This window comes from Blastococcus aurantiacus (genome assembly GCF_900102425.1).
In the GTDB taxonomy this organism is placed as follows: Bacteria; Actinomycetota; Actinomycetes; order Mycobacteriales; family Geodermatophilaceae; genus Blastococcus; species Blastococcus aurantiacus.
This window is the reverse complement of the sequence record NZ_FNBT01000008.1, coordinates 113,055-168,496: the sequence shown is the minus strand read 5'-3', so window position 1 is coordinate 168,496 and position 55,442 is coordinate 113,055. Positions and strand designations below refer to the sequence as shown.

Annotated in this window: 60 protein-coding genes and 4 tRNA genes (2 of these 64 cut by a window edge); 58 read left to right on the top strand and 6 right to left on the bottom strand. The window is 70.9% G+C overall.

What is annotated here, in order from left to right; genetic code table 11:
• Positions 1–773: the 3' portion of a sigma-70 family RNA polymerase sigma factor gene (locus BLS70_RS16575; protein WP_255362528.1), read on the top strand. 112 nt of this gene lie to the left of the window's left edge; 773 of the gene's 885 nt are visible here — the last part of the coding sequence; its start codon lies off the left edge, out of view; it ends in the stop codon at positions 771–773.
• 51 nt (positions 774–824) lie between these two features.
• Here the strand turns inward: BLS70_RS16575 and BLS70_RS16570 are convergent, their stop codons facing one another.
• Positions 825–1,316 (bottom strand): YajQ family cyclic di-GMP-binding protein, encoded by a 492-nt coding sequence (locus BLS70_RS16570; protein WP_176946452.1) that lies wholly within the window; start codon positions 1,314–1,316, stop codon positions 825–827.
• 85 nt (positions 1,317–1,401) lie between these two features.
• Between BLS70_RS16570 and BLS70_RS16565 the strand changes: the two genes are divergently transcribed.
• Positions 1,402–1,483: transfer RNA gene (locus BLS70_RS16565), tRNA-Tyr, on the top strand.
• A 64-nt stretch (positions 1,484–1,547) separates the two neighbouring features.
• Here BLS70_RS16565 and BLS70_RS16560 read toward each other — a convergent pair.
• Complete coding sequence (locus BLS70_RS16560; RefSeq protein WP_091770220.1) at positions 1,548–1,979, bottom strand: pilus assembly protein TadG-related protein; 432 nt, start codon at positions 1,977–1,979, stop codon at positions 1,548–1,550.
• A gap of 151 nt (positions 1,980–2,130) precedes the next feature.
• On the opposite strand from BLS70_RS16560, the gene BLS70_RS20885 reads away from it, so the two are divergent.
• The 9 genes from BLS70_RS20885 to BLS70_RS16515 all read left to right on the top strand — a co-directional run bounded on the left by BLS70_RS20885 (position 2,131) and on the right by BLS70_RS16515 (position 10,326).
• Entirely contained in the window at positions 2,131–2,418 is a 288-nt protein-coding gene (locus tag BLS70_RS20885; RefSeq protein ID WP_091770218.1) for a hypothetical protein, read from the top strand.
• Positions 2,415–4,421: a hypothetical protein gene (locus tag BLS70_RS16550; RefSeq protein ID WP_091770216.1), complete on the top strand. Its 2,007-nt coding sequence runs from the start codon at positions 2,415–2,417 to the stop codon at positions 4,419–4,421. The genes BLS70_RS20885 and BLS70_RS16550 overlap by 4 nt, the downstream gene beginning before the upstream one ends.
• A 477-nt stretch (positions 4,422–4,898) precedes the next feature.
• On the top strand, positions 4,899–7,451 hold the full coding sequence (locus tag BLS70_RS16545) for a putative bifunctional diguanylate cyclase/phosphodiesterase (RefSeq protein WP_255362527.1): 2,553 nt from the start codon (positions 4,899–4,901) through the stop codon (positions 7,449–7,451).
• A gap of 80 nt (positions 7,452–7,531) precedes the next feature.
• Positions 7,532–7,604 (top strand) — tRNA-Thr (locus tag BLS70_RS16540).
• A 58-nt stretch (positions 7,605–7,662) separates the two neighbouring features.
• Positions 7,663–7,736, top strand: a tRNA-Met gene (locus BLS70_RS16535).
• 105 nt (positions 7,737–7,841) lie between these two features.
• Entirely contained in the window at positions 7,842–8,006 is a 165-nt protein-coding gene (gene rpmG, locus BLS70_RS16530; protein ID WP_091770212.1) for a 50S ribosomal protein L33, read from the top strand.
• A gap of 30 nt (positions 8,007–8,036) precedes the next feature.
• Positions 8,037–8,477: an FAS1-like dehydratase domain-containing protein gene (locus tag BLS70_RS16525; protein ID WP_091770210.1), complete on the top strand. Its 441-nt coding sequence runs from the start codon at positions 8,037–8,039 to the stop codon at positions 8,475–8,477.
• Positions 8,474–8,902 carry a MaoC family dehydratase gene (locus BLS70_RS16520; protein ID WP_091770208.1) on the top strand — a complete coding sequence of 143 codons (429 nt, stop codon included), beginning with the start codon at positions 8,474–8,476 and terminating at the stop codon, positions 8,900–8,902. The genes BLS70_RS16525 and BLS70_RS16520 overlap by 4 nt, the downstream gene beginning before the upstream one ends.
• Positions 8,899–10,326, top strand: coding sequence for a M1 family aminopeptidase (locus BLS70_RS16515; RefSeq protein WP_091770206.1), 1,428 nt, complete (start codon positions 8,899–8,901; stop codon positions 10,324–10,326). Before BLS70_RS16520 ends, BLS70_RS16515 begins: the two co-directional genes overlap by 4 nt.
• On the opposite strand, the gene BLS70_RS16510 is transcribed toward BLS70_RS16515, so the two are convergent.
• Positions 10,323–11,576 carry a pyridoxal phosphate-dependent aminotransferase gene (locus BLS70_RS16510; protein WP_091770203.1) on the bottom strand — a complete coding sequence of 418 codons (1,254 nt, stop codon included), beginning with the start codon at positions 11,574–11,576 and terminating at the stop codon, positions 10,323–10,325. The genes BLS70_RS16515 and BLS70_RS16510 overlap by 4 nt on opposite strands.
• A gap of 197 nt (positions 11,577–11,773) precedes the next feature.
• On the opposite strand from BLS70_RS16510, the gene BLS70_RS16505 reads away from it, so the two are divergent.
• The 20 genes from BLS70_RS16505 (at position 11,774) to BLS70_RS16410 (ending at position 35,847) form a co-directional block, all read left to right on the top strand.
• Positions 11,774–11,849, top strand: a tRNA-Trp gene (locus BLS70_RS16505).
• Between the two features lie 73 nt (positions 11,850–11,922).
• A complete protein-coding gene (gene secE / locus BLS70_RS16500) occupies positions 11,923–12,447 on the top strand; it encodes a preprotein translocase subunit SecE (protein WP_091770201.1) in 525 nt (174 codons plus the stop codon).
• A gap of 44 nt (positions 12,448–12,491) precedes the next feature.
• Positions 12,492–13,400, top strand: a complete 909-nt coding sequence (gene nusG / locus BLS70_RS16495) for a transcription termination/antitermination protein NusG (RefSeq protein ID WP_091770199.1) — start codon at positions 12,492–12,494, stop codon at positions 13,398–13,400.
• A 44-nt stretch (positions 13,401–13,444) separates the two neighbouring features.
• Positions 13,445–13,876, top strand: coding sequence for a 50S ribosomal protein L11 (gene rplK, locus BLS70_RS16490; protein WP_091770197.1), 432 nt, complete (start codon positions 13,445–13,447; stop codon positions 13,874–13,876).
• 98 nt (positions 13,877–13,974) lie between these two features.
• Positions 13,975–14,694, top strand: coding sequence for a 50S ribosomal protein L1 (gene rplA, locus BLS70_RS16485; RefSeq protein WP_091770195.1), 720 nt, complete (start codon positions 13,975–13,977; stop codon positions 14,692–14,694).
• 358 nt (positions 14,695–15,052) lie between these two features.
• Entirely contained in the window at positions 15,053–15,664 is a 612-nt protein-coding gene (gene rplJ, locus BLS70_RS16480; protein ID WP_091770193.1) for a 50S ribosomal protein L10, read from the top strand.
• Between the two features lie 18 nt (positions 15,665–15,682).
• The gene (rplL, locus tag BLS70_RS16475) at positions 15,683–16,072 is read left to right on the top strand and encodes a 50S ribosomal protein L7/L12 (protein ID WP_091770191.1); all 390 of its coding nucleotides are present in this window, start codon (positions 15,683–15,685) and stop codon (positions 16,070–16,072) included.
• A 315-nt stretch (positions 16,073–16,387) separates the two neighbouring features.
• Positions 16,388–17,509, top strand: a complete 1,122-nt coding sequence (locus BLS70_RS16470; RefSeq protein ID WP_091770189.1) for an ABC transporter ATP-binding protein — start codon at positions 16,388–16,390, stop codon at positions 17,507–17,509.
• On the top strand, positions 17,506–18,321 hold the full coding sequence (locus tag BLS70_RS16465) for an MlaE family ABC transporter permease (protein ID WP_255362526.1): 816 nt from the start codon (positions 17,506–17,508) through the stop codon (positions 18,319–18,321). The genes BLS70_RS16470 and BLS70_RS16465 overlap by 4 nt, the downstream gene beginning before the upstream one ends.
• The gene (locus tag BLS70_RS16460) at positions 18,321–19,187 is read left to right on the top strand and encodes an MlaE family ABC transporter permease (RefSeq protein WP_255362525.1); all 867 of its coding nucleotides are present in this window, start codon (positions 18,321–18,323) and stop codon (positions 19,185–19,187) included. The genes BLS70_RS16465 and BLS70_RS16460 overlap by 1 nt, the downstream gene beginning before the upstream one ends.
• A gap of 7 nt (positions 19,188–19,194) precedes the next feature.
• On the top strand, positions 19,195–20,568 hold the full coding sequence (locus BLS70_RS16455) for an MCE family protein (protein ID WP_091770187.1): 1,374 nt from the start codon (positions 19,195–19,197) through the stop codon (positions 20,566–20,568).
• 8 nt (positions 20,569–20,576) lie between these two features.
• Complete coding sequence (locus BLS70_RS16450) at positions 20,577–21,623, top strand: MCE family protein (RefSeq protein ID WP_091770185.1); 1,047 nt, start codon at positions 20,577–20,579, stop codon at positions 21,621–21,623.
• Positions 21,623–22,654, top strand: a complete 1,032-nt coding sequence (locus BLS70_RS16445; protein WP_091770372.1) for an MCE family protein — start codon at positions 21,623–21,625, stop codon at positions 22,652–22,654. Before BLS70_RS16450 ends, BLS70_RS16445 begins: the two co-directional genes overlap by 1 nt.
• Entirely contained in the window at positions 22,654–23,904 is a 1,251-nt protein-coding gene (locus BLS70_RS16440) for an MCE family protein (protein ID WP_091770183.1), read from the top strand. The genes BLS70_RS16445 and BLS70_RS16440 overlap by 1 nt, the downstream gene beginning before the upstream one ends.
• On the top strand, positions 23,901–25,172 hold the full coding sequence (locus BLS70_RS16435; RefSeq protein ID WP_091770181.1) for an MCE family protein: 1,272 nt from the start codon (positions 23,901–23,903) through the stop codon (positions 25,170–25,172). Before BLS70_RS16440 ends, BLS70_RS16435 begins: the two co-directional genes overlap by 4 nt.
• Positions 25,169–26,455, top strand: coding sequence for an MlaD family protein (locus BLS70_RS16430; RefSeq protein WP_091770179.1), 1,287 nt, complete (start codon positions 25,169–25,171; stop codon positions 26,453–26,455). The genes BLS70_RS16435 and BLS70_RS16430 overlap by 4 nt, the downstream gene beginning before the upstream one ends.
• 49 nt (positions 26,456–26,504) lie before the next feature.
• Positions 26,505–27,182 carry an Rv1363c family protein gene (locus BLS70_RS16425; RefSeq protein ID WP_091770177.1) on the top strand — a complete coding sequence of 226 codons (678 nt, stop codon included), beginning with the start codon at positions 26,505–26,507 and terminating at the stop codon, positions 27,180–27,182.
• Positions 27,175–27,984, top strand: coding sequence for a hypothetical protein (locus tag BLS70_RS16420; RefSeq protein ID WP_143030434.1), 810 nt, complete (start codon positions 27,175–27,177; stop codon positions 27,982–27,984). The genes BLS70_RS16425 and BLS70_RS16420 overlap by 8 nt, the downstream gene beginning before the upstream one ends.
• Positions 27,985–28,328: 344 nt before the next feature.
• On the top strand, positions 28,329–31,835 hold the full coding sequence (rpoB, locus tag BLS70_RS16415; protein WP_091770173.1) for a DNA-directed RNA polymerase subunit beta: 3,507 nt from the start codon (positions 28,329–28,331) through the stop codon (positions 31,833–31,835).
• A gap of 94 nt (positions 31,836–31,929) precedes the next feature.
• Positions 31,930–35,847, top strand: coding sequence for a DNA-directed RNA polymerase subunit beta' (locus BLS70_RS16410; RefSeq protein ID WP_091770171.1), 3,918 nt, complete (start codon positions 31,930–31,932; stop codon positions 35,845–35,847).
• 93 nt (positions 35,848–35,940) lie between these two features.
• On the opposite strand, the gene BLS70_RS16405 is transcribed toward BLS70_RS16410, so the two are convergent.
• From BLS70_RS16405 to BLS70_RS16395, 3 genes are all read right to left on the bottom strand, one after another.
• Positions 35,941–36,984, bottom strand: coding sequence for an LLM class F420-dependent oxidoreductase (locus BLS70_RS16405; RefSeq protein WP_091770169.1), 1,044 nt, complete (start codon positions 36,982–36,984; stop codon positions 35,941–35,943).
• 61 nt (positions 36,985–37,045) lie between these two features.
• Positions 37,046–37,261: a hypothetical protein gene (locus tag BLS70_RS16400; RefSeq protein WP_091770167.1), complete on the bottom strand. Its 216-nt coding sequence runs from the start codon at positions 37,259–37,261 to the stop codon at positions 37,046–37,048.
• A 76-nt stretch (positions 37,262–37,337) separates the two neighbouring features.
• On the bottom strand, positions 37,338–38,321 hold the full coding sequence (locus BLS70_RS16395) for a chymotrypsin family serine protease (protein WP_091770165.1): 984 nt from the start codon (positions 38,319–38,321) through the stop codon (positions 37,338–37,340).
• Between the two features lie 622 nt (positions 38,322–38,943).
• Here BLS70_RS16395 and rpsL point away from each other — a divergent pair.
• From rpsL to BLS70_RS16260, 27 genes are all read left to right on the top strand, one after another.
• Complete coding sequence (gene rpsL / locus BLS70_RS16390; protein WP_029340027.1) at positions 38,944–39,318, top strand: 30S ribosomal protein S12; 375 nt, start codon at positions 38,944–38,946, stop codon at positions 39,316–39,318.
• Positions 39,318–39,788, top strand: a complete 471-nt coding sequence (gene rpsG, locus BLS70_RS16385; protein WP_091770163.1) for a 30S ribosomal protein S7 — start codon at positions 39,318–39,320, stop codon at positions 39,786–39,788. Before rpsL ends, rpsG begins: the two co-directional genes overlap by 1 nt.
• 98 nt (positions 39,789–39,886) lie before the next feature.
• A complete protein-coding gene (gene fusA, locus BLS70_RS16380) occupies positions 39,887–41,986 on the top strand; it encodes an elongation factor G (protein WP_091770161.1) in 2,100 nt (699 codons plus the stop codon).
• A 96-nt stretch (positions 41,987–42,082) separates the two neighbouring features.
• Positions 42,083–43,276, top strand: coding sequence for an elongation factor Tu (gene tuf / locus BLS70_RS16375; RefSeq protein WP_091770159.1), 1,194 nt, complete (start codon positions 42,083–42,085; stop codon positions 43,274–43,276).
• A gap of 137 nt (positions 43,277–43,413) precedes the next feature.
• Complete coding sequence (gene rpsJ / locus BLS70_RS16370; RefSeq protein ID WP_014377994.1) at positions 43,414–43,719, top strand: 30S ribosomal protein S10; 306 nt, start codon at positions 43,414–43,416, stop codon at positions 43,717–43,719.
• Positions 43,720–43,734: 15 nt separating this feature from the next.
• Positions 43,735–44,400 (top strand): 50S ribosomal protein L3, encoded by a 666-nt coding sequence (gene rplC, locus BLS70_RS16365; protein WP_091770157.1) that lies wholly within the window; start codon positions 43,735–43,737, stop codon positions 44,398–44,400.
• The gene (rplD, locus tag BLS70_RS16360; RefSeq protein ID WP_091770155.1) at positions 44,397–45,188 is read left to right on the top strand and encodes a 50S ribosomal protein L4; all 792 of its coding nucleotides are present in this window, start codon (positions 44,397–44,399) and stop codon (positions 45,186–45,188) included. The genes rplC and rplD overlap by 4 nt, the downstream gene beginning before the upstream one ends.
• A complete protein-coding gene (rplW, locus tag BLS70_RS16355; RefSeq protein ID WP_091770151.1) occupies positions 45,185–45,487 on the top strand; it encodes a 50S ribosomal protein L23 in 303 nt (100 codons plus the stop codon). Before rplD ends, rplW begins: the two co-directional genes overlap by 4 nt.
• A 51-nt stretch (positions 45,488–45,538) precedes the next feature.
• Positions 45,539–46,372: a 50S ribosomal protein L2 gene (rplB, locus tag BLS70_RS16350; RefSeq protein WP_091770149.1), complete on the top strand. Its 834-nt coding sequence runs from the start codon at positions 45,539–45,541 to the stop codon at positions 46,370–46,372.
• A 21-nt stretch (positions 46,373–46,393) separates the two neighbouring features.
• Positions 46,394–46,675: a 30S ribosomal protein S19 gene (gene rpsS, locus BLS70_RS16345; RefSeq protein WP_029340037.1), complete on the top strand. Its 282-nt coding sequence runs from the start codon at positions 46,394–46,396 to the stop codon at positions 46,673–46,675.
• Between the two features lie 20 nt (positions 46,676–46,695).
• A complete protein-coding gene (rplV, locus tag BLS70_RS16340) occupies positions 46,696–47,157 on the top strand; it encodes a 50S ribosomal protein L22 (RefSeq protein ID WP_091770147.1) in 462 nt (153 codons plus the stop codon).
• Positions 47,157–48,092 carry a 30S ribosomal protein S3 gene (rpsC, locus tag BLS70_RS16335; RefSeq protein ID WP_091770145.1) on the top strand — a complete coding sequence of 312 codons (936 nt, stop codon included), beginning with the start codon at positions 47,157–47,159 and terminating at the stop codon, positions 48,090–48,092. Before rplV ends, rpsC begins: the two co-directional genes overlap by 1 nt.
• Positions 48,093–48,095: 3 nt before the next feature.
• Complete coding sequence (gene rplP / locus BLS70_RS16330; protein ID WP_091770143.1) at positions 48,096–48,512, top strand: 50S ribosomal protein L16; 417 nt, start codon at positions 48,096–48,098, stop codon at positions 48,510–48,512.
• On the top strand, positions 48,512–48,745 hold the full coding sequence (gene rpmC, locus BLS70_RS16325; protein WP_029340041.1) for a 50S ribosomal protein L29: 234 nt from the start codon (positions 48,512–48,514) through the stop codon (positions 48,743–48,745). The genes rplP and rpmC overlap by 1 nt, the downstream gene beginning before the upstream one ends.
• On the top strand, positions 48,742–49,032 hold the full coding sequence (gene rpsQ / locus BLS70_RS16320) for a 30S ribosomal protein S17 (protein ID WP_091770141.1): 291 nt from the start codon (positions 48,742–48,744) through the stop codon (positions 49,030–49,032). The genes rpmC and rpsQ overlap by 4 nt, the downstream gene beginning before the upstream one ends.
• A 206-nt stretch (positions 49,033–49,238) precedes the next feature.
• Positions 49,239–49,607, top strand: coding sequence for a 50S ribosomal protein L14 (rplN, locus tag BLS70_RS16315; RefSeq protein WP_091770139.1), 369 nt, complete (start codon positions 49,239–49,241; stop codon positions 49,605–49,607).
• A 2-nt stretch (positions 49,608–49,609) separates the two neighbouring features.
• Positions 49,610–49,957 (top strand): 50S ribosomal protein L24, encoded by a 348-nt coding sequence (rplX, locus tag BLS70_RS16310; protein WP_439645391.1) that lies wholly within the window; start codon positions 49,610–49,612, stop codon positions 49,955–49,957.
• A gap of 2 nt (positions 49,958–49,959) precedes the next feature.
• Entirely contained in the window at positions 49,960–50,544 is a 585-nt protein-coding gene (rplE, locus tag BLS70_RS16305; protein ID WP_091770136.1) for a 50S ribosomal protein L5, read from the top strand.
• A gap of 19 nt (positions 50,545–50,563) precedes the next feature.
• Positions 50,564–50,749 carry a type Z 30S ribosomal protein S14 gene (locus BLS70_RS16300; protein WP_091770134.1) on the top strand — a complete coding sequence of 62 codons (186 nt, stop codon included), beginning with the start codon at positions 50,564–50,566 and terminating at the stop codon, positions 50,747–50,749.
• A 161-nt stretch (positions 50,750–50,910) separates the two neighbouring features.
• On the top strand, positions 50,911–51,321 hold the full coding sequence (gene rpsH / locus BLS70_RS16295) for a 30S ribosomal protein S8 (protein WP_091770132.1): 411 nt from the start codon (positions 50,911–50,913) through the stop codon (positions 51,319–51,321).
• A gap of 14 nt (positions 51,322–51,335) precedes the next feature.
• Positions 51,336–51,875 (top strand): 50S ribosomal protein L6, encoded by a 540-nt coding sequence (gene rplF, locus BLS70_RS16290; protein WP_091770130.1) that lies wholly within the window; start codon positions 51,336–51,338, stop codon positions 51,873–51,875.
• Positions 51,875–52,282 carry a 50S ribosomal protein L18 gene (rplR, locus tag BLS70_RS16285; RefSeq protein ID WP_091770128.1) on the top strand — a complete coding sequence of 136 codons (408 nt, stop codon included), beginning with the start codon at positions 51,875–51,877 and terminating at the stop codon, positions 52,280–52,282. Before rplF ends, rplR begins: the two co-directional genes overlap by 1 nt.
• A gap of 49 nt (positions 52,283–52,331) precedes the next feature.
• Complete coding sequence (gene rpsE / locus BLS70_RS16280; protein WP_091770126.1) at positions 52,332–52,973, top strand: 30S ribosomal protein S5; 642 nt, start codon at positions 52,332–52,334, stop codon at positions 52,971–52,973.
• A gap of 1 nt (position 52,974) precedes the next feature.
• A complete protein-coding gene (gene rpmD / locus BLS70_RS16275; protein WP_091770124.1) occupies positions 52,975–53,154 on the top strand; it encodes a 50S ribosomal protein L30 in 180 nt (59 codons plus the stop codon).
• A gap of 13 nt (positions 53,155–53,167) precedes the next feature.
• Positions 53,168–53,611 carry a 50S ribosomal protein L15 gene (gene rplO / locus BLS70_RS16270; RefSeq protein WP_091770122.1) on the top strand — a complete coding sequence of 148 codons (444 nt, stop codon included), beginning with the start codon at positions 53,168–53,170 and terminating at the stop codon, positions 53,609–53,611.
• Positions 53,612–53,744: 133 nt separating this feature from the next.
• Positions 53,745–55,055, top strand: coding sequence for a preprotein translocase subunit SecY (secY, locus tag BLS70_RS16265; RefSeq protein ID WP_091770120.1), 1,311 nt, complete (start codon positions 53,745–53,747; stop codon positions 55,053–55,055).
• A protein-coding gene (locus BLS70_RS16260) for an adenylate kinase (protein WP_091770119.1) crosses the window boundary here: on the top strand, positions 55,055–55,442 show its 5' portion. Its footprint extends 227 nt past the window's final position; 388 of the gene's 615 nt are visible here — the first part of the coding sequence; it begins with the start codon at positions 55,055–55,057; its stop codon lies beyond the right edge, outside the window. Before secY ends, BLS70_RS16260 begins: the two co-directional genes overlap by 1 nt.

The following is a 55,442-nucleotide window of genomic DNA, read 5'->3' as shown; positions in this document are numbered from 1 at the left end:
AGGACGCCGTGCAGGAGGCGTGGCTGCGCCTGCAGCGGGCCGGCGCGGGCGGCGTGGACAACCTCGGCGGCTGGCTGACGACGGTCGTCGCCCGGGTGTGCCTGGACATGCTGCGTCGCCGGGCCGTGCGCCGCGAGGAGCCGCTCGACCCGATGGCGCCGGACGCGGGGGGTGGGCTCGAGCCGGAGGCCGAGGCGGTGCTCGCCGAGTCGGTGGGCCGCGCGCTGCTCGTCGTCCTGGACACCCTGACGCCGCCGGAGCGGCTCGCCTTCGTGCTGCACGACCTCTTCGCCGTCCCGTTCGAGTCGGTCGCGGCGGTGCTGGACCGCAGCCCGGCGGCGGCCCGCCAGCTGGCCAGCCGAGCCCGGCGCCGGGTGCGCGAGGTCGGCCCGGGCGCGGAGGACCCGACGGATGCCCGGCGCCGCGAGCACGCGGTCCGGGCGTTCCTGGCCGCCGCGCGCGGCGGGGACTTCGGCGGGCTGCTGGCCGTGCTCGACCCCGACGTCGTGCTGCGGGCGGACACCGCCGTCCCGGCGCTGGGCGGGATCGAGCGGCTGCGCGGACGGGAAGAGGTCGCCCGCGCGTTCCTCGGCAAGGCGCAGGCCGCCCACGCGGCGGTCGTCGACGACGCCCCCGGCGCCGTCTTCACGCCCGACGGGCGCGTCCGGGCGGCGCTGGAGTTCGTGGTCCGGGACGGGCGCATCACCGCGATCGAGGTGGTGTCCGACCCGGCGGTCGTGCAGACCCTCGACGTCGTGCTGCTGGAGAGCTGAACGCTGACGCGTCCCGGGAGCCGGCGGACCGGAGCTCCCGGGACGTGCGGCTCAGCGGTAGTTGTCGAACTGCAGCGCGACGTCGAGGTCGGCACCGCGCAGCAGCTGCTGCACCGCCTGCAGGTCGTCGCGCTTCTTGCCGCTGACCCGGAGCTGGTCGCCCTGGATCTGGGCCTGCACGCCCTTGGGGCCCTCGTCGCGGATCAGCTTGGAGATCTTCTTGGCGACGTCGGACTCGATGCCCTGCTTGATGCGGGCGGAGATCTTGTAGCTCTTGCCCGAGGACTGCGGCTCGTCGGCGTCGAGGACCTTGAGCGAGATGTTCCGCTTGATCAGCTTCTCCTTGAACACCTCCAGGGCGGCCGAGACGCGCTCCTCGGTGTCGGCCTGGAGCGTCACCCCCTCCTCGCCCGCCCAGGCGATGGTGGCGTTGGTGCCACGGAAGTCGAAGCGCTGGGACAGCTCCTTGCCCGTCTGGTTCAGGGCGTTGTCGACCTCTTGCCGGTCGACCTTGCTGACCACGTCGAAGGACGCGTCGGCCATGGGTTCTCCCCTCATCGGGCGGGCACCGCTCGGGGCTCCGAGGTCGGCATCCGCCGTCTTGTATTCTTCTCCGGTACCACCGCACGGCGGGTTGCCCGAGTGGCCAATGGGAGCGGACTGTAAATCCGTCGGCTTAGCCTTCGAAGGTTCGAATCCTTCACCCGCCACGCACGGTACGACGGCCCCCGACCCTTCCAGGTCGGGGGCCGTCGCCGTCCCCGGGGTGGTCGTTCAGCCCAGGGTCGGCGCCCGGGCGCTGGCGGTGGCGGTGCGCCCGAGCTGCTGCCCGCCGAGGAAGAGCCAGCCGAAGGCGATGTCGACGAAGCGCGTGCAGCGGACGGTCACCTCCGCGCCGTCGGTCTCGGCCGTCCACGCGTCCAGCGCCGACACCCCGGAGGCCAGCTGGTCGGCGACGGCCTCCTGCGCCGACGACCGGGTGAGCGGGAGCTCGGTCCCGACCCCGCCGGCGTAGACGGCGGCCTCGTCGGCACGGTTGGCGGCGGCCAGCGCCGCGCCGTCGCACACCGCCTGCACCCCCTGCTGCTCCAGGAAGGCGTCGGAGGCGGCGATGGCGCCGAAGACCATGAGGGCGCCGACCAGCCAGCAGACCAGCACGAACGGCAGCGTGGAGCCCCGCTCGCGGTCGTCCCCCGGGTTCGGCACGCGGGCAGCGTAGGTGTCCGACCGGTTCGTCCACGACCTGTGGACAACGCCTGTGGACGCTGTGGACACCCGATCGGGTGGCGGCCCGGAGCGCCGATCGTCCTGTGGACGACGCCGCGCGGGGCGTGCCGACGCGGAGACACTGCGCCCCGTGAGCATCGAGATGCCTGCCGAGCAGGTCCGGGCGCTGGGTCGGTCGCTGACCGGACGGGCCGGGACCGTCGACGACGTCCGCGGCCGCCTCGTCGACGACGGGGACGTCGACGGCCCGCTGCGGACGCCGGTCGAGCTGCTCCTGGACCGCCACCGGTTGCTGGCCACCGCACTGGCGGGTGAGCTCCGCTGGCTCGGCTCCACCGTCGTCGGCATCGCCGACGCGTGGGTGCGGCTCGACGCCGGTCTGCTGCTCCCCGTTCCGCACGACGGGCCGGGCCGGTGACCGGACCGACGGGCTGGCCGCTGCCTGACCCCGCGCGACTCGAGCCACCGCCGGGGGACCCGGCTGCGCTGGCGGACCTGACGACGCGGCTGGACGCGGCCGCCGCCGTCCTCGGCGACCTCGCCGGGCAGCTGGACGGCGCCCCCGCGGCGGCGTGCGGATGGGCCGGCGACGACGCGGCCGCCGCCGATGCGCAGCTGGCGAGGGTCGGCCGTCTGGCACGGGAGGCCGCCGGCGCGCTGGTGCGCGCGGCGGCGCGGGTGCGGCGCCACGAGGAGGTGCTCGTCGACGTGCGGCAGCGACTGGCACAGCTGCAGCGGGCGCAGGCGGAGGACTTCGACGTGGCCGTGCGGCGCATGGGCGCCGGAGCGGATCCCGGCACCGGCCTGCCCGGCCCGGGAGCCGCGGCGGTCGTCGACGAGCTCGTCGCCGCGGAGGCGGCCCGGGGGCGGCTGCGCGCCACGATGCTGGTCGAGGTCGAGGTCGACGCAGCGGCGACCGCGGCCGTGCTGGCCGCGTGCGGTGCCGCCGCGGGGAGCGGCGACGGGGCGCATGCCGTCCGGCACCTCGAGGACCTGCTGCCCGGCTGGCACGCGTCCGCCCTCGAGCGGCGCGGCGCGGACTTCGTGGCCGACTTCCTCGACGCCGACGACCTCGGCGGCCGCGAGCAGGCGGCCCGCGACCTGCTGCCCTGGGCGGGGAACGGGGCGGTCGCCGCGACGGTGCTCACCGGGCTGGGCGCCGCGGGGGTGCAGGAGGTGCTGGGGCTGCTGGGGGACGGCTCGCTGTCGGCGGGCAGTGCCCTGGCGGGCGTCCTGGCGGCCGTCCTGGGCGCCCCGGTGCCGACCGGTGCGGCGGGCGGGGTGGCACGGGCGCGCGACGTGCGGCACGTCGACCCCGAGGACGTCCGCACGCTGGACGCCGACCACGTGGCACTGGGCATGGGTGCCGTGCTCGCCGCCGCGCGGCGCTCCGGACACCCGGGGCCACCGCCGGCCACGGTCCGGGAGTGGGGACGGCAGATCGTCGCGCGGGAGCGCGCCCTCGGCGGGGAGCGGATCCTCGACCGTCTCGGGCCGTCCCCGGCGCTCCCGGGCGACCCGTTGGAGGAGGTCCTCGGCCGTCTCGCCCGGGCGGACGCGGGGCCACAGGCCGCCGAGCTGCTCCGGGCGGAACCGACCTGGACGCATCTGCTCGCGCGCCCGTGGGACGACGGCGGAGCGGCGTTCGCCGCGGCGGTGGAACGGGCCACGGTGGAGCCGGGCGACGTCGTCATGCGCTCCGGGCTGCGCGCCCTGGCGATCGGGCTCGGGGACGACGGCGACCCGGCCGGCTGGACCGTCGACCGGGTCACGGCGGCCTCGATCGCCCCGGCCCTCGCCGAGGCCGTCGCCGCCCGGCCGGAGGTGGTGGCCGAGCCGTTGGTGCGGACCGCCGCGGGCGCGGGGGAGGAGGACCGGCTGGTGCTGCGGGGGCTCGGGTACCTGAGTGCCGACCCGGCCGCCGCCGACGTGCTCGACCGGGCGCTGGACCAGGCGTCCGCGGCGCCGGCGGTGCAGGCCGGCTACCTCGCTGTCCGCGAGTACGGGCAACGCCTGGACCACGCCCTCCACGAGTTCGCTGCCCAGGAGGAGGCCGTCCGACGCGACCGCACCACCACGGTGCTGGCGGAGGTGCTCTCGTTCATCCCCCGTCGCGGGGACGAGCTGGCCGGGCTCGTCTCCGCGCTGTCCGTCGTGGCCGACGCGGACGGGACGTGGGACGGCTCCGAGGACGAGGGGCTGCATTTCCCGATGTCCTCCGACGCCCCGGGCCCGGCTGCGGCGTACCAGCACGTCGCGGCACTGCTGGGCGCGCCCATCGCGCCGGAGTCACCGCCGGTGGACTGGGTGGGGCTGGCCACGGACGTGATGCCGGGTGGCGATCGGCTCCGGGACGTCGTCGAGGCCGGCGTCGGGGTGATGGAGGAACTGAGGGAGCTCGCGGAGGCCGAAACGGGCTGACGTTCCCCCGTTCGGCTGACGTTGCGTAGATCGAGCTGCACGCAGAGTCACGACACTCAAGATCGTCACTCCGTCGTGATCATCGATGCTTGCCTCGTAAGGGTGACGGGCAGCAATGTCCCCAGTGCGGTCCGTACCGAACGACGCTCTGCCCCCGCGCGTGAGTGCCTGCCGCACACCCGCAGTCAGTCATGTCCTAGGAGGCACCATGAACGCCAAGGTTTCGAACGCAGCAGCAGAGCGCGCCGTCCGCTGGGGACGCGCCGTCCGCTGGGGACGCACCGCCGTCCGCTGGGGCTGAGCACCCCCGGGGCCCCCGGCCCCGACCACGACACACGCGAGACAGCCGACCGGTTTCCGGTCGGCTGTTTCGCGTTCCGGGACGGCACTGACCCTTTGGGGGCGGAAGAGGCTGGTGAGCGGGGTCTCCGCTGTTAGCCTTCGCCCGCTCTTCTTCCCCCGTGAATGCAGGTACGAGTGGCCGAGCACGACGTCCGACCCGCGCGGCGCGAGCGCCCGCTGAGCAGTCCCTGGGCCATCGCCGCCCTCGGGCTCCTGCTAGCCGTGCCGGTCGCGGTCCTGCTGCTCTCCGGCGGACCGTTCACGGTGAGCGTGCCGATCCTGCTGGTCGCCGTACTGGCCTTCGTCGCCGGCGAGTCCTTCAGCCTGGAGTTCGAATTCCGGCGGCAGAGCTTCTCCTGCTCGGCCAGCGAACTCGCCTTCGTCATCGCGCTCGTGGAGGTGGGTGGGTTCTGGGCCGCCGCGGCACGGGCGGCTGCCGTGGGGGCGGTGCTCCTGGCCAAGGGGTTCTCGCACCCGAAGATCGTCTTCAACATGGCCGCCGCGGTCGTCGAGGTCGCGGTCGCCGTGGCGCTGCTCCGCTGGCTCCCGGTCGGCGACATCGGCTCGCCGGAGACCTGGATCTCCTACCTGGTGGCCGTCCTGATCGCGAGCATGGTGGGTGCCAGCCTCATCGCCCTCGCCATCACGCTCAGCCAGGGGTACCCCGGCCGGGAGCTGTGGGCGAGCCTGTTCCTGCCCGTCGCGGTGATCGGACCCGTCGCGGTGCTGGTCGGCCTGTCCATCCTGCTGCTGGTCCACGCCACCGTCTGGTCCTGGCTGCTGATCACGCCGCTCACCGTGGCGTTGGTGCTGGTGTACCGGCGGTTCGCGGCGGTGACCCGGGAGGGCCAGTCGCTCGAGCGCGTCTACGGCTTCGCCCGGCGGGTGGAGCAGGTGGCCGCCGACGACGCGGGCACGATGCAGATCGTCGAGTCGCTGCGCGAGCTGCTGAACGCCGAGCGGGTGGCGATGTGGCTCCCTCCCTACCTCGACGAGCCGCCCCGCCTGGTGGTGGCCGCCGAGGACGGCCGGGCCTGGTACGACGGACCGGGGGACCCCGACGACATCTTCCGTCGCGCCGCCGCGGTCGCCGACGGGCCGATCCTGGTGTCGGCGGGCCGAGCCGACGAGCGGGAGGTTGCCGGCCTTGCCCGGCGCGGCGTCAGCGAACTGCTCGCCGCCCCGCTGGCGACGGCGGCCGGTGAGGCCGGCTACCTGGAGGTCTGCGACCGGCGCAGCGACGTCGTCTCGTTCGCCGAGGCCGACCGCGGCGCATTCGCCTCGATGCTCACCCACGTCAATGCCGCCATCAGGCACCAGCAGCTGCTCACCCAGATCCGCTACGACGCCGACCACGACCGGCTCACCGGGCTGCCCAACCGCCAGCGGCTGGCCGTCGAGATCGATGCCCTGCTCGCGGTCGAACCGGTCGGTTCGGCCGACCCGGCCGCCGGTCGCGCGGGGCTCATCTTCGCGGCGGTGGGCAACTACACCGAGGTCACCGACACGCTCGGCCACGCCGCCAGCGACGAGCTGCTCCTCGTGACCGCCGGTCTGCTGCGCGAGCACGCCCCGCCGCAGGCGCTGCTGGCCCGGATGGAGAGCGAGCGGTTCGCCGTGCTGCTCCCCGGGCTGTCCCTGGCCGCCACAGAGCGCGCCGCGCGCCGCCTCCGCGAGGCGGCCGCCACCCGCGTCCGAGTGGCCGGCCTGGACCTGGAGGTCACGCTCACGATCGGCGTCGCCGCGGCGCCGGTGCACGGCACCGACTCGGGGATGCTGATGCAGCGGGCCGACGTCGCCCTGCTCGCGGCGGCCGACTCCGGCGGGGTGGCCAGCTACCACCCCGTCCTGGATCAGCAGAGCCTCCGCCGGCTCCAGCTGGGCACCGAGATCGAGCAGGCCATGGCGGACGGTCAGATCAGCGTGGTCTTCCAGCCGATCATCGACGCCCAGACCTCCGACATCGTCTCCGTCGAGACGCTCGTGCGCTGGGCTCACCCGCGGTACGGGTCGATCCCGCCGGACGACTTCATCCACCTGGCCGAGCAGATCGGCCGCATCGGCGCCGTCACCGACCACGTGCTCGACCTCGCGCTGGCCCGGTGCCGCCGCTGGCTGGACCAGGACATCGCGCTCTCGGTCGCGGTCAACCTCTCCGTGCACTGCCTCACCGAGCCCGACCTACTCTCCCGCGTGCGCAGCGCGCTGCAGCGGCACGGCGTGCCCGGCGAGCTGCTCACCCTGGAGCTCACCGAGGGCAGCGTGGTCGACGACTCCGTCCGCGACAGCACCGTGCTCGCCGACCTGCACGACCTGGGCCTGCGGCTGTCGATGGACGACTTCGGCACCGGCTACTCGTCGCTGTCCCAGCTGCGCCAGCTGCCCATCGACGAGGTCAAGATCGACAAGTCCTTCGTCCTGGGCATGTCCACCAGCCAGGGCGAGTCCTTCATCGCCCGCTCGATCATCGAGCTGGCGCACAACCTGGGCCTGCGCGTGGTGGCCGAGGGCGTCGAGGACGAGATGACCCGCAACCTGCTGGCCGAGATGGGCTGCGACAAGCTGCAGGGCTTCCTGGTCAGCCGGCCGCTGCCCGACGACCGGCTGGAGAACTGGCTGCTGGCCCGCACCGGCGTGCGCACGGCGTCCCCGGGCGCGGCCCACCGGCGGCTCTTCGTGCGCGGCTGACGCGGTCGCGCGACTCGCGGTGGGCCCCTGCGGAGGGGCCGCAGGGGGTCAGGTAGAGTTCTTCACGGCTCTTCGAGCAGGCCCCTTTAGCTCAGTCGGCAGAGCGTCTCCATGGTAAGGAGAAGGTCTACGGTTCGATTCCGTAAAGGGGCTCTGGAACTAGTAAGCTGACCTACCGGTCCAGTCGCGAGACCGGGCCGCAGGTCGTCCCGGCGGTGTAGCTCAGCCTGGTAGAGCAAGCGGCTCATAATCGCTGTGTCACCGGTTCAAGTCCGGTCACCGCTACTCCCGACGGACCCCGCACCCCGGGGTCCGTCGTCGTGTCGGCTCAGGTCGGCACGACAGCAGGACCCGGACCCGGGTCCTGTCCCACAAGGCTAGGAGCGCCCCATGGCAGCCACCGACGTCCGCCCGAAGATCACCCTGGCCTGCCAGGAGTGCAAGAACCGCAACTACATCACCCGCAAGAACCGGCGGAACGACCCCGACCGGCTCGAGCTGATGAAGTACTGCCCGCGCGAGCGCAAGCACACGCTGCACCGCGAGACCCGCTGACGGTCTGCGGCTGAGCGAGAGGGCGGGAGCATGGCGCTGGACCGGGAACTGGTCGGGCGCAGCTACCCGCCCTCTGCCGTCTACGAGGTCGGCCGGGCGAAGATCGCCGAGTTCGCCACCGCGATCGGCGACCCCTCCCCGCTCTACCGCGACGCCGACGCCGCCCGCGCCGCCGGCCACCCGGACGTGATCGCGCCGCCGACGTTCGCCATCGCGGTGTCCCTCGAGGCGGCCATGGTCGTGCTCGATGACCCCGACGTCGCGATCGACTACTCCCGCGTCGTCCACGGCGAGCAGCGCTTCGCCCACCACCGCCCGATCCGGGCCGGGGACCGGCTGGTCGCGACGACGACCATCGACGCCGCCCGGACAGTCGCCGGCAACGACCTGCTCACCGCCCGCGTGGACCTCACCACCGAGGACGGCGAAGCGGTCTGCACGGCGACGTCGATGCTGGTGGCGCGCGGATGACCGGCCCCGTGCGCCTGGCCGACGTCGTCGTCGGCACCGCGCTGCCCGAGCAGCTGTACCGCATCACGCGGTCCGACCTGGTCCGCTACGCCGGGGCCTCGGGCGACTTCAACCCAATCCACTGGAACGAGCGGGTCGCCACCGAGGTCGGGCTGCCCGGTGTCATCGCGCACGGGATGTTCACCATGGCGCTGGCCGGGCGCGCGGTCACCGACTGGACCGGTGACCCCGCCGCGCTGGTGGAGTTCCAGGTCCGGTTCGGCCGGCCGGTGCCCGTCCCCGACGACGACGCCGGCGCCGAGGTCACCGTCCGCGGCACCGTCGCCGCCCTGCTGGACGACGGCCGCGTGCGCGTGGACCTCGCCGTCACCAGCGGCGGCGAGAAGGTGCTCTCCCTGGCCCGCGCCGTCCTCCGTCTGCCGTGAGCAACCCGAGCCGGACCGCCGCTCTCGTCGGTGCGGCCGGCCTGCTGCTCGGCGGCTGCACCTCCTTCGCCGGCACGCTGACCGACGACGACCCGCCGGCGTCGTCCCCGGCGCCCGACGACACGGACGCCGGGGTCGCCGCCTGCGACGATCGCGCGGACCCCGATCCCGACCGCCCGGAGATCGCGCTGGACTTCCGGCTGGCCGACGACCTGCGCACGGTGACCGGTACCGAAACCGTCGTCTTCACGCCCGACCTCGAGATCGAGGAGCTGGTGTTCCGCCTCGTGCCCAACGCGCCCGAGCTCGCCTCGACCGGCGCCCGGCTGGTCGTGGACGCGGTCCGGGGCGACGACGTCGCCGGGTCCGGGTACGAGCCGCTCGCAGCCGGCGACCCCGGCGGCGCGTACGTGGTGGCGCTGGACGAGCCGCTGGCGGCGGGGGAGAGCACCGAGGTGGAGCTGGACTTCACGCTCACCCTCGGCTCCGCCGGGTTCGACCGCGTCGGCGCCGACGAGGGCGTCTCCTGGTGGGCCAGCGGTTTCCCGCTGCTCGCCTGGGAGCCGGGCGCCGGCTGGGCGCGCGACCCGTTCGTCGAGGTCCCCGGTGAGACGACCACCAGCCCCGCCGCGGACACCACCGTCCGGGTCTCCGCACCCGCCGACCTCACCGTGCTGATGACGGGCGCGCAGGACGAGCCGACGCCCGCGGACGCCGAGGGGCGGCGCACGTGGACCTCCACCGAGCCGGTGGCCCGCGACGTCAGCGTCGCCGTCGGCCGGTTCACCACGGCCGAGGGGACGACGCCCGACGGCGTCCGGGTGACCGTGGGCGTCCTGCCGGAGGCCGAGGCGACGCCGGAGGAGCTGCTCGATGCCACCGAGGAGTCGATCGCCGAGCTCGAGGAGTTCCTCGGCCCGTTCCCGTACCGGACGCTCACCGTGCCGCTGCTGCCCGACTACGGCGGCGGGATCGAGTACCCGAGCTCGATCCTGCAGGCCTCACCCAGCCGCGCGGTGCTGGTGCACGAGGTCGCGCACATGTGGTTCTACGGGATGGTCGGCAACTCCCAGTTCCGCGACCCCTGGCTGGACGAGGCGTTCGCCACGTGGGCCGAGGCCGTCGTCAACCCCTCGTCGGCCGAGGACCTCGAGTCGGCCCGCGGCGTGCAGGGCGACGTCGGCGGGGCCATGGACGAGTTCCGGAGCCAGCAGCAGTACGGCGCCTTCGTCTACGGCAAGGGTGGCGCGGCCCTGATGGAGGCCCGCGAGGCGGCCGGCGCCGAGGCCTTCGACGCCGCGATCCGCTGCTACGTCGAGACCACTGCCTGGAGCATCGCCACACCTGACGACGTCGCCGATGCCCTCGCCGACCTCCCGGAGGCACTCGAGGTGCTCGAGGAGGCCGGCGCCCTCGGCGGTTAGTCGGCGCTGGTCAGCAGGCGCTGCATGCGGCTGACGCCCTCGACGAGGTCGTCGTCGCCCAGGGCGTAGGACATCCGCACGTAGCCGGGCGTGCCGAAGGCCTCGCCCGGCACGACGGCCACCTCGGCCAGCTCGAGGATCAGCTCGGCGAGCTCGACGCTGGAGGCGGCCGTGCGGCCGCCGATGGAGCGCCCGAGCAGCCCCTTGACCGACGGGTAGACGTAGAACGCGCCCTGCGGCTCCGGGCAGGCGACGCCCGGGATCTCCCGGAGCATCGACACGATCGTCTGCCGGCGCCGGTCGAAGGCCTCGCGCATGGTCGCCACGGCCGACAGGTCGCCGGTGAGCGCGGCGATGGCCGCGGCCTGCGACACGTTGGCCACGTTCGAGGTGGCGTGCGACTGCAGGTTCGTCGCGGCCTTGACCACGTCGGCCGGCCCGACGATCCAGCCCACCCGCCATCCGGTCATCGCGTAGGTCTTGGCCACGCCGTTGACGACGACGCAGCGGTCGGCCAGCTCGGGGACGAGGACCGGCATCGAGGGGGCCGTGGCCCCGCCGTAGGTCAGGTGCTCGTAGATCTCGTCGGTGAGCACCCAGAGCCCGGCGTCGAGCGCCCAGCGGCCGATCTCCTCGACCTGCTCGGCGGGGTAGACCGCCCCGGTGGGGTTGGACGGGGAGCAGAACAGCAGCACCTTGGTGCGGGGGGTGCGGGCGGCCTCGAGCTGGGCGGCCGACACCAGGTACCCGCTCTGCTCGTCGGCCACGACGGGCACCGGGACGCCGCCGGCCAGCCGGATCGCCTCGGGGTAGGTGGTCCAGTACGGCGCGGGCAGCAGGACCTCGTCACCCGGGTCGAGCATGGTGGCCAGTGCCTCGTACACGGCCTGCTTGCCGCCGTTGGTCACCAGCACCTGGGCGGGGGTGATCTGGAGGCCCGAGTCGCGCGCGGTCTTGGCGGCGATCGCCTCCTTGAGCGCGGGCAGTCCGCCGGCCGGTGTGTAGCGGTGCATCGCCGGCTTCCGGGCGGCCTCGACCGCCGCCTCGACGATGTAGTCCGGCGTCGGGAAGTCCGGTTCCCCGGCCCCGAAGCCGATGACCGGCTTCCCCGCGGCCTGGAGCGCCTTGGCCTTCGCGTCGACAGCGAGGGTCGCCGACTCGGCGATGCCGGCGATGCGACGGGAGATGCGCCGCTGGGCGGGCGGCAGCTCGGAGGAGGAGGCGGAGGAGTCCGGCGACACGGCGGTCATGGGCCCATCGTGTCAAAGACGGCGCGCCCGCACCCAGTCCCGTGCACCGGAGGTGGGACGTTGGCTGTGCCGGGCCGCGGTCCCGTACACTGGCCGTCCTGGGGCAGCTGACCCCGCCACCGGCGTGCCTCGGAACCTCTGCGAGGCCCCGCGCTGCCGTGGTGAGGCAGGTGGTCCCGGGCCCCGCCCAGGGGACTAGGGGTGTAGCTCAATTGGCAGAGCAGCGGTCTCCAAAACCGCAGGCTGCAGGTTCAAGTCCTGTCACCCCTGCCACCGCACGGCAGGTACCGACCGACCATCCGGTCGCTCACCCGAGCGACCGCCACCACGAGGCGAGCGAGGCGCAGTGAGCGACGAGAAGCCGGGACGCGAGGACGACCCTCGCGACGCCGAGCTCACCGACGAGCAGCTCGACCGCGAGGCCCCTGGGGTCGACGACGCCGCGGAGCTCGAGGCGGCCGAGGACGCGGTGGCTGCCGAGGCCTCGGCCGAGGAGGACAAGGTCGTCGCGACCCCGGCCCGTCGCCGGGGCGGGCGGATCACCGCCGGAGACGACGAGGACGACGAGCCGGCCGAGGCCGGCAGCCGTCGTGCGGCGCGCTCCGCCTCCCGGCCCGCCGGGCGCGAGGGTGCAGGCACGCGGTCTCGTGCGGCAGCCGAGCGTGCCCGCGCCGACGAGATCCGCCGCAAGCGCTCCATCGGCCGGTTCCTCCGCGAGGTCGTCGCCGAGCTGCGCAAGGTCATCTGGCCGGGCCGGCGCGAGCTGATCACCTACACGACCGTGGTCATCGTCTTCGTGGCCTTCATGGTCGCGCTGGTCGCCGGGATGGACCTGCTCTTCTCCCGGGGCGTGATCGCCGTCTTCGGCTGACCTCCGCCCGCGCCCGCACGCCATCCGACAAGGAAGAGATATCTGTGACCGACCCCCGTGAGCCCTTCGAGACCGACAGCGCGGTCGAAGGCATCGACCTGGACGACGCCCGCTTCGAGCAGCGCGGCACCGCCGACGTCGAGACCGGCGTCGGTGAGACCGGCTCCGCCGAGGGCTCCAGCGACACCGCCGACCTGGCGATCGACGACGACGCCGAGCTGGCCCCGGGCGACGAGGTGGCCGACGCGACGCCCGAGATCGAGACGGGCGACCCCGACACCATGGCCAGCGACCCGCTCGCCGAGCCGGACACCTCATCGGAGCTGCCGGCCGTCGAGGAGGACGAGGACCCGGCCGAGGCGATGAAGAAGGCGCTGCGGATCGCTCCCGGCGACTGGTACGTCGTGCACAGCTACGCGGGCTACGAGAACAAGGTGAAGACCAACCTCGAGGCGCGCATCCAGTCCCTCGACGTGGAGGACTACATCTACCAGATCGAGGTGCCCACCGAGGAGGTCACCGAGATCAAGAACGGCAAGCGCGCCCAGGTCAACCGCAAGGTCCTGCCGGGGTACCTGCTCGTGCGGATGGAGCTCAACGACGAGTCGTGGGGCGCCGTGCGCAACACCCCCGGGGTCACCGGGTTCGTCGGCGCCACGTCCAAGCCCTCGCCGCTGACCCTCGACGAGGTCGTCAAGATCCTCGTCCCGGCCACCGCCCCGCAGGCCGCCCGCGCCGCCGGTGGCGAGGCCACCCCGGCCGCGGCCGCGCCCGCCGCGCTCGTCGACTTCGAGGTCGGCGAGTCCGTCACCGTCATGGACGGGCCGTTCGCGACCCTTCCCGCCACGATCAACGAGATCAACGCCGAGCAGCAGAAGCTGCAGGTGCTGGTCTCCATCTTCGGCCGCGAGACGCCCGTCGAGCTGTCGTTCAACCAGGTCAGCAAGATCTGACGCCCCCGCGGCGTCAGCTGATCCACCACCGATAGAAGGAAGTCATGCCCCCCAGGAAGCGGTTGACCGCGGTCATCAAGCTCCAGATCAAGGCCGGCGCGGCCACCCCCGCGCCGCCCGTGGGTCCGGCGCTCGGCCAGCACGGCGTCAACATCATGGAGTTCTGCAAGGCCTACAACGCCGCCACGGAGTCCCAGCGCGGCGACGTGGTCCCGGTCGAGATCTCGGTCTTCGAGGACCGCTCGTTCACCTTCGTCACCAAGACCCCGCCGGCCGCGCGCATGCTGCTCAAGGCCGCCGGTGTCGAGAAGGGCTCGGGCGAGCCGCACAAGACCAAGGTCGCCACGGTCACCCGTGACCAGGTCCGCGAGATCGCCACCACCAAGATGGTCGACCTCAACGCCAACGACCTGGACCAGGCCGAGAAGATCATCGCCGGCACCGCCCGGTCGATGGGGATCACCGTCACCGGCTGACGGGTCCCACCCTCGCACCACCCTTGCACCAGTGGGAGGGCCACGCCTGGCCCGCGAACCACACGATCCCCGGCACAGCCCGGGCGAGAGGATCCACCATGGCGAAGCACGGCAAGAAGTTCCGGTCCGCGGCCGAGAAGGTCGACCGGGACAACCTCTACTCCCCGCTCCAGGCCGCCGCCCTGGCGAAGGAGACGTCCACGACGTCCTACGACGCCACCGTCGAGGTCGCCATGCGCCTGGGCGTCGACCCGCGCAAGGCCGACCAGATGGTCCGCGGCACGGTCAACCTGCCCCACGGCACCGGCAAGACCGCCCGCGTCATCGTCTTCGCGACCGGTGACAAGGCCGCCGAGGCCGAGGCCGCCGGCGCCGACGTCGTCGGCTCGGACGACCTGATCGAGCGGATCCAGGGCGGCTTCCTCGACTTCGACGCCGCGATCGCGACGCCGGACCAGATGGCCAAGGTCGGCCGGATCGCCCGCATCCTCGGCCCCCGTGGCCTGATGCCGAACCCGAAGACCGGCACCGTGACCCCGGACGTCACCAAGGCGGTCAACGACATCAAGGGCGGAAAGATCAACTTCCGCGTCGACAAGCAGGCCAACCTGCACCTGGTGATCGGCAAGGCCTCCTTCGACCAGGACAAGCTGGTCGAGAACTACGCGGCCGCTCTCGACGAGGTGCTCCGCGCCAAGCCGTCGTCGGCCAAGGGCCGCTACGTCAAGAAGGTCACCATCTCCACGACCATGGGCCCCGGCATCCCGGTCGACCCGAACCGCACCCGCAACCTGCTGGTGGACGAGCCGTCGCAGTAAGAGAAGGACCTCGTCTCCCCACCCTTCGCAAGCTCAGGGCGGGCCCGGGACGAGCCCACGGAGGCCCCGCAGCGCACGTCGCTGCGGGGCCTCCGTGCGTCGCGGGGCACGCGTCGCGTACGCTTGCTCCTGTTCCCCCCAAGACCGTTGGTCGTCGCACGTCCGCGTGCGATCGAAGGTCCCGGAGTTCCGGGCGACCCGCGCAGGAGGACGGTTCGATCGGCGGCGTTGCGCGCACAGCACGCATCCCGCCCCTCGCCCCGTGCGCCCTGCGCCGGGGCGTTCCCCGTCTCCGGGGCACCCGATCGCCCGCGCTCGCGCGATGGCCAGGGGTCGCCCGACAGACGAGAGGAGGCCCATGCCCACGCAGGCGAAGGCCGCGGTGATCGACGAGATCACCGAGCGGTTCCAGAACTCGAGTGCGGCGGTGCTCACCGAGTACCGCGGGCTGACCGTGGCGCAGCTGACCGAGCTGCGTCGTTCCCTCGGTGCGGGCAGCACGTACGCCGTCGTCAAGAACACCCTGACGAAGCGGGCGGCGGACTCGGTCGGTTTCTCCGACCTGAGCCCGCTGCTCAACGGCCCGACCGCGATCGCCTTCCTCGAAGGTGACCCGGTCGAGGGCGCCAAGGCTCTCCGCGACTTCGCGAGGGCCAACCCGCTGCTCGTCGTCAAGGGCGGCGTGGTCGACGGCCGCACGGTCGACGCCTCCGAGGTCACCCGCCTCGCCGACGTCGAGCCCCGTGAGGTCCTGCTGGCCAAGCTGGCCGGCGCGATGAAGGGCAACCTGACCAAGGCTGCCGGGCTGTTCCAGGCCCCGCTGTCGCAGGTCGCCCGCCTCGCCGCCGCGCTGCAGGAGAAGAAGGCCGCCGACGCACCGGCTGCCGAGGCTCCTGCCGCTGACGACGCACCTGCTGCTGACACCACCCCCGAGACCGACGCTGCCGCCGCCGACGCGGCCGGCGAGTGACCTGAGAAGGAGACAGACATGGCCAAGATTTCCAGCGCGGACCTGCTCGACGCTTTCAAGGAGATGACCCTCCTCGAGCTGTCCGACTTCGTGAAGCAGTTCGAGGAGACGTTCGACGTCACCGCTGCTGCCCCCGTGGCCGTCGCGGCCGCCGGCCCCGCCGGTGGCGGCGCTGCCCCCGAGGCCGCTGCCGAGCAGGACGAGTTCGACGTCATCCTCGAGGCTGCCGGCGACAAGAAGATCCAGGTCATCAAGGAGGTGCGCGGCCTGACGTCCCTCGGCCTCAAGGAGGCCAAGGACCTGGTCGACAACGCGCCGAAGCCGGTCCTGGAGAAGGTCGCCAAGGACGCCGCGGAGAAGGCCAAGGCCGCCCTCGAGGGCGCCGGCGCCACGGTCACCGTCAAGTGACCCCCTCCCCGGCCTGAGCCGGGGACAGCACCACCAGCACGGCAGCAGGGGCCGTCCTCCTCCGGGAGGGCGGCCCCTGTCGTGTCCCCTGGGCGGGGGAACGTGGAGCACCGCCGGACGGATGCATGGAGATGCGGGTCACGTGAAAGGCGTGACACACGTAACCTGATGGCTGCGTGTTCGTTACCGACGAGTAGGCAGTGCGCGCACAGCACCTCCGGATGCGGAACGGGCTGTGCTCCAGCACACTGCCGGGGCTCGTCGTTGCGGCGGGACGGGGACCCGGTAGCAGTACCGGAGCGGGAGGCGGGGATCGTGGGCGTCGCAGTCGAGGTCGAGGGTCTGTCGAAGTCGTTCGGCAGCCAGAACATCTGGAGCGACGTCACCCTGACCCTGCCGCCCGGGGAGATCTCCGTCCTGCTCGGTCCCTCGGGCACGGGCAAGTCGGTGTTCCTGAAGTCGCTGGTGGGCCTGCTGAAGCCCGAGCGGGGCTCGATCGTCATCAAGGACACCGACATCGTCCGGACCAGCGAGCACAAGCTCTACGAGATCCGGAAGCTCTTCGGCGTGCTGTTCCAGGACGGCGCCCTGTTCGGGTCGATGAACCTGTTCGACAACATCGCCTTCCCCCTGCGCGAGCACACGAAGAAGAGCGAGTCCGAGGTCAAGTCCATCGTCCTCGAGAAGATGGACATGGTCGGCCTGCAGGGCGCCGAGGGGAAGCTCCCCGGCGAGATCTCCGGCGGCATGCGCAAGCGCGCCGGGCTCGCTCGCGCCCTGGTGCTCGACCCGGAGATCATCCTGTTCGACGAGCCGGACTCCGGTCTCGACCCGGTGCGCGTGGCCTACCTCAACCAGCTGATCGTCGACCTGAACGCACAGATCGACGCCACCTTCCTGATCGTCACCCACGACATCGGCACGGCGCGGACGGTTCCCGACAACCTCGGTCTCCTCTTCCGCAAGAACCTGGTGATGTTCGGCCCCCGCGAGCAGCTGCTCACCTCGCAGGAGCCGGTGGTCCGACAGTTCCTCAACGGCCGCCGCGAGGGGCCCATCGGGATGAGCGAGGAGAAGGACGTCGCCCAGGTCGAGGCCGAGATGGCCGCCCTGGAGGCCCGCGGCGGCGACTCGCACAACGGCGTCGGCCCGAAGGGTGCCAGCGGCGGTGAGGCCGTCCCGCCGCAGCTGACCCCGTCCGAGGGGCTGCCCGAGCGCCAGGCCGAGCGGCGCCGGCAGGAGCGCGTCGCGCGCATGCTGCACGAGTTCGACGAGACCACGCAGGCCGCCATCCGTCAGTCGCTCCCCGGGGAGCTGTTGGCGCAGGCGGACGCGGGCGTCTTCGCGCCCACGGCCGGCCAAGGTGGGCGGCACTGGGCGCCGGAGGCGGGTGCGTCGGCCACGACCGTCCTGCCTCGGTCGGGCGGCAGCTCGTGAGCACCAGCGAAGAGCCGAAGGCGCCGGGTCTCCTGGACGGGCGCTTCTCGCCCACCCGACCGTTGGCCGCGAGCGGCAACCTGTTCGCCTTCGCGCTCGACGTCCTCAAGGCACTGCCCAAGCGACCGTTCCAGCTGCGCGAGTTCATCCAGCAGGCCTGGTTCGTCGCGAGCGTGACGATCATCCCCACCGCGCTGGTCGCGATCCCGTTCGGCGCGGTGATCGCCCTGCAGCTGGGATCGCTCACCCGACAGCTCGGTGCCCAGTCGTTCACCGGGTCGGCATCGGTCCTCGCCGTGCTGCGCGAGGCCAGCCCCATCGTCACCGCCCTGCTCATCGCCGGGGCGGGTGGCTCGGCCATCTGCGCCGACCTGGGGGCCCGCAAGATCCGTGACGAGATCGACGCGATGGAGGTGCTGGGCATCAGCCCGATCCAGCGCCTCGTCGTCCCGCGGGTGCTGGCCGCCATGCTGGTGGCGGTCCTGCTCAACGGGCTGGTGAGCGTCGTGGGCGTCGCCGGCGGCTACTTCTTCAACGTGGTGCTGCAGGGCGGGACACCGGGCGCCTACCTCTCGTCCTTCAGTGCGCTGGCCCAGATCGAGGACTTCTGGGCGTCGGAGACGAAGGCCCTGGTGTTCGGGCTCATCGCCGGCATCGTCGCGTCGTACAAGGGGCTCAACGCAGGCGGTGGCCCGAAGGGCGTCGGCGACGCGGTGAACCAGTCCGTCGTCATCACCTTCATCCTGCTGTTCGCCGTGAACCTCGTGATGACGGCGATCTACTTCCAGCTCGTCCCGCCGAAGGGGTCGTGATGGCGCTCTTCTCCCCGGTGGACCGGGTCAAGGTCGGCCTGCGACGGCTCAAGCGCGTGGGCAGGCAGCCGCTGGACACGCTCGAGAACCTCGGCGACCAGCTCGGCTTCTACGGCCGCGCCCTGGCGTGGACCCCCCGCACGCTGCGGCGCTACAAGAAGGAGGTCATGCGGCTGCTGGCCGAGGTGACCTTCGGGACCGGCGCACTGGCGGTCATCGGAGGAACGGTCGGCGTCATCGCCGCCCTGTCCTTCTTCACGGGCTCCGCCGTCGGCCTGCAGGGCTACGCCGCCCTCGACCAGCTGGGCACCTCCGCGTTCACCGGCTTCCTGTCGGCCTACTTCAACACCCGCGAGATCGCCCCGCTGGTCGCCGGCGTGGCGCTCTCGGCGACGGTCGGCTGCGGGTTCACCGCGCAGATCGGCGCCATGCGGATCAACGAGGAGATCGACGCCCTCGAGGTCATGGGCGTGCCCTCGCTGCCGTTCCTCGTGACCACCCGCATCATCGCCGGGTTCATCGCCGTCATCCCGCTCTACGTGCTGGGTCTGCTGACCAGCTACTTCGCCACCCGCACCATCGTCACTCAGGCGTACGGGCAGTCGGCGGGAACGTACGACCACTACTTCAACCTGTTCCTCCCCCCGGAGGACGTGCTGTGGTCCTTCCTCAAGGTGCTGGTCTTCGCCGTGGTGGTCATCCTGACCCACTGCTACTACGGCTACCGGGCCAGCGGGGGTCCGTCGGGCGTCGGCATGGCGGTCGGCCGGGCGGTGCGCTTCTCCATCGTGGCGATCAACGTCATCGACCTCTTCCTGTCGCTGGCCATCTGGGGCTCGACCACGACCGTCCGGATCGCGGGGTGACCGACCGATGAGCAGGAGCAAGGTGATCCGCACCCGCCTGCAGGGTGTGGCGTTCCTCGCCGTCCTCGTGCTGCTGCTCGGCCTGGCCGTCGCGCAGTACAACAAGGCGTTCGCCGACGTCGTCCGGGTGACGCTGGAGGCGGACACGGCCGGCAACCAGCTCCAGGCGGCCTCCGACGTGAAGGTGCGCGGCGTCATCGTCGGCGAGGTGCGCGACGTGGAGGCCAGTGCGGACGGCGCCGTGATCGAGCTCGCGATCGATCCGGAGCACCTCGAGCAGATCCCCGCCGACGTGACCGCGCGGCTGCTGCCCAAGACCCTCTTCGGCGAGCGTTTCGTGTCCCTCGAGCTGCCGGAGAACCCGAGCGCGGAACGGCTGGCCGACGGCGACGTCATCGGCCAGGACCGGACGAGCAACGCCATCGAGCTGCAGCGGGTGATCGACGACACGCTGCCGCTGCTCCAGGCGGTGCAGCCCGAGGACCTCGCCTTCACCCTGGGTGCCGTCGCGGACGCCGTCCGCGGCCGCGGTGACGAGCTGGGCGCGAACCTGGCCGCGACCGGCGAGTACATCGGGGAGCTCAACACCGTGCTGCCCGAACTGCAGGCGGACATCTCCGGCGTGGCCGACTTCGCCGAGACCTACGAGGGCGCCGCCGACGACCTGCTGGCCGTGCTGGACAACCTTGCCGTCACCAACACCACCGTGGTCGACCAGGAGGAGCAGCTGCGCCGCACGTTCAGCGTGGGCACCAGCTCCTCCAACGTGGCCGCCGGCTTCCTCGAGCGCAACGAGCGCAACCTCATCTCGCTGGCGGAGACGTCGCGGCCGGTGCTCGGGCTCTTCGCCGAGTACTCGCCGGTCTACCCCTGTCTGCTCGACGGGCTGGCCTCCTCCGTGCCCCGCATCGGCGAGACCTTCGGCACCGACGGCGACCCGGCGCTGAACCTGAACATCGTCTTCACCCTGCCGCCGCGGAACCCCTACGTCCCGGGCGACCAGCCGATCTACGCCGACACGGCGGCGCCGGACTGCCGCGGCCTGGACGACATCGAGGGAGAGATCGCGCAGGCCCAGGCGGGGGAGTACTACTGCCCCTACCCGCCCCTCGACGGCATCGATTCGCCGGAGAGCGAACTGCGCGAGGAGCCCGCCTGCTACGCCGGCGGCGCCGACGACGGCGGCAACCCGAACAACGTGCCCGGTGGCGCGCGGGCGGGGGAGTCCTTGCCGGACGTGCTCGCCGGATCCTCGGCCGAGCTCGACTTCGTGCGCAGCATCCTCGCGTTCCAGACGGGCGACGAGCCCGGTGACGTGTCCGACCTGGGTGCTGCCACCCTGGCGCCGGTCCTGCGGGGGAAGAACGTGATGTTCCGATGAAGGGTCAGATGAGAGGCCTCGGCGCACCGCTGGTCAAGCTCGTCGCGTTCGCGCTCGTCACGATCATGGCGGCCTACGTGCTCATCACGACCATCACGAACGCCGGCTACGGGGAGCAGCTGACCTACCGGGCCCAGTTCACCGACGTGGCCGGGCTGGTCGAGGGCGACGAGGTGCGCATCGCCGGCGTCCGGGTCGGCCAGGTGGTGGGCATCGGGCTGGCGGAGGAGACCGAGCGCCCGGTCGCCGAGGTGGAGCTGGAGGTGGGCGAGTCGGTGTCGCTCCCGAGCAGCGTCGAGGCGACCATCCGCTTCCGGAACCTCGTCGGCCAGCGGTACATCGCTCTCACCGAGGGCGAGGGCGCCGGCGGGGACACGCTCGATTCCGGGGCGGTGATCCCGGTCGCGCAGACGACGAACGCCCTCGACCTCACGATCCTGTTCGGGGGCTTCCAGCCGCTGCTGCAGGCGCTGTCGCCGGAGGACGTGAACCGGGTCTCGTTCGAGATCATCCAGGTCTTCCAGGGCGAGGGCGGGACCGTGGAGAGCCTGCTCGGGCACGTCGGCTCGCTCACCAACAGCCTGGCCGACCGCGACCAGGTGATCGGCAGCGTCATCGACAACCTGACCACCGTCATGGGCACGCTGGCCGCCCGCGACGAGCAGCTGTCGGGCCTGGTGGTCAGCCTCCAGGAGTTCGTCACCGGTCTGGCGGGCGACCGGGAGGTCATCTTCGACTCCCTGGCCACCATCGACCAGCTGGCCACGGCCACCAGCGGCTTCCTGGAGGACGCGCGCGCTCCGCTGACCGCCGACATCCAGGCGCTGGACGACCTGTCGCGCAACCTCGGTGACACCGGGGACGTGGTCGAGCGCTTCCTGCAGACCGTGCCGGCCAAGCTCGACCTCACCACCCGGACCGCCATCAACGGCAGCTGGTTCAACTTCTTCCTCTGCCGGGCCGGCGGCACCGTGACGCTGCCCGCAACCCCGCTCGGCGGGGCGCCGGTGGCCCAGACGTTCGAGTTCGAGAGCGGCGCGGAGGGGTGCAGCTGATGGCTCGCCGGTCCACGAACTTCCGAGACCGCAACCCGGTGATCGTCGGGGCGGTCAGCCTCGGCGTCGTCCTCGCCGTCGTACTCCTCGCCTTCAACGCGCAGTCGCTGCCGCTGATCGGCGGCGGGACCGTCTACAAGGCGCAGTTCTCCGAGGCCGCGGGCCTGCAGGCCGACGACCCGGTGCGCGTCGCCGGTGTCAAGGTCGGCAGCGTCGAGAGCCTCGCGCTCGAGGACGGCGCGGTCACCGTGGAGTTCCGGGTGAAGGACGCCTTCGTCGGGGACCGCTCGGAGGCGGCGATCAAGATCGAGACCGTGCTCGGCGCCAAGTACGTGGCGCTGGTGCCGCGGGGATCGCAGGAGCTGGACCCCGACGACCGCATCCCGCTGGAGCGGACGGCGTCGCCCTACGACGTCGTCGAGGCCTTCGCCGACCTCTCCACGACCGTGCAGGACATCGACACCGGGCAGCTCGCGGCCAGCTTCGAGGTGCTCGCCGACACCTTCGCCGAGACGCCCGAGGAGGTGCAGACCTCGCTCCAGGGTCTCGCGCGCCTCTCGGACACCATCGCCTCGCGGGACGCCGAACTGCGCCAGCTGCTCTCCTCGACCCGCCAGGTCACCCAGGTCCTCGCCGACCGCAACGGGGAGTTCACCCAGTTGATCCTCGACTCCAACACGCTGCTCACCGAGGTGCAGGAGCGGCGCGAGCTCATCGACTCGATCCTGGAGAGCACCCAGCAGCTCGCCGGGCAGCTCTCCGGCCTCGTGGAGGACAACCGCGAGGTGCTCACGCCGGCCCTGCAGCAGCTCTCCCGGGTCACGGAGATCCTGTCCCGCAACCGGGCCGCCCTGGCCGAGACGGTGAAGGAGCTGGCGCCCTTCGTGCGCGTCTTCACCAACACCCTCGGCAACGGCCGCTGGTTCGACAGCTTCGTCAACGACCTCATCCCCACCGTCGTCGGCGCGGCCGTCTGCGGCGCGGCCAGCACCCCGCTGACCGGCTGCACCCCGACCGAGGGAGGTCGCTGATGAGCGGCAGCCTGCAGCGCGCCGTGGCCCTGACGGCGGCGTTCGTGCTCCTCGTCGCCGTCGGGTGGACCGTCCTGCGCCCGGCCGGTCAGTACCGGGTGACCGCCTTCTTCGACGAGACGGTCGGCCTGTACCCCGGCTCGGACGTCCGGGTGCTGGGCATCGCCATCGGCACGATCGACGACGTGGTGCCCCTGGGCGACCGGGTCCGCGTCGAGATGAGCATCGACGAGGACTACGACGTCCCCGCCGACGCCGACGCGATCATCCTTGCGCCCTCGCTGGTCTCCGACCGCTACGTCCAGCTCTCCCCGGTCTACGACGGGGGCGCCGCGATGGAGGACGGCGCGGAGATCCCGCTGGACCGCACCGCCATCCCGGTCGAACTCGACGCGGTGTACGGCGCGCTCGACGAGCTGTCGGCGGCCCTCGGCCCCACCGGCGCCAACGCGAACGGAGCGCTGTCCGACCTCGTCGACGTCGGGGCGGCCAACCTGGAAGGCAACGGTGACGAGCTGAACCGCACCCTCACCGGCTTCTCGCAGGCGGTCGAGACGCTCGCCGAGAACCGCGACGACCTGTTCGGGTCCCTGGAGAACCTCCAGACGTTCACCAGTGCGCTGGCCACGATCGACGCGCAGGTGGGCCAGTTCAACGACAACATGGCCGCGGTCGCCGACCTGCTCGAGGGCGAGCGCGCCGACCTCCAGGAGGCGGTGGCCCTGCTCAGCGATGCCCTGGGCGACGTGGCCGGTTTCGTGCGGGACAACACGGCGCTGCTGACGACGAACGTCGACCGGCTCGCGGACGTGACCCTCGTGCTGGTGCAGCAGCGCGCCAAGCTCGCCGAGGTGCTCGACGTGGCGCCGGCGGCGCTGAGCAACCTCGCCCGCGCCTACAACCCCGACTTCGGCACGCTGGACACGCGGGACAACGGGCTCGGCTCCCTCAACGCCGAGGTGGTGGTGTGCGGGTTGCTGGCGCAGGCAGGCCGGATCGAGCTCCAGCTGCCCTTGCCGCTCCCCGACCTCACCGGTCCGCTCCGCGACACCGTCCAGGACGTCTGCTCGCGGCTGCTGTCCGGTGACGCGGACGCCAACGGCACCGTCGACGACCTCAACGGCAACGGCGTCCCCGACTACGAGGAGCTGCGCGACGCGCTCCTCGGCGGTGGCGGTGGCGGTGGCGGCGGCGGAGGCGGCGGCATCCTCCCGGGCCTGCCCCCGGTCCTCCCGGCGGGTGCCCCGTGACCGGCCGGTGGCAGCGGGCCGGCGCGCTCGCGGTCGGGGTGCTCGTGCTCGGCGGCTGCGGCTTCCGTGGCGCGTACTCGGTGAGCCTGCCGGGCGGTGCCGACCTCGGTGACGACCCGTACACGGTGGAGGTCGAGTTCCTCGACGTCCTCGACCTCGTGCCCCAGTCCGGCGTGCGCGTCGCCGATGTGCCCGTCGGCCGGGTGGACGGCATCGAGCTGGACGAGGAGAACTGGACGGCGGTCGTCACCATCAAGGTCAACGGTGACGTCGACCTGCCGGCCAACGCGGTGGCGGCGATCCAGCAGTCCTCGCTCCTCGGCGAGAAGTACGTGGAGCTGGCCGCCCCCGGGAACGAGGAACCGGAGGGGCGCCTGGACGACGGGGCGCGGATCACGCTGGACCGCACCAACCGCAACGTCGAGGTCGAGGAGCTCCTCGGGGCGCTCTCGCTGGTGCTCAACGGTGGTGGGCTGACCCAGCTCCAGACGATCAACCGCGAGCTCGGTGACGCGCTGGAGGGCCGCGAGGCCGAGATCAAGGACACCCTGGACCAGCTGGACACCTTCATCGGGGGGCTGGACGAGCAGCGGGCCGAGATCAACCGTGCCCTCGACCGCGTCGACGAGCTCGCGGCGACGCTCGCGGAGCGGACCGCGACCATCGAGACGGCCCTCGACACCATCGGCCCGGGGCTCGACGTCATCAACGAGCAGCGCGGGCTGCTCGTCTCGATGCTCGAGGGCCTGGCCCGGCTCGGCGACGTCGGCACGCGGATCATCGACGCGTCGGCGGTCAACACCATCGAGGACCTGAAGCTGCTGCAGCCGATCCTCAGCCAGCTGGCCGCGGCCGGCCCGGACCTGGCGAACTCGCTGGAGCTGCTGCTGACCTACCCGTTCCCCGACAGCTCCCTGTCGGCGCTGAACTACCGCCAGGCGCAGTCCGGTGGCATGGCGCTGTTCACCAACATGACCGCGACGGTCGACCTGGACCTCACCCAGCTGCTCTGCCGGTACGTCGTCGACCAGAGCGGCGCGCTGCGCGAACTCCCGTTGACGGAGGCGCTGAGCCAGGGGAAGTGCGGTACCGAGGGCGGGGCGGCCTCGCCGGCCGGTGGCGGTGCCGGCACCCCGGCGCCCGCGCCGTCCCAGGGCGGGCTGCCCGGGCTCGGCGACCTCCCCGGCCAGGTCCTGGACCAGCTGCCGCAGGCCGACCAGGCGACCGGTCGCCCGGGTCTGCCGCTCGTCACGGAGGTGGGACCGTGATCGCCCGCGCGACCAAGATCAGGCTGGTGGCCTTCGTCACCCTCTCCGTCGTGGCGATGGCCTACCTCGGCTTCAACTACGTCGGCCTCGACCGCGTCCTCTTCGGCGGCAGCTACGAGGTGGCGGCCGACTTCGAGCAGTCCGGTGGGATCTTCGTCAACGCCGAGGTGACCTACCGCGGCGTCGCCGTCGGCCGGGTCACCGACATGCAGGTCGTGGAGGACGGCGTCCGCGTGGTCCTCCGCATCGACCCCGACGCCGAGGCCATCCCCGCCGACACCGAGGCCGCGGTCGCCACCCGGAGCGCGGTGGGGGAGCAGTACGTCATCCTGCGGCCCACCGGCGAGGGGGAGCCCTACCTCGAGGACGGCTCGGTCATCCCCAAGGAGCGCACCAGCACCCCCGTGCCGGTGGAGCAGATGCTGCTCAACCTCGACGAGCTCGTCGGCTCGATCGACCAGGACAACCTCCGGATCGTGATCGAGGAGCTCGGGCGGGCGTTCGAGGGCGCCGGGGACGACCTCGGGCGCCTCATCGACAACGGGAACCTGCTCCTGGCCCGGGCCACCGAGTCCCTCCCGCAGACCCTGGCCCTGATCACCGACGGCCAGACGGTGCTGGACACGCAGCGGGACAGCCGGTCTGCGATCCGCGCGTGGGCGGCGGACCTGCGCCTGGTCACCGACACCCTGGTCGACATGGACCCCGACCTGCGCGAGATCCTGGTCAACGCGCCCGACGCCGGGGAGTCGCTGCAGACCCTCGTGGAGGACGCCGGTCCGGGCCTCGGCTCGCTGGTCCGCAACCTCGACGTCCTCAACGGGGTCACGATCCCGCGCCTCGACGGCGTGCGCCAGATGCTGGTCACCTACCCGGACGCGGTGACCGGCGGCTTCACCGTCGTCCGCCGCGACGAGGACGGCGTGCTGCGCTCGCACTTCGGGTTCGTGCTGAACGCGGGGGACCCGCACGCCTGCACCACCGGCTACGTGCCGAGCTCGTCCACCCCGACGCAGGGGGCGGTCGAGTCCGTCGACACCGACGCCGTCCGCTGCGGTGTCGTCAACGGTGTCGACCCCGCGCCCGGGGACGGCTACGACGAGAACGGGTCTAACATCCGCGGCGAGCAGAACATCGGCCGCGACGGCGGCCAGGCCGGCGCCCCCCAGGAGGGTCCGGGCGGAGTCGGGGGTCTTCCCGCTGCGCCCGGTCCGCTCGCGCCGCTCACCGACCTGCTGGGCGGACTGGTCTCGGCCAGTCCCTTCTCCAGCGTCGCGGGGTGAGCGGGATGCCGACGGCCGACACCGCCCACCGACCTGGAGGAGTGCCCGCGTGACCAGCGATGCGCGGACCGGCGCGCGGGCCGGGGGAGCGACCGCTCCTGTCCCCGGCGACGGCGTCTCCGTCGTGCCGGCCGACCACCCCGCCGTGCGTGCGGCCGCCGACGAGCAGGAGACGGTCGAGGCCGTGGTACCGGGCGACGGCGAGCCGCCGCTGACCGGACGGCGCGCCCGGCTGTCCATCCCGCTGCTGCCCGCACTCGCGGTTCTCCTGGTCCTGCTCCTCGCCGGGGTGGCCTTCCTCTGGTTCACCCGCCCCGGGGACTCCTCCGTCCGCACCGGCGAGTACGGGGCCGCGCTGCAGGCGGCGCGCTCCGGCGTCGTGGATCTGACGTCCTTCGACTACCTGACCCTGGACGACGACATCGAGCAGATCCGCCGGGTCGCGACCGGCGACCTGCGCGACGACTCGGTGTCCGAGCTCGAGGACCGGCGGGAGGAGATCGCCGAGCTGGAGGCCGTCGTCAACACCGAGATCATCGGTGCGGGCGTCACCCGTGCCGACACCGAGGACGCGACGGTCCTCCTGGTGATCCAGGCGACGCAGGAGAGCGCGGCGAGCGAGCAGGTGCAGGTCTCGCGGTACCGCCTCGAGGTGAACCTGGAGAAGTCCGGCGACCGGTGGCTCCTGTCCGGGATCACGGGAACGGGGTCCGCGGGCGATGAGTGACGACCGCCTCCCCGGCGAGCGCCCGCGGCCCACGCCGCGCGCCCGCCCCGCGGCCCCGCGCCCCAGCCCTGCTCCCCGGGCCCGTGTCGCCGGCAGCCGCCGCGACCGCGAGGACGCCGTGGAGCCGACCCGTTCCGCGGCAGCGGAGCTCCCGGCGACCGCCGGCGCGGCGGTGCAGGAGGACGCAGCGCCTGCCCCGGCGCCGCGGGCTCGCACGCGGCGCACCCCGTCGTCCGCCGGCGCGGATGCCGCCGCCGGCACTGCCCGGCGCCGGTTGCCGGCCGCCCTGCTCGTCCTGGCGCTGCTCTGCGTGGCGGCGGCCGCCGGTGGTGGTGTGCTGCTCTGGCAGAGGCTGAACCCCACGCACGTCGACCCGGAGATCCTCACCGCGGCCCGCAGCGGCATCCAGGCGGTCTACGCGTACGACTACGAGGACTCCGAGGGCAGCGTGCAGGGCAAGCTCGACGCGCTCACCGGCGACCTGCGCGACCAGTACGAGCAGGACCTCACCGACGGCGGCATCATCAGCTCCTACGAGCAGGTGTCGGCGACGACCCGGTACGAGGTGCTCGACGTCGGCGTGCAGCAGGTCGACGAGTCCCAGGAGTCCGCGACGGTGGTCGTCTTCGGCCAGTACGTGCTGAAGTCGGTCAACAGCGGCACCCAGCCGGCCCCCGAGGGTTCGGAGTGCCAGGTGACGCCCGAGGGGGCCCAGTCCTGCGTGCAGACGGTCCGGGCGACGCTGGTCGACGTCGACGGCGATTGGAAGATCAGCGAGCTCACGGTGCTCACCACGAGCTGAGCCCTCGGCGTGGCGGTCGGACAGCCGCCGGTCGGCTGGCATCATGGCTGCACCGCCCCGGCGCGCGGACCGTGTCCCGCCCGGTTGTGGCGCCGGTCGCACCGGTACCCCTGACGTGGACATCGCGCAACAGCAGGGGTAGGGTCTCCTGTTGCGCTGCCCTCCGACTGCCTGCCCGCTGAGACGGGTCACGACGGGTGCCCGGGAACCTACCGGGTCGCCCCACGCTGACCGTCGATCCGGGCGATCGCGGCCGTCGCGGACAGCCTCGCCATTACCGACGACGACCCAGGACGACCAGCACCCACCGCCCGCACGTCGTGAGGTCCTTGGAAGGACGCATCTTGGCAGGCTCTCGCCCCACCAGCATCAACCCCAGCACCACCGAGTCCGGCACCACCCGCACCACCCCGACGCCGCAGGACGGCCCCCGCACCGGCGAGGCCGACCAGGCGAAGATCCCCGGCGCGCCGCTGCGCGTCTCGTTCGCCAAGATCTCCGAGCCGCTCGCGGTCCCCGACCTGCTGGCCCTGCAGACGGCGTCGTTCGACTGGCTGATCGGCTCCCCCGAGTGGCGCGCCACGCTCGCCCCGGAGGAGCAGGAGTCCGCAGTGGGCGGTCTGGCCGAGATCCTCGAGGAGATCTCGCCGATCGAGGACTTCAGCGGCTCGATGTCCCTGTCCTTCTCCAACCCGCGCTTCGAGGACGTCAAGGCGTCCCTCGAGGAGTGCAAGGACAAGGACATGACCTACGCGGCGCCGCTGTTCGTCACCGCCGAGTTCATGAACAACACCACCGGCGAGATCAAGAGCCAGACGGTGTTCATGGGCGACTTCCCGATCATGACGAGCAAGGGCACGTTCGTCATCAACGGGACCGAGCGCGTCGTCGTCTCCCAGCTCGTGCGCAGCCCCGGCGTCTACTTCGACAAGTCGCTGGACAAGACGTCGGACAAGGACGTCTTCAGCGCCAAGGTCATCCCCAGCCGCGGTGCGTGGCTGGAGTTCGACGTCGACAAGCGCGACACCGTCGGCGTCCGGATCGACCGCAAGCGCCGCCAGCCGGTCACCGTGCTGCTCAAGGCGCTGGGCTGGACCGAGGACCGCATCCGCGAGCACTTCCAGTGGTCGCCCACGGTGCTGGCCACCCTCGAGAAGGACCACATCGCCGGCACCGACGAGGCGCTGCTCGACATCTACCGCAAGCTGCGCCCGGGCGAGCCGCCGACGCGTGAGTCCGCGCAGGCGCTGCTGGAGAACCTGTTCTTCAACCCGAAGCGCTACGACCTGGCGAAGGTCGGCCGGTACAAGGTCAACAAGAAGCTGGGCGTCGAGGTGCCCAAGGGCACCAGCACGCTGACCGAGGACGACATCGTCGCCACCATCGAGTACGTCGTGCGTCTCCACGCCGGCGACCCGGAGCACGGCACCGACGACATCGACCACTTCGGCAACCGTCGCCTGCGCACCGTGGGCGAGCTGATCCAGAACCAGATCCGGGTCGGCCTCTCCCGCATGGAGCGCGTGGTCCGCGAGCGGATGACGACCCAGGACGTCGAGGCGATCACGCCGCAGACCCTGATCAACATCCGGCCGGTCGTCGCCTCCATCAAGGAGTTCTTCGGCACCAGCCAGCTGTCGCAGTTCATGGACCAGACCAACCCGCTCGCGGGCCTGACCCACAAGCGCCGCCTGTCGGCGCTGGGCCCGGGTGGTCTGTCCCGTGAGCGCGCCGGCATGGAGGTTCGCGACGTGCACCCGAGCCACTACGGCCGGATGTGCCCGATCGAGACCCCGGAAGGCCCGAACATCGGCCTGATCGGCTCGTTGTCCTCGTTCGGCCGGGTCAACGCGTTCGGCTTCATCGAGACGCCGTACCGCAAGGTCGAGAACGGTCAGGTCACGACGCAGATCGACTACCTGACCGCCGACGAGGAGGACCGCTTCGTCGTCGCCCAGGCCAACAGCCCGCTCGACGCGCAGGGCCGCCTCGCCGAGGAGCGAGTCCTGGTCCGCACCAAGGGCGGTGAGGTCGACTACCTCGCCCCCGAGAACGTGGACTACATGGACGTCTCGCCGCGGCAGATGACCTCGGTCGCGACGGCGATGATCCCGTTCCTCGAGCACGACGACGCCAACCGCGCGCTCATGGGCGCGAACATGCAGCGTCAGGCGGTGCCGCTGCTGCGCAGCGAGGCCCCGCTCGTCGGCACCGGCATGGAGCTGCGCGCCGCCGTCGACGCCGGCGACGTGGTCGTCGCGGAGAAGGCCGGTGTGGTCGAGGACTCGACCGCCGACTACGTCACCGTCATGGCCGACGACGGAACCCGGCAGACCTACCGTCTGCTGAAGTTCCAGCGTTCGAACCAGGGCACCTCGATCAACCAGAACCCCGTCGTGGACGAGGGCCAGCGGGTCGAGGTCGGCCAGGTCATCGCCGACGGGCCGTGCACCGACCAGGGCGAGATGGCGCTGGGCAAGAACCTGCTCGTCGCCTTCATGCCGTGGGAGGGCCACAACTACGAGGACGCGATCATCCTGTCGCAGCGCCTCGTGCAGGACGACGTCCTGTCCTCGATCCACATCGAGGAGTTCGAGGTCGACGCCCGCGACACCAAGCTCGGTGCCGAGGAGATCACCCGGGACATCCCGAACGTCTCCGAGGAGGTCCTCGCGGACCTCGACGAGCGCGGCATCATCCGCATCGGTGCCGAGGTCGTCCCCGGCGACATCCTCGTCGGCAAGGTGACGCCCAAGGGCGAGACCGAGCTGACCCCCGAGGAGCGGCTCCTCCGCGCGATCTTCGGCGAGAAGGCGCGCGAGGTGCGCGACACGTCGCTGAAGGTCAAGCACGGTGAGTCCGGCAAGGTCATCGGCGTCCGCGTGTTCTCCCGCGAGGACGGCGACGAGCTGCCCGCCGGCGTCAACGAGCTGATCCGGGTCTACGTCGCCCAGATGCGCAAGATCTCCGACGGCGACAAGCTCGCCGGACGCCACGGCAACAAGGGCGTCATCTCGAAGATCCTGCCGCAGGAGGACATGCCGTTCCTCGAGGACGGCACCCCGGTCGACATCGTCCTCAACCCGCTCGGTGTCCCCGGCCGCATGAACGTCGGCCAGGTCCTGGAGATGCACCTCGGGTGGATCGCCAAGCAGGGCTGGGACGTCGAGGGCACCCCGGACTGGGCGGCCAGCCTGCCCGAGGCGGCCCGGTCGGCCGCTCCGGGCACCCGAACCGCGACGCCGGTGTTCGACGGCGCCAAGGAGGACGAGCTCATCGGCCTCCTCGGCTCGACGACCCCGAACCGCGACGGCAACCGGATGGTCAAGGAGACCGGCAAGGCCCGCCTGTTCGACGGCCGGTCGGGGGAGCCCTTCCCCGAGCCGATCGCCGTGGGCTACGTCTACATCCTGAAGCTGCTGCACCTGGTGGACGACAAGATCCACGCCCGGTCCACCGGCCCGTACTCGATGATCACGCAGCAGCCGCTGGGTGGTAAGGCGCAGTTCGGTGGTCAGCGCTTCGGTGAGATGGAGTGCTGGGCGATGCAGGCCTACGGCGCGGCCTACGCGCTGCAGGAGCTGCTCACCATCAAGTCCGACGACATCCTCGGCCGCGTCAAGGTGTACGAGGCGATCGTCAAGGGCGAGAACATCCCCGAGCCGGGCATCCCCGAGTCGTTCAAGGTGTTGCTCAAGGAGCTCCAGTCGCTCTGCCTGAACGTGGAGGTCCTCTCCAGCGACGGCAACGCGATCGAGCTGCGCGACACCGACGACGAGGTCTTCCGGGCCGCGGAGGAGCTGGGCATCGACCTCTCCCGCCGCGAGCCGTCGTCCGTCGAAGACGTGTGATCGGTGGTCGGCCGGCCCTGAGCAACCGGGGCCGGCCGACCGCTCCACCACAGCCATAGAAGCGAAGCACTAGCCCCTGAAAGGGGTCACCACCTTGCTCGACGTCAACTTCTTCGACGAACTGCGCATCGGGCTGGCCACCGGCGATGACATCCGCCAGTGGAGCCACGGTGAGGTGAAGAAGCCCGAGACCATCAACTACCGCACCCTCCGCCCGGAGAAGGACGGTCTCTTCTGCGAGAAGATCTTCGGTCCCACCCGGGACTGGGAGTGCTACTGCGGGAAGTACAAGCGCGTCCGCTTCAAGGGCATCATCTGCGAGCGCTGCGGCGTGGAGGTCACCCGCGCCAAGGTGCGTCGTGAGCGGATGGGCCACATCGAGCTGGCCGCGCCGGTCACCCACATCTGGTTCTTCAAGGGCGTTCCCTCGCGCCTGGGCTACCTGCTCGACCTGGCGCCCAAGGACCTCGAGAAGATCATCTACTTCGCGGCCTACATGATCACCACGGTGGACGACGAGGCGCGTCACCGCGACCTCCCGACCATCGAGGCGGAGATCAGCGCCGAGAAGTCCAACCTCGAAGGCCAGCGCGACGCCACCGTCGAGGCCCGTCAGCAGAAGCTCGAGGCCGACCTGGCCGAGCTCGAGGCGGAGGGCGCCAAGTCCGACGTCCGCCGCAAGGTGCGCGAGGGCGGCGAGCGCGAGATGCGCCAGCTGCGCGACCGCTCCCAGCGGGAGATCGACCGCCTCGACGAGGTGATGGACACCTTCCGCAAGCTCGAGGTCAAGCAGCTCATCGCCGACGAGGGCCTCTACCGCGAGCTGCGCGACCGCTTCGGTGAGTACTTCGAGGGCGGCATGGGCGCCGCGGCGCTGCAGAAGCTGCTCTCCGGCTTCGACCTCGACGCCGAGGCCGCCTCGCTGCGCGAGACCATCCGCAGCGGCAAGGGCCAGCGCAAGCTGCGGGCCCTCAAGCGGCTGAAGGTCGTGGCTGCCTTCCAGCAGACCCGTAACTCGCCCATGGGCATGGTGCTGGACTGCGTTCCGGTCATCCCGCCGGACCTGCGCCCGATGGTGCAGCTCGACGGTGGCCGCTTCGCGACCAGCGACATGAACGACCTGTACCGCCGCGTGATCAACCGGAACAACCGGCTGAAGCGTCTGCTGGACCTCGGCGCCCCCGAGATCATCGTGAACAACGAGAAGCGGATGCTCCAGGAGTCCGTGGACGCGCTGTTCGACAACGGCCGTCGCGGCCGTCCGGTCACCGGTCCGGGCAACCGTCCCCTGAAGTCCCTGAGCGACCTGCTCAAGGGCAAGCAGGGCCGGTTCCGCCAGAACCTGCTCGGCAAGCGCGTCGACTACTCCGGCCGTTCGGTCATCGTCGTCGGCCCGCAGCTGAAGCTGCACCAGTGCGGTCTGCCCAAGCAGATGGCGCTGGAGCTCTTCAAGCCCTTCGTCATGAAGCGGCTCGTCGACCTCAACCACGCGCAGAACATCAAGTCCGCCAAGCGGATGGTCGAGCGTGCGCGCCCGGTCGTGTGGGACGTGCTGGAAGAGGTCATCACCGAGCACCCGGTTCTCCTGAACCGTGCGCCGACCCTGCACCGTCTGGGCATCCAGGCCTTCGAGCCCCAGCTGGTCGAGGGCAAGGCCATCCAGATCCACCCGCTCGTCTGCACCGCGTTCAACGCGGACTTCGACGGTGACCAGATGGCGGTGCACCTGCCGCTGTCGGCCGAGGCGCAGGCCGAGGCCCGGATCCTGATGCTGAGCTCGAACAACATCCTGAGCCCGGCCGACGGTCGTCCGATCACCGCGCCGACCCAGGACATGGTGCTGGGCCTGTACCACCTGACGACCCTGGTGCCCTCGCGGCACGAGGCCGACGGTGGAACGCCGGCGTCCTTCTCCTCCGCGTCGGAGGCCGTCATGGCCTACGACATGGGGGCCCTGGGCCTGCAGGAGCGCGCGCTCATCCGCCTCGACGAGGTGTTCGGCGTCGACAACGGCAAGGTCAACGAGGCCTGGACGCAGCCGGAGGACTGGACCCCCGGTCAGCCCGCGCTCGTCGAGACCTCGCTGGGCCGCGTGCTGTTCAACGAGGCCCTGCCCGAGGACTACCGCTTCGTCAACTACCAGGTGCCGAAGAAGGAGCTCGGGGCGATCGTCAACGACCTCGCCGAGCGCTACCCCAAGGTGCAGGTCGCGGCGACGCTGGACGCCCTCAAGTCCGCCGGCTTCCGCTGGGCGACCCGCTCGGGCGTCACGATCGCCATCGACGACGTCGTCACCCCGCCGGCCAAGCGCGAGATCATGGACCGGCACGAGGCCGAGGCCGCCAAGATCGAGAAGCAGTACGAGCGCGGTGTCATCACCGACTCCGAGCGTCGTGGCGAGCTGATCGAGATCTGGACCCGCGCGCGGGCCGAGGTCTCCCAGGCGATGGTGGACAACTTCCCGACCACCAACCCGGTCTGGGTCATGGTCAACTCGGGCGCCCGAGGCAACATGATGCAGATCAGCCAGATCGCCGGTATGCGTGGTCTGGTCGCCAACCCGAAGGGCGAGATCATCCCGCGGCCGATCAAGGCCAACTTCCGGGAGGGTCTGTCCGTGCTGGAGTACTTCATCTCCACGCACGGTGCCCGCAAGGGTCTCGCGGACACCGCCCTGCGTACCGCCGACTCCGGGTACCTCACCCGGCGTCTGGTGGACGTCTCGCAGGACGTCATCATCCGCGAGGAGGACTGCGGCACCGAGCGCGGCGTCGTCATGCCGATCGGCACGATCACTGGTGACGGAGCCGGCGCGACCGTGACTCGCGATGCGCACGTCGAGACCAGCGTCTACGCCCGTGCCCTGGCCGCCGACGTGGTGGCCGAGGACGGGACGGTCATCGCCCCGGCGAACGCCGACCTGGGCGACGTCCTGATCCAGACGCTGATCGACGCCGGTGTGGCGGAGGTCAAGGTGCGCTGCGTGCTCACCTGCGAGTCGCTGCTGGGCACCTGCGCCACCTGCTACGGCCGCTCGCTGGCCTCCGGCAAGCTGGTCGACGTCGGTGAGGCCGTCGGCATCATCGCCGCGCAGTCCATCGGCGAGCCCGGCACCCAGCTGACGATGCGCACCTTCCACACCGGTGGTGTGGCCGGTGCGGACATCACGCACGGTCTGCCGCGTGTGGTCGAGCTCTTCGAGGCCCGTGTCCCCAAGGGCAAGGCGCCGATCGCGGAGCTCGCGGGCACCGTCCGGATCGAGGACAGCGAGCAGTTCCGCAAGCTGACCATCACCCCGGACGACGGCTCCGACGAGGTCGTCTACGAGAAGCTGTCGCGTCGCTCGCGGCTGCGGGTCGAGGACGGCGCGCACGTCGAGGTGGGCGAGCAGCTCACCGAGGGTGCGGTGGACCCGCACGAGGTGCTGCGGATCATGGGCCCGCGCGAGGTGCAGCTGCACCTGGTCCGCGAGGTCCAGGAGGTCTACCGGTCGCAGGGTGTGTCGATCCACGACAAGCACATCGAGGTGATCATCCGCCAGATGCTGAAGCGGGTGACCATCATCGACTCGGGCGCCACGGAGTTCCTGCCGGGTGCGCTGGTCGAGCGGACGCTGTTCGAGACCGAGAACCGCCGTGTCGTCGCCGAGGGCGGCGAGCCGGCCTCGGCCCGTCCGGTGCTCATGGGCATCACGAAGGCCTCGCTCGCGACCGAGTCGTGGCTGTCGGCCGCCTCCTTCCAGGAGACGACCAAGGTCCTCACCGACGCCGCGATCCAGGGCAAGAGCGACAGCCTGCTCGGCCTCAAGGAGAACGTGATCATCGGAAAGCTGATCCCGGCGGGTACGGGCATCAGCCGCTACCGGAACATCACGGTCGAGCCGACCGAGGAGGCGCGGGCCGCCGTCTACACGATGGCGGGCTACGACGACGGGCAGTACTACAGCCCCGACGTCTTCGGTCAGGGCACCGGCGAGGCCGTGCGTCTCGAGGAGTACGACTGGCGGCAGTGATGCCGACCAGGCAGTGACGAAAGGGCCCCCAGGTCGAGAGACCTGGGGGCCCTTTCGTGTGCCTCGGGACTTCCGGCGCGGAAGTCCCGACGGTCAGTTGGTCAGCTTCTTCATGGTCTCGACGGTCCTCAGGCGGCCCTCGGGGCTGCCGTCGAGCGGCTGGATCATCAGCGTGGTGACGCCGGCCTCGCGGAAGGCGGCGATGCGCTCGCGGACGTGGGACTCGGGGCCGATGAGCGACGTCGCGCGCACCAGCTCGTCGGGCACCTTGGCCGCCGCCTCGTCCTTCTTGCCGTCGAGGTAGAGGTCCTGGATCTCCTTGGCCTCCGCCTCGAAGCCGTAGCGCACCGCGAGGTCGTTGTAGAAGTTCTTGCCGCGGGCGCCCATGCCGCCGATGTAGAGGGCCAGGCCGGGACGCACACGGTCGAGCAGGTCCTCGGGGAGGTCCTCGCCGATGGCCACGGGGACGCCGGTGATCACCTGCAGGTCCCCCAGCTCGGGGTCCCGCTTCGCCTTGCCGGCGGCGAGGGCGTCGCCCCACACCGACTGCGCGCGCTCGGGCATGAAGAAGATCGGCTCCCACGCCTCGGCGATCTCGGCCGCGAGCTCCACGTTCTTCGGGCCGAGGGCGGCGAGCATGACGGGGATCCGCTCGCGCACCGGGGTGTTGATGAGCTTCAGCGGCTTGCCCAGCCCGGTGCCCTGGCCCTCCGCCAGCGGGATGTCGTACTTCTTGCCGTGGTGCTCCACGCGCTCGCGGCGCCACACCTTGCGGCAGATCTCCACGACCTCGCGGGTGCGCTGCAGCGGGGCGTCGTAGGGGACACCGTGCCAGCCCTCGATGACCTGGGGGCCCGACGCGCCCAGCCCGAGCGTGAACCGCCCGCCGGAGACGAAGTCCAGGCCGGCGGCCGTCATGGCGGTCAGGGCCGGCGTGCGGCTGTAGATGGGGAAGATGGCGGAGAGCAGCTCGACCCGCTCGGTCACCGCCGCCAGGTAGCCCAGCTGGCTGACCGCGTCGAACGTGTAGACCTCGGCGACCGCCGCGACGTCGAGCCCGGCGGACTCGAGGTCGCGGAGCTCCGCCGCGGTCTGGGTGAACCCACCGCTGTAACTGGCCTGGGTGCCGATGCGCACGTTGCCCTCCTTCGGTTCCGGGCGCGCGTCGCGGCGCCCTGAGGGGCACGCTAGCGGCCCGCTACAAGGGACGGACCACGCCGATCACCTCGGTGACCACCCGGACGCCGTCGACGTCGCCCGGCACCCGCGGGGCGGCCGCCGGATCGGCCAGGTTCACCTTGAGCACGTAGCCGTCGTCGCGACGGGCCAGCCCGATGCCGACCACGCCCGGGTCGGAGGAGAGGCGCGCGGTCAGCGCGCTCTTCGCGGCACGCGCTGCGGCCCGGTCGGTCATGCGCCCATGGTGCCCCTCCGGGCAGCCTGAGGACACCCAGGCGCCCCCCGTGGCCCGCTGCAGGGGCTGCCGCGAGCTAGCGGGTGGTGGGGGGCAGGAGGTCCGTCAACCACTCCGCACCCAGCACGGCGAGCACCGTCGCCAGCGGGTTGGCGAAGGTGACGCCCGACCCGTCGTACCCGCCGGTGGTGCTGCCGGCGAAGAGCAGCGCGACGGGGGCCCGGTCCCGGCTGCGCCAGATGACCGAGCCGCTGTCCCCGCCCGCGCTGAAGCCGCCCGCCGTCCCCTGGATCTCGATCTGGTCGTCGAAGCGGTGCACCACGTCGTCGTACTGGACGGCCACCCCGTCCACCTCGACCGCGGTGACCAGGCCGTGCGTGTGCCCGGTCGTGCGGCCGATCTTCTCCACGGTGTCGTCCGGGTCGATGTCGAGGGCGTCGGGGACCAGGCCGCCCAGCGGGCCGCCCGGCACGTTCCCGGGCTCGGCGCCGACACCGGCGTCCAGGAGCGCGACGGCGGCGTCCACCAGGTTGGGCAGGCCCTCGCGGAAGCGCTCGAATGCGGCCAGCGTCGCCACCCGGTCGCCCGGACCGCCCCCGTCGGCCGGGCCGGGCTGCAGGACGGCGTCGCCGACGGCTGCGGCGTCGCTGGCCGCCAGCACGTGGTTGTTGGACAGCATCGCGGTGCGCCCGCCGACGCGGACGAAGCCGCCCAGGGTCCCGGCCGTGACGTCGGGGTGCGCGACGGAGATGCCGGGGCTGAGCGGCCGGATCCGCTGCTGGAGCTCGTCCGGGGTGGGGGAGCGCAGGGCCCGGACCCGGCCGATGACCCGGACGTCGAGCTCCTGCTCGGCCGCCCGTCCCAGGTCGGGGAGCAGCGCCCGGTCGCCGTCCCGCTGGAGCCGCACGGCCACCCGCGCACCGGCCGCGCCGGCCGGGGTCAGGCCCACCGCCACCCAGGGCCAGGGCGCGTCGGTACCGGCGTCGGCGGCGACGACGGGCGCGGCCGGCAGCTGCTCGAGGATGCGGGCCTTCAGCTCACGGGCGGAGTCGGGGTGCACGGGACCTCCGGGGCAGGGGAGTGGGACGTGCGGGACGCTAGGTCGCGGGTACGACCGAAACCGGGTGACCTCTCATCGGGATGCCCGTGCCGCCGCCGGCCTACTCCCGTCCGGCGACCCCAGGGGGTACCGTCCGACGCGCTCCGGCGACGGCGCGCGGAACGCGTGCGGCGCAGGGGAAGAAGACCGGGCCGCCCGTCGTTGCCCGGGGTGTCACCCGCCCCCGGTGGGTGGTGGCCGGCCTCCGGCCGTGCGTGTGAGGGACCCGGCTTTGACCGGTCCTCCGGGCGCGGGTATCGTGGTCAGCCGTGCCCAGGGTGCCCTGGGCCAGCTCCCGTTCAGCGGTGCGCCTGGGTGACCTTCCACGGTCACCGGGGACCGCCCTCCGGCCCCCGGCCGGAAGGTGGCGGCGCCGAATCGCGAGGGGCAACCGAGTTCGGTCCGACCGCGGACCGGTCCCGAGTTGGGCGACACGCCCGACCGCGGGGGCCGGACAACGGCCGGCGGCCGGGTCCGGGTGGATCTCCTCCGGGGGTCCGGCACCCGCGCACGACCAGCAGGACCACGACATCAGCTCGAATCGCAAGCACCACCCAGCGCAGGTAGGAGATCCAGGCCACCCATGCCCACGATCAACCAGCTGGTCCGCAAGGGCCGCGAGGACAAGGTCGAGAAGACCAAGACTCCGGCGCTGAAGGGTTCGCCCCAGCGCCGCGGAGTCTGCACGCGCGTGTACACGACGACGCCGAAGAAGCCGAACTCGGCGCTGCGCAAGGTCGCCCGCGTCCGCCTCACCAGTGGGGTCGAGGTCACCGCCTACATCCCCGGCGTCGGCCACAACCTGCAGGAGCACTCGATGGTGCTCGTGCGTGGCGGTCGTGTGAAGGACCTGCCGGGCGTGCGCTACAAGATCATCCGCGGCTCGCTGGACACGCAGGCCGTCCGCGGCCGCAAGCAGGCCCGCAGCCGCTACGGCGCCAAGAAGGAGAAGAGCTAATGCCTCGCAAGGGCCCCGCGCCGAAGCGGCCGCTGGTCATCGACCCGGTCTACCAGTCGCAGCTGGTCACCCAGCTGGTCAACAAGGTGCTCGTCGACGGCAAGCGTTCGATCGCCGAGGCGATCGTCTACGGCGCCCTCGAGGGCGCCCGCGCCAAGAACGACACCGACCCGGTCGTCACGCTCAAGCGCGCGCTGGACAACGTCAAGCCGAGCCTCGAGGTCCGCAGCCGCCGTGTCGGTGGCGCGACCTACCAGGTCCCGGTCGAGGTCCGCGCCTCCCGCAGCACGACGCTCGGCCTCCGCTGGCTCATCCAGTACAGCCGGGCCCGTCGCGAGAAGACGATGACCGAGCGCCTCATGAACGAGCTGCTCGACGCGAGCAACGGCCTCGGTGCCGCCGTCAAGCGGCGCGAGGACACGCACAAGATGGCCGAAGCGAACAAGGCCTTCGCGCACTACCGCTGGTAACGCAGGGCACCAGCGCCCGCCGTCGGCGGGACTCCCGGGGACGCTTCACGAGAGCTGCCCGGTAACCCGCACACGGACAAGAACCAAGAGGGGAAGCAATGGCCAGCAACGAGGCCCAGCTCCGCAAGACCCGCAACATCGGGATCATGGCGCACATCGACGCCGGCAAGACGACGACCACCGAGCGCATCCTCTTCTACACCGGTATCACGTACAAGATCGGTGAGGTCCACGACGGCGCAGCCACCATGGACTGGATGGAGCAGGAGCAGGAGCGCGGCATCACCATCACGTCGGCCGCGACGAAGTGCTCCTGGAACGGCCACGACATCAACATCATCGACACCCCGGGGCACGTCGACTTCACCGTCGAGGTGGAGCGCTCGCTCCGCGTGCTCGACGGTGCCGTCGCGGTCTACGACGGTGTCGCGGGCGTCGAGCCGCAGACCGAGCAGGTGTGGCGGCAGGCCGAGAAGTACGGCGTCCCGCGCATGTGCTTCGTCAACAAGCTCGACCGCACCGGCGCAGACTTCTTCCGTTGCGTCGACATGATGGTCGAGCGGCTGGCCGCCAACCCGCTGGTCCTGCAGCTCCCGATCGGTGCCGAGGCCGACTTCATCGGTGTCGTCGACCTGGTCGAGATGCGCGCGCTCACCTGGCGCGGTGAGACCAAGATGGGCGAGGACTACGCCGTCGAGGAGATCCCGGCCGAGCTCGCCGACCAGGCCGCGGAGTACCGCGAGAAGCTGCTCGAGAACATCGCGGACTTCGACGACTCGCTCATGGAGGACTACCTCGGTGGCGAGGAGATCGCGGTCGACCGCCTGAAGGCGGCCATCCGCAAGGCCACCATCGGCGGACAGGTCAACCCGGTCCTCACCGGAACCGCGTTCAAGAACAAGGGCGTGCAGCCCCTGCTCGACGCGGTCGTGGACTACCTGCCCAGCCCGCTGGACATCGAGGCCATCGTCGGCACCGCGCTCGACGGCGAGACCGAGGTCCTGCGGCACGCCGACGAGGACGAGCCGTTCTCGGCCCTGGCCTTCAAGATCCAGACCGACCAGCACCTGGGCAAGCTGACGTACGTCCGCGTGTACTCGGGCCGGCTCGACGCGGGCACCGCGGTGCTGAACAGCACCAAGGACCGCAAGGAGCGGATCGGCAAGATCTACCAGATGCACGCCAACAAGCGCGAAGAGCGCGCCGGCGTGGGTGCGGGTCAGATCGTGGCGGTCAACGGCCTCAAGCAGACGACGACGGGTGACACCCTCTGCGACCCGCAGAACCCGGTCATCCTCGAGTCGATGTCCTTCCCCGCTCCGGTCATCTCGGTCGCCATCGAGCCGAAGACCAAGAGCGACCAGGAGAAGCTGGGCACCGCGATCCAGAAGCTGGCCGAGGAGGACCCGACCTTCCAGGTCAAGCTGGACGAGGAGACCGGCCAGACGGTCATCTCCGGTATGGGCGAGCTCCACCTGGAGATCCTCGTCGACCGCATGCGCCGCGAGTTCAACGTCGAGGCCAACGTCGGCAAGCCGCAGGTCGCCTACCGCGAGACGCTCCGCAAGGCCGTCGAGCGCTACGACTACACGCACAAGAAGCAGACCGGTGGGTCCGGCCAGTTCGCGAAGGTGCAGATCGCCCTGGAGCCGCTCGAGATGAGCGCCGACTCGGCGACCTACGAGTTCGAGAACAAGGTCACCGGTGGTCGCATCCCGAAGGAGTACATCCCCTCGGTCGACCAGGGCATGCAGGACGCCATGCAGTACGGCGTCCTGGCCGGGTACCCGATGGTCGGCGTCAAGGCGTCGCTCCTCGACGGGCAGTACCACGAGGTCGACTCCTCGGAGATGGCCTTCAAGATCGCCGGATCGATCGCCTTCAAGGAGGCGGCGCGCAAGGCCAGCCCGGCCCTGCTGGAGCCGCTCATGGCGGTCGAGGTGACGACGCCCGAGGACAACATGGGTGACGTCATCGGCGACCTCAACTCCCGCCGCGGCACCATCCAGGCGATGGAGGAGCGCTCCGGCGCCCGCATCGTCAAGGCCCTGGTCCCGCTGTCGGAGATGTTCGGCTACGTGGGCGACCTGCGCAGCCGCACCCAGGGACGGGCGAGCTACTCGATGGTCTTCGACTCGTACGCCGAGGTCCCGGCCAACGTCGCCAAGGAGATCATCGCCAAGGCGACCGGCGAGTAGTCGCCAGACCGGTCGCGGGCCCAGCCCGCGGCCGGCGGGCCCCGCCCGAAACCCCAGAGCACGCACCACCTGCGTAACCACGAGGAGAGGAACCCAGTGGCCAAGGCCAAGTTCGAGCGGACCAAGCCGCACGTCAACATCGGCACCATCGGGCACATCGACCATGGGAAGACGACGCTGACCGCGGCGATCACCAAGGTCCTGCACGACAAGTACCCGGACCTCAACGAGGCGTCCGCCTTCGACCAGATCGACAAGGCGCCCGAGGAGAAGGCCCGCGGCATCACGATCTCGATCGCGCACGTCGAGTACCAGACCGAGGCTCGCCACTACGCGCACGTCGACTGCCCCGGGCACGCCGACTACATCAAGAACATGATCACCGGTGCCGCCCAGATGGACGGCGCGATCCTCGTGGTCGCGGCGACCGACGGCCCGATGCCGCAGACCAAGGAGCACGTCCTCCTGGCCCGCCAGGTCGGCGTCCCCTACATCGTGGTGGCCCTGAACAAGGCCGACATGGTGGACGACGAGGAGATCCTGGAGCTCGTCGAGCTCGAGGTCCGCGAGCTCCTCAGCGAGTACGAGTTCCCGGGCGACGACGTCCCCGTGGTCCGCGTGTCCGCGCTCAAGGCCCTCGAGGGCGACGCGGAGTGGGGCGACAAGCTCATGGAGCTGATGAACGCCGTCGACACCGCGATCCCGGAGCCGGAGCGCGACATCGACAAGCCGTTCCTCATGCCCGTCGAGGACGTCTTCACCATCACCGGTCGTGGCACGGTCGTCACCGGCCGCGTCGAGCGTGGCATCGTCAAGGTCTCCGAGGAGATCGAGATCGTCGGTATCCGCGAGAACTCGACGAAGACCACGGTCACCGGCGTCGAGATGTTCCGCAAGCTGCTCGACCAGGGCCAGGCCGGTGACAACGTCGGTCTGCTCCTCCGCGGCATCAAGCGCGAGGACGTGGAGCGCGGCCAGGTCGTCGTGAAGCCCGGCTCGATCACCCCGCACACCAACTTCGAGGGTTCGGTCTACATCCTCTCGAAGGACGAGGGTGGCCGTCACACGCCGTTCTTCAACAACTACCGTCCCCAGTTCTACTTCCGGACGACGGACGTCACCGGTGTCGTGACCCTGCCCTCGGGCACCGAGATGGTCATGCCCGGCGACAACACCGAGATGACGGTGGAGCTCATCCAGCCCATCGCCATGGAGGAGGGCCTCAAGTTCGCCATCCGTGAGGGTGGACGCACCGTGGGTGCCGGCCGGGTCGTCAAGATCAACAAGTAGTACCCCTGGTGGGCGGTGGCCGCGAGCCGGCCGCCGCCCACCACCGGGTCCCCGGACCCGACGGGTCCCCGGACCCACCCCGGGTCAGCAGACCCACTCGAACTTTCACAACCGATCGGCAGGAGCAGAAGACAGCGATGGCGGGACAGAAGATCCGCATCCGGTTGAAGGCCTACGACCACGAGGCGATCGATGCCTCGGCGCGACGCATCGTGGAGACGGTCACGAAGACCGGAGCACGAGTGGTCGGCCCGGTGCCGCTGCCGACGGAGAAGAACGTGTACGCGGTGATCCGCTCGCCGCACAAGTACAAGGACTCGTTCGAGCACTTCGAGATGCGCACGCACAAGCGGCTCATCGACATCCTCGACCCGACGCCGAAGACGGTGGACGCGCTCATGCGCATCGACCTGCCGGCCTCGGTCGACGTCAACATTCAGTAAGGGCAGTCAGCAGACATGGCGAGCACATTTCGCGGTCTCCTCGGCGAGAAGCTGGGGATGACCCAGGTTTTCGACGAGAACAACCGCCTCGTGCCGGTGACCGTCGTCAAGGCGGGCCCGTGTGTGGTGACCCAGGTGCGCACCCCCGAGGTCGACGGCTACTCGGCCGTCCAGCTCGGCTTCGGTGAGATCGACCCGCGCAAGGTGAACCGTCCCGAGGGCGGGCACTTCACCAAGGCGGGCGTGACGCCGCGGCGGCACCTGGTGGAACTCCGCACCTCGGACGCCGGCCAGTACACGGTCGGCCAGGAGCTGACCACGGACGTCTTCGACGGCGTGGCCAAGGTCGACGTCATCGGCACCAGCAAGGGCAAGGGCACCGCCGGTGTCATGAAGCGTCACGGCTTCAAGGGCCTCGGCGCCGGACACGGCGTGAAGCGCAAGCACCGCCACCCCGGATCCATCGGTGGCGCGTCGACCCCCGGTCGCGTGTTCAAGGGCCTCAAGATGGCCGGCCGCATGGGCCACGTGAAGACGACGACGCTGTCCCTGGTCGTCCACAAGGTGGACGCCGAGCGCGGACTGCTGCTGATCAAGGGCGCCATCCCCGGTCCGAAGGGCGGGCTCCTGCTCGTCCGTTCGGCCGTCAAGGGCGGCCCCGTGGGGAGTGACTCCAAGTGACCGCATCTACAACGGCAGGGTCGACCGAGACGCGCACCGACCGCCAGGTCGACGTGCGCACCCCGGCGGGGGAGACCACCGGCAGCGTGACGCTGCCCGGTGCGCTCTTCGACGCCGACGCGAACGTCTCGCTGATGCACCAGGTCGTCGTGGCCCAGCTGGCCGCGGCCCGCCAGGGCACGCACTCGACCAAGACGCGTGCCCAGGTCAGCGGTACCGGCGCCAAGCCGTACCGCCAGAAGGGCACCGGTCGTGCCCGCCAGGGCTCCCTGCGCTCGCCGCAGTTCTCCGGTGGTGGCGTCGCCCACGGCCCGGTGCCGCGCGACTACACCAAGAAGACGCCCAAGAAGATGAAGGCTGCCGCCCTGCGCGGTGCCCTCTCCGACCGGGCGCGCGAGGGCCGGGTCCACGTCGTGTCGGCGTTCGTCGACGGCGACGCCCCCCGGACCAAGTCCGCGCTGGCGACGCTGAACGCGATCACCTCCGCGAAGCGGGTCCTCGTGGTCCTCGACCACGACGACGTCCTCAACTGGGTGAGCCTGCGCAACCTGCCGCAGGTGCACCTGATCGAGGCCGGCCAGCTCAACACGTACGACGTGCTGGTGTCCGACGAGGTCGTCTTCACCGAGGCGGCGCTCGCCGAGTACGTGGCCGGGCCGGCCAAGGGCAAGCGCTCCGGCGCCGACCTGCCCGACCTCGCCACCCGCGAGATCCCGGGTGGCATCCCGTCCATCGCTCCCGCCGCAGGCGAGGGCACCGTCGAAGAGACCACCGAGGAGAAGGCATGAGCGTCCGCGACCCCCGGGACGTCCTGCTCTCCCCGGTCATCTCCGAGAAGAGCTACGGGCTGCTCGACAGCAACCAGTACACGTTCATCGTGCTGCCCGAGGCCAACAAGACGCAGATCAAGATCGCGGTCGAGCAGATCTTCAACGTGAAGGTCCTCGGCGTGAACACGATCAACCGCCAGGGCAAGCGCAAGCGCAGCCGGGGCACGCAGATGGGCAAGCGCAAGGACACCAAGCGCGCCATCGTCTCCGTCGCTCCCGGCGACCGCATCGAGATCTTCGGGGGCCCGGGCGCCTGACGGCACCCGGACCTACACGGACCAGAGATATAGACAGGGACTGAGTCAGCAATGGCTATCCGTAAGTACAAGCCGACGACGCCGGGCCGCCGCGGCTCCAGCGTCGCCGACTTCGCCGAGGTCACCCGCGACCATCCCGAGAAGTCGCTGGTCCGGCCGCTGCACGGCCGCGGTGGACGCAACGTCCACGGCAAGGTCACCGCTCGCCACCAGGGCGGCGGTCACAAGCGTGCCTACCGGCTGATCGACTTCCGCCGGGCGGACAAGGACGGCGTTCCGGCCAAGGTCGCGCACATCGAGTACGACCCGAACCGCACGTCGCGCATCGCGCTGCTGCACTTCGCCGACGGGGAGAAGCGGTACATCATCGCCCCGGCCCGCCTGAAGCAGGGCGACACGGTCGAGTGCGGCCCCGCGGCCGACATCAAGCCGGGCAACAACCTGCCGCTGCGGAACATCCCGGTCGGCACGGTGGTTCACGCCATCGAGCTCCGCCCCGGTGGCGGCGCGAAGATCGCCCGGTCTGCAGGCACCAGCGTCCAGCTGGTCGCCCGCGAGGGCCGGTTCGCCCAGCTGCGCATGCCGTCGGGCGAGATCCGCAACGTCGACGTGCGCTGCCGCGCCACCGTCGGCGAGGTGGGCAACGCCGAGCAGTCGAACATCAACTGGGGCAAGGCCGGCCGCATGCGGTGGAAGGGCAAGCGCCCGACCGTCCGCGGTGTCGCCATGAACCCGGTCGACCACCCGCACGGTGGTGGTGAGGGAAAGACCTCCGGTGGACGCCACCCGGTGAACCCCAAGGGCAAGCCGGAAGGCCGGACGCGCAAGCGGAAGGCCAGTGACGCCCTGATCGTGCGCCGCCGGCGCGCCAACAAGAAGCGCTGAGCGGGATAGGAGCCGACAGACATGCCACGCAGCCTGAAGAAGGGCCCGTTCGTCGACGACCACCTGCTCAAGAAGGTGGACGCCCAGAACGAGAAGGGCACCAAGAACGTGATCCGCACCTGGTCACGTCGTTCGACGATCATCCCGGACATGCTGGGTCACACCCTCGCGGTGCACGACGGCCGCAAGCACGTCCCGGTGTTCGTGACCGAGGCGATGGTCGGGCACAAGCTCGGCGAGTTCGCTCCCACGCGCACGTTCCGTGGGCACATCAAGGACGACCGCCGCTCGCGGCGGGGCTGACCAGGTAGAGAGAGATTTCGATGACTTCCCAGTTGGGACAGGAGGCACCGGTCGCCCGGGCTACCGCCCGGTTCGTCCGCGTGACCCCCATGAAGGCGCGCCGGGTGGTGGACCTGGTCCGCTACCTGCCGACCGACGAGGCGCTGGCGCTGCTGCGCTACGCCCCGCAGAGCGCCAGCGAGCCGGTGGCGAAGGTGGTCGCCAGCGCGGTCGCCAACGCCGAGCACAACCTGCAGCTCGACCCGGCCGCCCTGGTCGTCAGCGCTGCCTACGTCGACGAGGGCCCGACGCTCAAGCGGATCCGTCCGCGTGCGCAGGGCCGGGCGTTCCGCATCAACAAGCGGACCAGCCACATCACCATCGAGGTGAGCGAGGTCGCCACCAGCGACGTCCTCGCGCAGAAGTCGCGCAAGGCGCGCCGGGAGACCGGCATGACCGGCCCGGCCACCCAGCAGAACAACACGAGGGGAGGGACCCGCTAGTGGGTCAGAAGGTCAACCCGCACGGGTTCCGACTCGGGATCACCACCGACTACAAGTCCCGGTGGTACGCGGACAAGCTGTACAAGGACTACGTCAAGGAAGACGTCGCGATCCGCAAGCTCATGTCCAAGGGCATGGAGCGGGCCGGCATCTCCAAGGTGGAGATCGAGCGCACCCGTGACCGGGTTCGCGTCGACATCCACACCGCGCGTCCGGGCATCGTCATCGGCCGCCGCGGCGCCGAGGCCGACCGCATCCGCGGCGAGCTGGAGAAGCTCACCGGCAAGCAGGTGCAGCTGAACATCCTCGAGGTCAAGAACCCCGAGTCCGACGCGCAGCTGGTCGCCCAGGGCGTGGCGGAGCAGCTGTCCTCCCGCGTCAGCTTCCGCCGTGCCATGCGCAAGGCCATGCAGTCGGCGCAGCGCAGCCCGCAGGTCAAGGGGATCCGCGTGCAGTGCTCGGGTCGCCTCGGCGGCACCGAGATGAGCCGCTCGGAGTTCTACCGCGAGGGTCGCGTCCCGCTGCACACGCTGCGGGCCAACATCGACTACGGCATCTACGAGGCCCGCACCACCTTCGGCCGCATCGGCGTCAAGGTGTGGATCTACAAGGGTGACGTGAGCGGTTCGCGCGCCGAGCGTGCCGCCCTCGAGGCGCTCGCCGAGCGTCAGGGCCAGCGCCGCGAGCGCCCCCAGCGCCCCCGTCGTTCGGGCTCCTCCGGCACGACCGCCGGTGGCACCGAGGCCGGCCGCGCTGCGGTGGAGTCCTCGACGGGTGGGCCGGGGACCAGCACCGCAGACACCGCCGAGAGCACCGTCGCCGTCACCTCCGGCGACGTCGCTCCGGAGACGACCGTCGCCGAGGTCGCCGGCCCGGAGGCCACCGCTGCCGCCGAGACCGTCGCGGCCGAGACGACCGAGAACACGGAGAGCTGAGCCATGCTCATCCCACGGCGCGTCAAGCACCGCAAGCAGCACCACCCGAGCCGGTCGGGCAAGGCCAAGGGCGGGACCGAGATCAACTTCGGTGAGTTCGCGATCCAGGCCCTCGAGCCCGCCTACGTGACCAACCGTCAGATCGAGTCCGCTCGTATCGCGATGACCCGGCACATCAAGCGTGGCGGAAAGGTGTGGATCTCGATCTACCCGGACCGTCCGCTGACCAAGAAGCCGGCCGAGACCCGCATGGGTTCCGGCAAGGGCTCGCCCGAGTGGTGGGTGGCCAACGTCAAGCCCGGCCGCGTGCTGTTCGAGCTGTCCGGTGTCGCCGAGCCCGTGGCCCGCGAGGCCATGCGCCGCGCGATCCACAAGCTGCCGATGAAGTGCCGCTTCATCACGCGAGAAGGAGAAGTGTGATGGCCGCAGGTCTGACCGCTCCCGAGCTGCGCGAGCTCTCCGTCGACGAGCTCGCCTCGCGGCTGCGTGAGCACAAGGAAGAACTGTTCAACCTGCGCTTCCAGGTGGCCACCGGCCAGCTGGACAACAACCGGCGACTGCAGACCGTCCGCCGCGACATCGCCCGGATCTACACGATCATGCGCGAGCGCGAGCTGGGTCTCTCGGTCGCCCCGAACGAGGGTGTGGCATGAGCGAGACCCAGGAAGCGTCGGGCCCCGGCCTGGCCGGTCGCGGGTACCGCAAGGTCCGCGAGGGCCTCGTGGTCAGCGACAAGATGGAGAAGACCATCGTCGTCGAGGTCGAGGACCGCGTGAAGCACGCGCTCTACGGCAAGGTCATCCGGCGCACGACCAAGCTCAAGGTCCACGACGAGCAGGGGGAAGCCGGCATCGGCGACCGCGTGCAGATCATGGAGACCCGGCCGATGTCGGCCACCAAGCGGTGGCGGCTCGTCTCGGTCGTCGAGAAGGCCAAGTAAGAGGCGGCCCTCCGGGGCCGTGGGGGTAGGAGTACCCTGGACCACTGGCGCGCACCTCACCGCTGTCCCGAGGGCGGCGCGCCACATCCCGGTACCCGTGCGACGGTGCGCACCGGCGGCTCAGCCGCCGGTGCGCCCGCACGAGTGCCGGACAGCCGGTTCACCGTTCCGGCCCGGCTGTCACCACAAGTATTTGGGAGTAGCACGTGATCCAGCAGGAGTCGCGACTGCGTGTCGCCGACAACACCGGTGCGAAGGAGATCCTCTGCATCCGGGTGCTCGGTGGCTCGGGGCGACGCTACGCGGGCATCGGCGACATCATCGTCGCCACCGTGAAGGACGCGCTGCCCGGTGCCGGTGTGAAGAAGGGTGACGTCGTCAAGGCCGTCATCGTCCGCACCGTCAAGGAGCGCCGCCGTCCGGACGGGTCCTACATCCGCTTCGACGAGAACGCCGCGGTCATCATCCGCGACAGCGGCGACCCGCGCGGGACCCGCATCTTCGGGCCCGTCGGCCGGGAACTGCGCGACAAGCGCTTCATGCGGATCATCTCGCTCGCCCCGGAGGTGCTGTGAACATGGCTGCCACCAGCAACGGCAAGACGCCGTCCATGAAGGTCAAGAAGGGCGACACCGTCCTCGTGCTCGCGGGCAAGGACAAGGGCGCCAAGGGCCGCGTCATCGCTGCCTACCCCAAGCTCCAGAAGGTCCTGGTCGAGGGCGTCGGGCGGGTCAAGAAGCACACCCGCATCAGCTCGAACCAGCGCGGCGCCCAGCAGGGCGGGATCGTCACGCAGGAGGCTCCCATCCACGTGAGCAACGTGATGGTGGTCGACTCCGAGGACAAGCCGACCCGGGTCGGCTACCGCAAGGACGAGGAAGGCCGCAACATCCGGGTCTCGCGGCGCACCGGTAAGGACCTCTGATCATGAGCGCACCCTCCCGCGAGCTGCCCCGCATGCTCGCCAACTACCGCGAGAACATCGCCCCGACGCTGCAGTCGGAGTTCGGCTACGAGAACGTCATGCAGATCCCGCGCCTGACCAAGATCGTGGTCAACATGGGCGTCGGCGAGGCCACCCGTGACGCCAAGCTGATGGACGGCGCGGTCCGCGACCTCACCGCCATCACCGGCCAGAAGCCGGCCGTCGTCCGGGCGCGCAAGTCCATCGCGCAGTTCAAGCTGCGCGAGGGCATGCCGATCGGCGCCAAGGTCACCCTCCGCGGCGACCGCATGTGGGAGTTCCTCGACCGCCTGCTGTCGCTGGCCCTGCCCCGCATCCGTGACTTCCGCGGCCTGAACGCCAAGCAGTTCGACGGCCACGGCAACTACACGTTCGGGCTGAACGAGCAGTCGATGTTCCGCGAGATCGACGTCGACAAGATCGACCGGCAGCGCGGCATGGACATCACGCTGGTCACCACCGCCACCACCGACGAGGAGGGTCGCGAGCTGCTCCGCCAGCTCGGCTTCCCCTTCGCCGGCCAGCCCGTCGTCCAGACCGTCCGCTGAGTCGGGCAGGAGAGAAGCAATGGCCAAGAAGGCGCTAGTCAACAAGGCGGCCCGCAAGCCGAAGTTCGCGGTCCGTGGCTACACCCGCTGCCAGCGGTGCGGACGTCCGCACTCGGTGTTCCGCAAGTTCGGCCTGTGCCGGATCTGCCTGCGGGAGATGGCGCACGCCGGGGAGCTCCCGGGCGTGAAGAAGAGCTCCTGGTAACAGAAGGACCAGGCTGCTCCCCACGACACGCTCCGCGCGCCGCGGGTTCCGGCAGCCAGGCCGTTCCATCCCACCAAGCACCACTGATCGCCGAGAGGCCCAGCGCCAAGTCCCCGAGACCCGGCGCATGAGGAACCGCGGCGAGAGAGGCAACACCCGACATGACGATGACCGACCCGATCGCGGACATGCTGACGCGTCTGCGGAACGCCAACCAGGCGTACCACGACGCCGCGGTCATGCCGTCCTCCAAGCTCAAGACGCACATCGCCGAGATCCTCCAGCAGGAGGGCTACATCGCCGGCTGGCGCGTCGACGAGGTGGAGAAGGACGGCAGCACCTTCAAGCAGCTGGTGGTCGACCTGAAGTACGGCCCCAACCGCGAGCGCAGCATCGCCGGCGTCAAGCGCGTGTCCAAGCCCGGTCTCCGGGTCTACGCGAAGTCCACCGGACTGCCCAAGGTGCTCGGCGGCCTGGGCGTGGCGATCATCTCCACGTCCACCGGGCTGCTCACCGACAAGCAGGCGAACAAGAAGGGCGTGGGTGGGGAAGTCCTCGCCTACGTCTGGTAAGGGAGCGAGCGAAGATGTCACGGATCGGACGACTCCCGATCGCCGTGCCCGGTGGCGTGGACGTCACGATCGACGGCCAGACGGTCAGCGTGAAGGGACCCAAGGGCGAACTCAGCCACACGGTCGCCTCGCCGATCACCGTCGAGCGCGACGAGGACGGCACGCTGCGGGTGCAGCGCCCCAACGACGAGCGACAGAACCGCGCCCTCCACGGGCTCTCGCGGACGCTGATCGCCAACATGATCACCGGCGTCACCGAGGGGTACACCAAGACCCTCGAGATCGTCGGCGTCGGCTACCGCGTCCAGGCGCGCGGCTCGGACCTCGAGTTCGCCCTGGGCTTCAGCCACCCGGTGCCGGTCAAGGCACCGGACGGCATCACCTTCGCCGTCGAGGCGCCGACCCGTCTGCGGGTCACGGGCATCGACAAGCAGCTCGTGGGTGAGGTCGCAGCCAAGATCCGCAAGATCCGCAAGCCCGACCCGTACAAGGGCAAGGGCGTGCGGTATCAGGGCGAGGTCGTCAAGCGCAAGGTCGGGAAGACGGGTAAGTGATGGCTCAGGCAGAGAAGGCCGCTCGGGTCCACAAGCCCGTCGGAACCGACATCAGCACGGCGCGCCGCGTATCGCGGCTGCGTCGCCACAACAGGCTGCGCAAGCGGGTCTCCGGTACCGCCGAGCGTCCGCGCCTGGTGGTCAAGCGCAGCTCGCGCCACATCCACGTGCAGGTCGTCGACGACACCCTCGGCCGCACCGTGGTCAGTGCCTCCACGATGGACGCGAGCCTGAAGGGTGCCGAGGGCGACAAGTCCGCCCTGGCCCGTCAGGTGGGTGCCCTGGTGGCGGAGCGGGCGAAGGCCGCCGGCATCTCCGCGGTCGTCTTCGACCGCGGTGGCAACCGGTACGCCGGGCGCATCGCCGCCCTGGCCGACGGTGCCCGCGAGGGTGGGCTGGACTTCTGATGACCACCCCCACCAGCAGCACGAACCAGCAGATCGAGAGGGACCTCTGATGCCAGGACCACAGCGACGCGGCGGCGGCGCCGGCGGTGCCGGTGGCGCGGGCGGTGCCGGTGGCGGCAACGACCGCCGCGACCGTCGTGACGGCGGGCGTGGCCCCGGCGGCGCACCCGCCGAGAAGAGCAACTACATCGAGCGCGTGGTCGCCATCAACCGCGTGTCCAAGGTCGTCAAGGGTGGTCGTCGCTTCAGCTTCACCGCCCTGGTGATCGTGGGCGACGGTGACGGCAAGGTCGGCGTCGGCTACGGCAAGGCCAAGGAGGTGCCCGCGGCGATCGCCAAGGGCGTCGAGGAGGCCAAGAAGCACTTCTACAACGTGCCGCGCATCGCCAGCACCATCCCGCACCCGGTGCAGGGTGAGGCGGCGGCCGGAGTCGTGCTGCTCAAGCCGGCCAGCCCCGGTACCGGTGTCATCGCCGGTGGTCCGGTGCGCGCCGTCCTCGAGTGCGCCGGCATCCACGACGTGCTCTCGAAGAGCCTCGGGTCCTCGAACCCGATCAACATCGTGCACGCCACGATGCAGGCCCTGAAGGACCTCGTCCGTCCCGAGGAGATCGCGGCCCGCCGCGGTCTGCCCCTGGAGGACGTCGCCCCGGCGGCCATGCTCCGTGCCCGTGCGGGCCAGGGAGTCTGAGATGGCGCAGCTGAAGGTCACCCAGATCAAGTCCGGTATCGGCACGAAGCCCAACCAGCGCCAGACGCTGCGTTCGCTGGGCCTCAAGCGGATCCACGACTCGGTCGTCCAGGAGGACCGTCCCGAGATCCGCGGGATGGTCGCGACGGTGCCGCACCTGGTCACCGTCGAAGAAGTCTGAGGAACGACTCGCTATGACACTGAAGGTCCACCACCTGCGTCCCGCCCCGGGCGCCCACACCGCCAAGACCCGCGTGGGTCGTGGTGAGGGCTCCAAGGGCAAGACCGCCGGTCGCGGCACCAAGGGCACCGGCGCGCGTGGCAACACGCACGCCCGGTTCGAGGGTGGGCAGACCCCGCTGCACATGCGGCTGCCCAAGCTCTCGGGCTTCAAGCCCCCGAACAAGATCGTCTTCCAGGTCGTCAACCTCGACCGGATCGCCGCGCTCTTCCCGCAGGGCGGGACGGTCAACCCGGACACCCTCGCCGAGGCCGGTGCGGTCCGCCGCAACCAGCCGGTGAAGGTGCTGGGCACCGGCGAGCTCGGCGGCGTCAAGGTCGACGTCTCGGCCCACGCCTTCTCCTCGGCCGCGGCCGAGAAGATCGGCGCGGCCGGGGGCAGCACCACCCGCATCTGATCAGGAGGGCCCCCCTGCTCCCGCCGCGCGCCACGCCCGCGGCGGGGATCGCAGGGGGGCCTTCTCCTGTCCGCCCTGCGCGACCGCTGGCGGACGGGTTGCTAACCTCACTCGACCGATAAGGGGAGGGCTCGTGCTGCAGGCGTTCGCCGCGGCGTTCCGGACGCCAGATCTCCGGCGCAAGCTGCTGTTCTCCCTGGCGATCATCGCCGTCTACCGGCTGGGTGCCCAGGTGCCGGGACCAGGGGTGTCGGTCGAGGCGATCAACAACTGCCTCGAGCTCGCCGAGGCCGGCTCCCAGCGCGACATCTACTCGCTGGTCAACCTCTTCTCCGGCGGCGCGCTCCTGCGCCTGTCGGTGTTCGCGCTCGGCATCATGCCGTACATCACCGCGAGCATCATCGTGCAGCTGCTGGTCGTGGTCATCCCGCGCTTCGAGCAGTTGAAGAAGGAAGGCCAGTCGGGTCAGGCCAAGCTGACCCAGTACACGCGCTACCTGACGATCGCCCTGGCGGTCCTGCAGAGCACCGGCATCATCGCCCTGGCCCGCAGCGGCCAGCTGTTCCCGGGCTGCTCCGAGCCGATCATCCCCTCGGACTCCGTGTGGACGACGATCGTCCTGGTCGTCGCTCTGACGGCCGGCACGGCGCTGATCATGTGGCTCGGCGAGCTGCTGACCGAGAAGGGGATCGGCAACGGCATGTCCGTGCTGATCTTCACCTCGATCGCGGCCCGCATCCCGGCCGAGGGCGGCTCGATCCTGCAGACCCGCGGCGTCCTCGTCTTCACGGTGGTGTGCGCCTTCGCGGTCCTCATCATCGGCGCGGTCGTCTACGTCGAACAGGCGCAGCGGCGCATCCCCGTCCAATACGCCAAGCGGATGGTCGGCCGCCGCATGTACGGCGGGACGTCGACCTACCTGCCGCTGAAGGTCAACCAGGCCGGCGTCATCCCGGTCATCTTCGCGTCGTCGCTGCTGTACCTGCCGCAGCTGATCAGCCAGCTGCAGGGTGACGAGACGGGCTCGGTCCGCCAGTTCTTCGAGAACTACATCATCGACCAGAGCAGCCCCGTGCACGTCGCGCTCTACTTCGCGCTGATCGTCTTCTTCACGTACTTCTACGTGTCGATCACGTTCAACCCCGAGGAGCGCGCGGACGACATGAAGCGCTACGGCGGCTTCATCCCGGGCATCCGCCCGGGCCGTCCGACGGCCGAGTACCTGCAGTACGTGCTGTCCCGCATCACGCTCCCGGGTGCGCTCTACCTCGGGATCGTCGCCGTGCTGCCGAACTTCTTCCTCGCGGTGACGCAGGAGGGCCAGAACCAGAACTTCCCGTTCGGCGGGACCGCAGTGCTGATCATGGTCGGAGTGGGGTTGGAGACGGTGAAGCAGATCGAGACGCAGTTGAACCAGCGCAACTACGAAGGGTTCCTGAAGTAGTGCGCATCGTCCTGCTGGGGCCCCCCGGAGCGGGCAAGGGCACCCAGGCGCAGTTCATCGCAGGCCGCCTCGCCGTCCCGGCGATCTCCACCGGGGACATCTTCCGGGCGAACGTCAGCGGGCAGACCGAGCTCGGCCTCAAGGCCAAGGTCTTCATGGACGCGGGTGATCTCGTCCCCGACGAGATCACCGTCGCCATGGTCAAGGACCGGCTGGCCGAGCCCGACGCCAAGGCCGGCTTCCTGCTCGACGGCTTCCCGCGCACCATCGCGCAGGCCGAGCAGCTGGCCGAGTCCCTCGCCGACCTCGGCCACGGCCTGGACCGGGTGCTCGAGCTGGTCGTCGAGGAGGAGGAGCTGGTCCGGCGCCTCTCCGGCCGGCGCATGC

Coding starts and splice junctions, on each gene's coding strand:
- BLS70_RS16570 (WP_176946452.1), bottom strand. CDS start 1,316: ATGGCCGACGCGTCCTTCGACGTGGTCAGCAAGGTCGACCGGCAAGAG.
- rpmG (WP_091770212.1), top strand. CDS start 7,842: ATGGCAGCCACCGACGTCCGCCCGAAGATCACCCTGGCCTGCCAGGAG.
- BLS70_RS16525 (WP_091770210.1), top strand. CDS start 8,037: ATGGCGCTGGACCGGGAACTGGTCGGGCGCAGCTACCCGCCCTCTGCC.
- BLS70_RS16520 (WP_091770208.1), top strand. CDS start 8,474: ATGACCGGCCCCGTGCGCCTGGCCGACGTCGTCGTCGGCACCGCGCTG.
- BLS70_RS16510 (WP_091770203.1), bottom strand. CDS start 11,576: ATGACCGCCGTGTCGCCGGACTCCTCCGCCTCCTCCTCCGAGCTGCCG.
- rplK (WP_091770197.1), top strand. CDS start 13,445: ATGCCCCCCAGGAAGCGGTTGACCGCGGTCATCAAGCTCCAGATCAAG.
- rplA (WP_091770195.1), top strand. CDS start 13,975: ATGGCGAAGCACGGCAAGAAGTTCCGGTCCGCGGCCGAGAAGGTCGAC.
- rplJ (WP_091770193.1), top strand. CDS start 15,053: ATGCCCACGCAGGCGAAGGCCGCGGTGATCGACGAGATCACCGAGCGG.
- rplL (WP_091770191.1), top strand. CDS start 15,683: ATGGCCAAGATTTCCAGCGCGGACCTGCTCGACGCTTTCAAGGAGATG.
- BLS70_RS16460 (WP_255362525.1), top strand. CDS start 18,321: ATGGCGCTCTTCTCCCCGGTGGACCGGGTCAAGGTCGGCCTGCGACGG.
- BLS70_RS16455 (WP_091770187.1), top strand. CDS start 19,195: ATGAGCAGGAGCAAGGTGATCCGCACCCGCCTGCAGGGTGTGGCGTTC.
- BLS70_RS16450 (WP_091770185.1), top strand. CDS start 20,577: ATGAGAGGCCTCGGCGCACCGCTGGTCAAGCTCGTCGCGTTCGCGCTC.
- BLS70_RS16445 (WP_091770372.1), top strand. CDS start 21,623: ATGGCTCGCCGGTCCACGAACTTCCGAGACCGCAACCCGGTGATCGTC.
- BLS70_RS16440 (WP_091770183.1), top strand. CDS start 22,654: ATGAGCGGCAGCCTGCAGCGCGCCGTGGCCCTGACGGCGGCGTTCGTG.
- BLS70_RS16420 (WP_143030434.1), top strand. CDS start 27,175: ATGAGTGACGACCGCCTCCCCGGCGAGCGCCCGCGGCCCACGCCGCGC.
- BLS70_RS16400 (WP_091770167.1), bottom strand. CDS start 37,261: ATGACCGACCGGGCCGCAGCGCGTGCCGCGAAGAGCGCGCTGACCGCG.
- rpsL (WP_029340027.1), top strand. CDS start 38,944: ATGCCCACGATCAACCAGCTGGTCCGCAAGGGCCGCGAGGACAAGGTC.
- rpsG (WP_091770163.1), top strand. CDS start 39,318: ATGCCTCGCAAGGGCCCCGCGCCGAAGCGGCCGCTGGTCATCGACCCG.
- fusA (WP_091770161.1), top strand. CDS start 39,887: ATGGCCAGCAACGAGGCCCAGCTCCGCAAGACCCGCAACATCGGGATC.
- rpsJ (WP_014377994.1), top strand. CDS start 43,414: ATGGCGGGACAGAAGATCCGCATCCGGTTGAAGGCCTACGACCACGAG.
- rplC (WP_091770157.1), top strand. CDS start 43,735: ATGGCGAGCACATTTCGCGGTCTCCTCGGCGAGAAGCTGGGGATGACC.
- rplW (WP_091770151.1), top strand. CDS start 45,185: ATGAGCGTCCGCGACCCCCGGGACGTCCTGCTCTCCCCGGTCATCTCC.
- rplB (WP_091770149.1), top strand. CDS start 45,539: ATGGCTATCCGTAAGTACAAGCCGACGACGCCGGGCCGCCGCGGCTCC.
- rpsS (WP_029340037.1), top strand. CDS start 46,394: ATGCCACGCAGCCTGAAGAAGGGCCCGTTCGTCGACGACCACCTGCTC.
- rplV (WP_091770147.1), top strand. CDS start 46,696: ATGACTTCCCAGTTGGGACAGGAGGCACCGGTCGCCCGGGCTACCGCC.
- rplP (WP_091770143.1), top strand. CDS start 48,096: ATGCTCATCCCACGGCGCGTCAAGCACCGCAAGCAGCACCACCCGAGC.
- rpmC (WP_029340041.1), top strand. CDS start 48,512: ATGGCCGCAGGTCTGACCGCTCCCGAGCTGCGCGAGCTCTCCGTCGAC.
- rpsQ (WP_091770141.1), top strand. CDS start 48,742: ATGAGCGAGACCCAGGAAGCGTCGGGCCCCGGCCTGGCCGGTCGCGGG.
- rplX (WP_439645391.1), top strand. CDS start 49,610: ATGGCTGCCACCAGCAACGGCAAGACGCCGTCCATGAAGGTCAAGAAG.
- rplE (WP_091770136.1), top strand. CDS start 49,960: ATGAGCGCACCCTCCCGCGAGCTGCCCCGCATGCTCGCCAACTACCGC.
- BLS70_RS16300 (WP_091770134.1), top strand. CDS start 50,564: ATGGCCAAGAAGGCGCTAGTCAACAAGGCGGCCCGCAAGCCGAAGTTC.
- rpsH (WP_091770132.1), top strand. CDS start 50,911: ATGACGATGACCGACCCGATCGCGGACATGCTGACGCGTCTGCGGAAC.
- rplF (WP_091770130.1), top strand. CDS start 51,336: ATGTCACGGATCGGACGACTCCCGATCGCCGTGCCCGGTGGCGTGGAC.
- rplR (WP_091770128.1), top strand. CDS start 51,875: ATGGCTCAGGCAGAGAAGGCCGCTCGGGTCCACAAGCCCGTCGGAACC.
- rpsE (WP_091770126.1), top strand. CDS start 52,332: ATGCCAGGACCACAGCGACGCGGCGGCGGCGCCGGCGGTGCCGGTGGC.
- rpmD (WP_091770124.1), top strand. CDS start 52,975: ATGGCGCAGCTGAAGGTCACCCAGATCAAGTCCGGTATCGGCACGAAG.
- rplO (WP_091770122.1), top strand. CDS start 53,168: ATGACACTGAAGGTCCACCACCTGCGTCCCGCCCCGGGCGCCCACACC.